At 41.8% G+C, this 57,671-nt stretch carries 49 protein-coding genes and 1 tRNA gene (1 of these 50 running past the window's edge); 30 read left to right on the top strand and 20 right to left on the bottom strand.

All coding sequences use genetic code 11. The annotated features are described in order from the left end of the window. The 4 genes from ACZ5A8_RS17825 to ACZ5A8_RS17840 all read right to left on the bottom strand — a co-directional run. Positions 1-238, bottom strand: the start of a protein-coding gene (locus ACZ5A8_RS17825) for an RNA-guided endonuclease InsQ/TnpB family protein (RefSeq protein WP_464530654.1). 269 nt of this gene lie to the left of the window's left edge; only the first 238 of its 507 coding nucleotides appear in the window; the start codon lies at positions 236-238; its stop codon lies beyond the left edge, outside the window. Positions 239-283: 45 nt separating this feature from the next. Next, positions 284-709, bottom strand: a complete 426-nt coding sequence (locus tag ACZ5A8_RS17830) for a DUF421 domain-containing protein (RefSeq protein ID WP_464530655.1) — start codon at positions 707-709, stop codon at positions 284-286. Between the two features lie 640 nt (positions 710-1,349). After that, entirely contained in the window at positions 1,350-2,426 is a 1,077-nt protein-coding gene (locus tag ACZ5A8_RS17835; RefSeq protein WP_464530657.1) for a uroporphyrinogen decarboxylase family protein, read from the bottom strand. A gap of 315 nt (positions 2,427-2,741) precedes the next feature. After that, a tRNA-Met gene (locus tag ACZ5A8_RS17840) sits at positions 2,742-2,851 on the bottom strand. Positions 2,852-3,671: 820 nt separating this feature from the next. Here ACZ5A8_RS17840 and ACZ5A8_RS17845 point away from each other — a divergent pair. The 4 genes from ACZ5A8_RS17845 (at position 3,672) to ACZ5A8_RS17860 (ending at position 7,916) form a co-directional block, all read left to right on the top strand. After that, positions 3,672-4,055 carry a molybdopterin dinucleotide binding domain-containing protein gene (locus ACZ5A8_RS17845; protein WP_464530659.1) on the top strand — a complete coding sequence of 128 codons (384 nt, stop codon included), beginning with the start codon at positions 3,672-3,674 and terminating at the stop codon, positions 4,053-4,055. A 77-nt stretch (positions 4,056-4,132) separates the two neighbouring features. Further along, complete coding sequence (locus ACZ5A8_RS17850; RefSeq protein ID WP_464530660.1) at positions 4,133-5,437, top strand: formylmethanofuran dehydrogenase subunit B; 1,305 nt, start codon at positions 4,133-4,135, stop codon at positions 5,435-5,437. A 1-nt stretch (position 5,438) separates the two neighbouring features. After that, positions 5,439-7,157, top strand: coding sequence for a formylmethanofuran dehydrogenase subunit A (locus tag ACZ5A8_RS17855; protein ID WP_464530662.1), 1,719 nt, complete (start codon positions 5,439-5,441; stop codon positions 7,155-7,157). Next, entirely contained in the window at positions 7,158-7,916 is a 759-nt protein-coding gene (locus ACZ5A8_RS17860; protein ID WP_464530664.1) for a formylmethanofuran dehydrogenase subunit C, read from the top strand. Between the two features lie 565 nt (positions 7,917-8,481). On the opposite strand, the gene ACZ5A8_RS17865 is transcribed toward ACZ5A8_RS17860, so the two are convergent. Together ACZ5A8_RS17865 and ACZ5A8_RS17870 are read right to left on the bottom strand one after the other, a co-directional pair. After that, complete coding sequence (locus tag ACZ5A8_RS17865) at positions 8,482-9,063, bottom strand: hypothetical protein (protein ID WP_464530666.1); 582 nt, start codon at positions 9,061-9,063, stop codon at positions 8,482-8,484. A gap of 177 nt (positions 9,064-9,240) precedes the next feature. Further along, positions 9,241-11,223 (bottom strand): S-layer protein domain-containing protein, encoded by a 1,983-nt coding sequence (locus tag ACZ5A8_RS17870; protein WP_464530667.1) that lies wholly within the window; start codon positions 11,221-11,223, stop codon positions 9,241-9,243. 1,027 nt (positions 11,224-12,250) lie between these two features. On the opposite strand from ACZ5A8_RS17870, the gene ACZ5A8_RS17875 reads away from it, so the two are divergent. The 5 genes from ACZ5A8_RS17875 (at position 12,251) to ACZ5A8_RS17895 (ending at position 19,334) form a co-directional block, all read left to right on the top strand. Continuing rightward, positions 12,251-12,826, top strand: coding sequence for a hypothetical protein (locus tag ACZ5A8_RS17875; protein ID WP_464530668.1), 576 nt, complete (start codon positions 12,251-12,253; stop codon positions 12,824-12,826). A gap of 368 nt (positions 12,827-13,194) precedes the next feature. Then, entirely contained in the window at positions 13,195-14,838 is a 1,644-nt protein-coding gene (locus tag ACZ5A8_RS17880; protein WP_464530670.1) for a tRNA uridine(34) 5-carboxymethylaminomethyl modification radical SAM/GNAT enzyme Elp3, read from the top strand. Between the two features lie 1,560 nt (positions 14,839-16,398). Then, the gene (locus tag ACZ5A8_RS17885) at positions 16,399-16,794 is read left to right on the top strand and encodes a DUF1699 family protein (RefSeq protein ID WP_229389822.1); all 396 of its coding nucleotides are present in this window, start codon (positions 16,399-16,401) and stop codon (positions 16,792-16,794) included. A gap of 603 nt (positions 16,795-17,397) precedes the next feature. Continuing rightward, positions 17,398-17,901 carry a hypothetical protein gene (locus ACZ5A8_RS17890; RefSeq protein ID WP_464530671.1) on the top strand — a complete coding sequence of 168 codons (504 nt, stop codon included), beginning with the start codon at positions 17,398-17,400 and terminating at the stop codon, positions 17,899-17,901. Between the two features lie 32 nt (positions 17,902-17,933). Beyond that, entirely contained in the window at positions 17,934-19,334 is a 1,401-nt protein-coding gene (locus ACZ5A8_RS17895; RefSeq protein WP_464530673.1) for a DHHA1 domain-containing protein, read from the top strand. Positions 19,335-19,459: 125 nt separating this feature from the next. On the opposite strand, the gene nrpRII is transcribed toward ACZ5A8_RS17895, so the two are convergent. From nrpRII to ACZ5A8_RS17910, 3 genes are all read right to left on the bottom strand, one after another. Next, positions 19,460-20,218: a global nitrogen regulator NrpRII gene (nrpRII, locus tag ACZ5A8_RS17900; protein WP_229389816.1), complete on the bottom strand. Its 759-nt coding sequence runs from the start codon at positions 20,216-20,218 to the stop codon at positions 19,460-19,462. Between the two features lie 220 nt (positions 20,219-20,438). Continuing rightward, on the bottom strand, positions 20,439-21,179 hold the full coding sequence (locus ACZ5A8_RS17905; RefSeq protein ID WP_464530674.1) for a glucose-6-phosphate isomerase family protein: 741 nt from the start codon (positions 21,177-21,179) through the stop codon (positions 20,439-20,441). Positions 21,180-21,395: 216 nt separating this feature from the next. Continuing rightward, positions 21,396-22,145, bottom strand: a complete 750-nt coding sequence (locus ACZ5A8_RS17910; RefSeq protein ID WP_464530675.1) for a ribonuclease H-like domain-containing protein — start codon at positions 22,143-22,145, stop codon at positions 21,396-21,398. 558 nt (positions 22,146-22,703) lie between these two features. On the opposite strand from ACZ5A8_RS17910, the gene mdh reads away from it, so the two are divergent. From mdh to ACZ5A8_RS17940, 6 genes are all read left to right on the top strand, one after another. Continuing rightward, positions 22,704-23,627, top strand: coding sequence for a malate dehydrogenase (mdh, locus tag ACZ5A8_RS17915; protein WP_464530677.1), 924 nt, complete (start codon positions 22,704-22,706; stop codon positions 23,625-23,627). Between the two features lie 531 nt (positions 23,628-24,158). Then, entirely contained in the window at positions 24,159-24,416 is a 258-nt protein-coding gene (locus ACZ5A8_RS17920) for a PRC-barrel domain-containing protein (protein WP_229389808.1), read from the top strand. Between the two features lie 20 nt (positions 24,417-24,436). Further along, positions 24,437-25,168 carry a tRNA(His) guanylyltransferase Thg1 family protein gene (locus ACZ5A8_RS17925; protein WP_464530678.1) on the top strand — a complete coding sequence of 244 codons (732 nt, stop codon included), beginning with the start codon at positions 24,437-24,439 and terminating at the stop codon, positions 25,166-25,168. Positions 25,169-25,206: 38 nt separating this feature from the next. Next, positions 25,207-26,160: a tyrosine--tRNA ligase gene (locus ACZ5A8_RS17930; protein WP_229389804.1), complete on the top strand. Its 954-nt coding sequence runs from the start codon at positions 25,207-25,209 to the stop codon at positions 26,158-26,160. 175 nt (positions 26,161-26,335) lie between these two features. Beyond that, a complete protein-coding gene (locus ACZ5A8_RS17935) occupies positions 26,336-27,508 on the top strand; it encodes a chromosome segregation ATPase (protein WP_464530679.1) in 1,173 nt (390 codons plus the stop codon). 1,049 nt (positions 27,509-28,557) lie between these two features. Next, complete coding sequence (locus ACZ5A8_RS17940) at positions 28,558-30,741, top strand: CARDB domain-containing protein (RefSeq protein ID WP_464530681.1); 2,184 nt, start codon at positions 28,558-28,560, stop codon at positions 30,739-30,741. A gap of 348 nt (positions 30,742-31,089) precedes the next feature. On the opposite strand, the gene ACZ5A8_RS17945 is transcribed toward ACZ5A8_RS17940, so the two are convergent. Further along, positions 31,090-31,446, bottom strand: a complete 357-nt coding sequence (locus ACZ5A8_RS17945; RefSeq protein ID WP_229391159.1) for a DUF5518 domain-containing protein — start codon at positions 31,444-31,446, stop codon at positions 31,090-31,092. A 92-nt stretch (positions 31,447-31,538) separates the two neighbouring features. Continuing rightward, positions 31,539-31,850, bottom strand: a complete 312-nt coding sequence (locus ACZ5A8_RS17950; RefSeq protein ID WP_464530682.1) for a SemiSWEET family sugar transporter — start codon at positions 31,848-31,850, stop codon at positions 31,539-31,541. 218 nt (positions 31,851-32,068) lie between these two features. Between ACZ5A8_RS17950 and ACZ5A8_RS17955 the strand changes: the two genes are divergently transcribed. The 6 genes from ACZ5A8_RS17955 (at position 32,069) to ACZ5A8_RS17980 (ending at position 36,375) form a co-directional block, all read left to right on the top strand. Then, positions 32,069-32,488 (top strand): HIT family protein, encoded by a 420-nt coding sequence (locus ACZ5A8_RS17955; RefSeq protein WP_464530683.1) that lies wholly within the window; start codon positions 32,069-32,071, stop codon positions 32,486-32,488. 191 nt (positions 32,489-32,679) lie between these two features. Next, positions 32,680-32,907 carry a sulfurtransferase TusA family protein gene (locus tag ACZ5A8_RS17960; protein WP_464530685.1) on the top strand — a complete coding sequence of 76 codons (228 nt, stop codon included), beginning with the start codon at positions 32,680-32,682 and terminating at the stop codon, positions 32,905-32,907. 18 nt (positions 32,908-32,925) lie between these two features. After that, a complete protein-coding gene (locus ACZ5A8_RS17965; protein WP_229391150.1) occupies positions 32,926-33,345 on the top strand; it encodes a DsrE/DsrF/DrsH-like family protein in 420 nt (139 codons plus the stop codon). A gap of 318 nt (positions 33,346-33,663) precedes the next feature. Then, positions 33,664-34,818, top strand: a complete 1,155-nt coding sequence (locus ACZ5A8_RS17970) for a cysteine desulfurase family protein (RefSeq protein WP_464530686.1) — start codon at positions 33,664-33,666, stop codon at positions 34,816-34,818. 73 nt (positions 34,819-34,891) lie between these two features. Continuing rightward, positions 34,892-35,551, top strand: a complete 660-nt coding sequence (locus ACZ5A8_RS17975; protein ID WP_464530688.1) for an iron-sulfur cluster assembly scaffold protein — start codon at positions 34,892-34,894, stop codon at positions 35,549-35,551. A 23-nt stretch (positions 35,552-35,574) separates the two neighbouring features. Next, a complete protein-coding gene (locus tag ACZ5A8_RS17980) occupies positions 35,575-36,375 on the top strand; it encodes a DUF5602 domain-containing protein (RefSeq protein WP_464530689.1) in 801 nt (266 codons plus the stop codon). A 211-nt stretch (positions 36,376-36,586) separates the two neighbouring features. Here ACZ5A8_RS17980 and ACZ5A8_RS17985 read toward each other — a convergent pair whose 3' ends face one another. Then, the gene (locus ACZ5A8_RS17985; protein ID WP_464530691.1) at positions 36,587-37,768 is read right to left on the bottom strand and encodes a cation diffusion facilitator family transporter; all 1,182 of its coding nucleotides are present in this window, start codon (positions 37,766-37,768) and stop codon (positions 36,587-36,589) included. A gap of 798 nt (positions 37,769-38,566) precedes the next feature. On the opposite strand from ACZ5A8_RS17985, the gene ACZ5A8_RS17990 reads away from it, so the two are divergent. Continuing rightward, entirely contained in the window at positions 38,567-38,701 is a 135-nt protein-coding gene (locus ACZ5A8_RS17990) for a hypothetical protein (protein WP_464530693.1), read from the top strand. 383 nt (positions 38,702-39,084) lie between these two features. Here the strand turns inward: ACZ5A8_RS17990 and ACZ5A8_RS17995 are convergent, their stop codons facing one another. Further along, a complete protein-coding gene (locus ACZ5A8_RS17995) occupies positions 39,085-39,192 on the bottom strand; it encodes a helix-turn-helix domain-containing protein (protein ID WP_464530695.1) in 108 nt (35 codons plus the stop codon). A gap of 232 nt (positions 39,193-39,424) precedes the next feature. On the opposite strand from ACZ5A8_RS17995, the gene ACZ5A8_RS18000 reads away from it, so the two are divergent. After that, entirely contained in the window at positions 39,425-40,120 is a 696-nt protein-coding gene (locus ACZ5A8_RS18000; RefSeq protein WP_464530697.1) for a class I SAM-dependent methyltransferase, read from the top strand. A gap of 94 nt (positions 40,121-40,214) precedes the next feature. On the opposite strand, the gene ACZ5A8_RS18005 is transcribed toward ACZ5A8_RS18000, so the two are convergent. After that, a complete protein-coding gene (locus tag ACZ5A8_RS18005) occupies positions 40,215-42,350 on the bottom strand; it encodes a catalase (RefSeq protein WP_464530698.1) in 2,136 nt (711 codons plus the stop codon). Between the two features lie 551 nt (positions 42,351-42,901). Here ACZ5A8_RS18005 and ACZ5A8_RS18010 point away from each other — a divergent pair. Next, positions 42,902-43,762 (top strand): class I SAM-dependent methyltransferase, encoded by an 861-nt coding sequence (locus tag ACZ5A8_RS18010; protein ID WP_464530699.1) that lies wholly within the window; start codon positions 42,902-42,904, stop codon positions 43,760-43,762. A gap of 199 nt (positions 43,763-43,961) precedes the next feature. Here ACZ5A8_RS18010 and ACZ5A8_RS18015 read toward each other — a convergent pair whose 3' ends face one another. Together ACZ5A8_RS18015 and ACZ5A8_RS18020 are read right to left on the bottom strand one after the other, a co-directional pair. Further along, on the bottom strand, positions 43,962-44,834 hold the full coding sequence (locus tag ACZ5A8_RS18015; protein WP_464530701.1) for a helix-turn-helix transcriptional regulator: 873 nt from the start codon (positions 44,832-44,834) through the stop codon (positions 43,962-43,964). A gap of 555 nt (positions 44,835-45,389) precedes the next feature. Beyond that, on the bottom strand, positions 45,390-46,517 hold the full coding sequence (locus ACZ5A8_RS18020; RefSeq protein WP_464530703.1) for an aldo/keto reductase: 1,128 nt from the start codon (positions 46,515-46,517) through the stop codon (positions 45,390-45,392). A gap of 510 nt (positions 46,518-47,027) precedes the next feature. Between ACZ5A8_RS18020 and ACZ5A8_RS18025 the strand changes: the two genes are divergently transcribed. The 3 genes from ACZ5A8_RS18025 (at position 47,028) to ACZ5A8_RS18035 (ending at position 49,633) form a co-directional block, all read left to right on the top strand. Further along, positions 47,028-47,993 carry a lysylphosphatidylglycerol synthase transmembrane domain-containing protein gene (locus tag ACZ5A8_RS18025; RefSeq protein WP_464530704.1) on the top strand — a complete coding sequence of 322 codons (966 nt, stop codon included), beginning with the start codon at positions 47,028-47,030 and terminating at the stop codon, positions 47,991-47,993. Continuing rightward, complete coding sequence (locus ACZ5A8_RS18030) at positions 47,990-49,180, top strand: glycosyltransferase family 4 protein (protein WP_464530706.1); 1,191 nt, start codon at positions 47,990-47,992, stop codon at positions 49,178-49,180. The genes ACZ5A8_RS18025 and ACZ5A8_RS18030 overlap by 4 nt, the downstream gene beginning before the upstream one ends. A gap of 120 nt (positions 49,181-49,300) precedes the next feature. Further along, positions 49,301-49,633, top strand: a complete 333-nt coding sequence (locus tag ACZ5A8_RS18035) for a carboxymuconolactone decarboxylase family protein (protein ID WP_048143026.1) — start codon at positions 49,301-49,303, stop codon at positions 49,631-49,633. A gap of 177 nt (positions 49,634-49,810) precedes the next feature. Here ACZ5A8_RS18035 and ACZ5A8_RS18040 read toward each other — a convergent pair whose 3' ends face one another. Both ACZ5A8_RS18040 and ACZ5A8_RS18045 read right to left on the bottom strand, forming a co-directional pair. Beyond that, the gene (locus tag ACZ5A8_RS18040) at positions 49,811-50,761 is read right to left on the bottom strand and encodes an SPL family radical SAM protein (protein WP_464530708.1); all 951 of its coding nucleotides are present in this window, start codon (positions 50,759-50,761) and stop codon (positions 49,811-49,813) included. Positions 50,762-50,883: 122 nt separating this feature from the next. Then, entirely contained in the window at positions 50,884-51,714 is an 831-nt protein-coding gene (locus tag ACZ5A8_RS18045; RefSeq protein WP_464530709.1) for a hypothetical protein, read from the bottom strand. Between the two features lie 609 nt (positions 51,715-52,323). Between ACZ5A8_RS18045 and ACZ5A8_RS18050 the strand changes: the two genes are divergently transcribed. The 3 genes from ACZ5A8_RS18050 (at position 52,324) to ACZ5A8_RS18060 (ending at position 55,589) form a co-directional block, all read left to right on the top strand. Then, entirely contained in the window at positions 52,324-53,394 is a 1,071-nt protein-coding gene (locus ACZ5A8_RS18050; RefSeq protein ID WP_464530711.1) for a radical SAM protein, read from the top strand. Between the two features lie 117 nt (positions 53,395-53,511). Further along, a complete protein-coding gene (locus ACZ5A8_RS18055) occupies positions 53,512-54,543 on the top strand; it encodes an L-histidine N(alpha)-methyltransferase (RefSeq protein ID WP_464530713.1) in 1,032 nt (343 codons plus the stop codon). A 68-nt stretch (positions 54,544-54,611) separates the two neighbouring features. Then, a complete protein-coding gene (locus tag ACZ5A8_RS18060) occupies positions 54,612-55,589 on the top strand; it encodes an arginine deiminase family protein (protein WP_464530714.1) in 978 nt (325 codons plus the stop codon). A gap of 47 nt (positions 55,590-55,636) precedes the next feature. Here ACZ5A8_RS18060 and ACZ5A8_RS18065 read toward each other — a convergent pair whose 3' ends face one another. Both ACZ5A8_RS18065 and ACZ5A8_RS18070 read right to left on the bottom strand, forming a co-directional pair. Further along, positions 55,637-56,578 carry a prenyltransferase gene (locus ACZ5A8_RS18065; RefSeq protein WP_464534196.1) on the bottom strand — a complete coding sequence of 314 codons (942 nt, stop codon included), beginning with the start codon at positions 56,576-56,578 and terminating at the stop codon, positions 55,637-55,639. Positions 56,579-56,760: 182 nt separating this feature from the next. Then, entirely contained in the window at positions 56,761-57,654 is an 894-nt protein-coding gene (locus tag ACZ5A8_RS18070) for a prenyltransferase (RefSeq protein ID WP_464530716.1), read from the bottom strand. Positions 57,655-57,671 lie beyond the last annotated feature (17 nt).

Raw genomic sequence — 57,671 nt, forward strand, 5'->3', positions numbered from 1 at the left:
TGCTAGTTTGTTGCAGAGATTGAGAATTTACTTCTTTCAAGAAAGGATAAGCTTCTTTAAGAACTTGAATATGGTTATTAAGTTCAAATTCAGATATACTTATTCTGAATTTTTTATACATCAATGATTTTATTTCAAGAAGTTTATTGTAGACAAATCGAGTACTGCCGAAGTGTTTTTCCATAAGGGCTTTTTGTTCCTTATTAGGGTAAATTCTGTATCGGATTCCTCTCTTCATCGGCATTATATACGTTTGGAAACTATATCAATATTAACAGGATAACTACCGGTATGATGTTGGGAAGTTGACGGCTCTCATCCCCTCCCTGTACCATTCGGGCGAAAGTCCGATGTGCTGAGGAAGGAGGCTTCCCGCCTTATGAGATAAAAGGAAAATCTCGTCCTGAGTAGGTGTATGCTTTCTTATTGATTGTGAGTTCAGAACTCCGTTACTTATAATTTTTACGGGCATACCCTCAGTCAAATCCTCATACCGGGGAAATCTATTCACAAGCAATGTCTGTATCCTGTAACATACCGTAATGGTCCCGATTGCAAAGACTGACCACAGGAGAGCAACGTCCGGATAAAACATAGGATCTCCCATAGCCGATCCAAGAGCAATAATAATCAAAAGATCAAAGGATGTAAGCTGGTCAACTGCTCTCCTGCCTAATAAGCGCATGATAATTAGTGCAAAAATAAACATGAAAGCTGACCTGAGAATCACTTCAGCTAAAAAAGCCAGGGAACAGAAGCTATAAAAATCCTTGTTAGTTCGAAAACCTCAATCGGCTCATTTACTATATTATTCAGTCCCTTTCTAAGAGCATAAAACCTTTCAGGTTCGGTTTCCTGAAAAGGATAAAAAAGAAATTAAACACAAGAAAGGCGAGATAATGTAGAGAAAAGGGACATGAGAAGGCTTATTGAGAGAATTAAATTTATATAAAAACTGAGAATCAAAGACAAAGAATAGTATCAAAAAAGATAGGGCTTTCTCTTAAAATTAGAATTAGAAAAAAACGTAAAGTGCCCGGAGCCTTAACCTGCTAGAGATTTCGCTGTTTATATAGAATTCAAAATATCCAAAACCTCTCAGTTTTTTATGGCAGAAAAGAAAGAGGATTTATTCAAACCCTCCCTATAAAAAGCTGGTAATCTGAATTAGATCTGGAGCTCATCCCGAACCCAATTTTATTCTTAAATCAGTAATATTCAGAACAATTTTTCATGATCAGAAACTCGATCTATTATTCGAGACACGGAATTCTGAGAATCAATTTATAGTTTCGGGATAGGCTCCTGATAATCTGAATTTTCTGCAGAATTCTAAATTCATACCTTTCTCATTCAGATCTGCCATATTTTTCTGCTGCATCCATCATTGCCATGATTTTTATAGGCGCTGCATTGACCGGAAATTCGCAACCTGGGGAGAGAATAAATCCAGAAGGAGAATTAATGCCTTCTTCGATATTTTGCCTGCAAAGTTCCATAACTTCTTCATATGAACTGGTCAGGAAGAGTGGAGGATTGATATTACCACAGATAACATCGTGGTTTCCAAACATTTTGATCTGATCCTTGATAGGTGTCTCCGGTCCGAAGAGCCAGAAGTATTTTCCAGACCAGTTTAGTTCTTCTCTTAACTTTGCATAGTATGGAAGATTCAGGTTCTGATCGGCACATGGGTGCATAAGCACAGCATGTATTCCTAATTCTTTTACACGGCTGTGAACCTTTTTCATATATGGATACGCAAATTCCTCAAACATTTGCGGAGGAATCATATTATTTGATTCGGATGGCCCTCCGTCAAATGGAAGCAGGCTTTCTGAGCCGTATTTATCTGCAAAATAATCTAAAGCGTTAATAAACATATCACTTACCTTACCAAGTAAGAGATGAACAGCTTTCGGGTCCATGATAAGCCATGTTAAGAACTCAGATGTATCCGCAACGACCGAGGCTGCAGTAAAATTACTGCCGATTTGTATAGTAACCGGCATTCCGAGTTCAAAACATCTGGCTGCAACCCTATCTGCAATTTTATATGCACCAGGCAATTCTCTTTCAAAATCCGGGACTTCAAGCTTTTCAATATCTTCTATGGTATTCACAGGGTGCTTTTTTATATAGGGTGCGCCCTGCCCTTTTCCATAAGGAAAAGCTATCTCCCCTCCAAATTCCCATGCTCCGCACGATGCATATCCATACATTGGAATTTGCTCATAACCGTGAAGCCTCATGGACGCAAACTGCGCCTCAAAGCATTTATCCCCATCTGCATAAAAATCTCCAAGGGATATACCTGTAATTTTTGCAGAATATCCCTCTACAAATGGAATTACCGGTATGCGGTCAGGTTTTTGCCCTGACATAACAGCCGCCATACGTTCTGATGATGTCATCCTGGCTACCATTAGAATTATTCCTCCACTAGCTATATTTCTTTGAAATATGCAACTGAAAACATAAACATATACCGAAACTGTAACGACTTAAACAAAAAAATAGGAAAATAACCCATATACTTTCAGTTTATAGATAACACTACAGAATAAAATGGAGAGAAATAACCTTAATCCAGAAAACTGCAGTAAGTACCTAATTTAACAGGGATTAATCAAAAAAACGTCATTAATAAAGTGAATTTACAGGAAATAAACAGAAAAAAGACAAATTTTTAAAGAAATCAAAGCTCTAAAAGAAATAAATGAAAATAAATAAAATTTAGGTGCCCGGAGCGTGACTCGAACACGCGACCTCCAGATATCTCAGGAGATTAAAGACGCCTCATATAAGGTCCCTATGAGTCTGGCGCCCCAACCGACTAGGCTATCCGGGCTTGCAACACACAAATGTATTAACATATATTAAAGGGTAACGATCGGAAGAGAGTAAAAAGGGCATTTTTGTTATGTTTGATACGGGGAATATGACTCAATAATGGAAAAGAGAACTCTGTAAGATAGGAAAAATAATCCTTTGAACTTTCAGGACACATGAAGGGCATCAGTAAACACGTTATGTTAGAGGTAACATAATAGGGTAATATATAATAAAAGGAAATTATTGGGATATAGCCTATATAACAAATAAATATATAATTAAGAAGTGATATAAGATAAGCTTTCAGGTCGATTTTTAAAAACAGGGAAAGCAGGAAAGTTAGTCCGGCAGAGACTTAACTGGTTATATCCAAACGTGTAGGCTGTCAATAGATGTAAATCTGGATAAATATATATAAACCATATAATTATAATGAATGATCGAAATAGATCCTCAGTCAAAGGAACTGTCCGGAAGGTTACATTTTTCATACCGGCACATATCTTCAAGACTTAAAACGCCAGCATAGGAATTGATTTCGGTTACACCTTCAATAAATTATACTTTAACAGGTTAGCTATAAAAGTGCAATTTACTAAATCGTTATCAAGAGCAATTAATTCCCAAGCTGAAGTATTCAATTCCCCCATTAATCTAAAGACTAAAATATCCCGAGAAAGCCCTGGCCTCAGATTAATCATCAGTTCTTAGAAGACACTGGAATCATCAGGTCAAAAATGCCATTGAAAACAGAGGACTTGGGATTGATACTTAAAAAATTGATTTGTTATTCAGCTTACTGAGATACCTGGATTAAACCCAGATGAGGAATTTCCATGAAAATAAAAGCAAATCTCATATCCGGAAGGACCGCCGACCAGGGCGCACATCTGGAAGCAAAAACACATAAAGGTTATTTTGATGCCTGTACTTACTGCGAACTGAACTCCGCAGACCTTCAGAGGCTGGGCGCCTCCGAGGGAGATAACCTGAAGGTCACCACCGAGTTTGGGGAAGTGGTGGTATTTGCAAAGGCAAATGAAGGAAACCCTGAAGGACTTGCCTTTATCCCTATGGGCCCCTGGGCAAACGCAGTGCTAAGCCCTGACACACACGGCTGTGGAATGCCGGGCTTCAAAGGCGTCCCCGCGGAAATTGAGGTCACTGATGAAAAGCCCCTGGAAATGAAAGCCCTGATGAAGAAGTATATGGAAGACTGACTCCGGGTTCCTCTAATGCGAAAAACTCATATTTTTCATTAGGTACGGAGAAACTTAAAAAATTCGGAGGAAAAAATATGCCAGTAATTAAAGACGCAGTATGTTCCCTATGCGGGTCCCTCTGCGACGATATCACGGTCACTGTTGAAAATAATAAGATTACAAAAATAGAAAATGCTTGCATTCTCGGGCACAGCAAGTTTGTCGGCATGTTCGAGCATGACAGGATAGAAACCCCTATGATCAGAAAAGATGGGGAACTTGTCCCTGTCCCTTACGAGGAGGCAATCGAAGCTGCCGCAAAAATCCTGGTAAATTCCAAGAGGACGCTTTCCTACGGCTGGTGTTCTACTTCCTGTGAAGCAGTCAGTGGAGCAATTCAGCTTGCCGAAGAAACAGGTTCAATTATAGATTCTACGGCAAACGTGTGCCATGGACCGTCAGCCCTTGCTGCCCAGGAGAAAGGATCTCCTTCAGCCACTCTTGGAGAGATAAAGAACAGGGCAGATGTTATCATTTTCTGGGGCTGCAATCCTGTACATGCTCATCCCAGGCATATGGTCCGCTACTCTAGCTTTTCAAAAGGCCTCTTTACAGAGAAGGGACGGAAAGGCAGAACAATGATAGTTGTTGATGTCAGAAAAACCGACACTGCAAAATTGGCTGACAGGTACGTAGAAATTGAACAGGGATCAGATCTGCTCCTCGTTACTGCCCTTCGTTCAATTGTAAACGGACACGAAGACGTTATTCCGGAAAGAGTCGCAGGAGTTCCTAAGGCTGAAGTTGTTGAGCTTGCAGAAACCCTGAAGAACGCAAAGTTTGTCTGCATTTTCTTCGGTATGGGAGTAACCCAGTCCCGTTCAAAGTATAAGAACGGAGACGCCATGTCTTCTCTCATTTCAGACCTCAACCAGCACACAAAAGCAGTAATGATCGGAATGCGTGGGCACTATAATGTTACCGGTTTCGGGCAGGTAGCAACCTGGGAGACCGGATTCCCGATGGCGATCGACTTTGCAAGAGGATATCCTTATTACAACCCGGGAGAAACCGGAGCAAACGACCTGCTTGTGCGTGAAGAGCCGGATGCTGCGATTATAGCTGCAGCTGATGCAGGGGCACACTTCCCGCAAAAAGCTGTCAGGCACCTTGCGAGAATCCCCGTAATCCAGATCGACCCGTATGCCAACCCAACAACCGAAATTGCAGATGTGGTAATCCCTGCGGCTGTTGTGGGCATAGAAGCAGAGGGTACGGCTTACCGTATGGATGCAATCTCCCTCCGCATGAAGAAACTGATTGATTCAAAATTCAAGACCGACGAAGAAATCGTAAAAGACCTGACTGAAAAAGTCAGGGAACTGAAGAGAGGTGCATAAGATGTCGGAAATCCTGATTAAAAATGCCAGCGTCTGTGATCCGGCACAGGGCATTAACTGCGAGACTATGGACATCTGCATCAGAGACGGCAAGATAGTAGACAGCGTCTCTGGAAACGCGAAAGTTATCGATGCAGAAGGCAAACTTACTATGGCAGGGGGGTTTGACGGGCATACCCACAGTGCAGGCAAAATTAATGTGGGCCGCTTCATGAACCCCAACGATGCAAAGAAAAACCTTGTACCCGGGCTTTCAGGTCAGGTTGCGCGCACTGAGAAGACGAGAGCACAGGTAGGATACAACACCCCCAACACTTACGCAATCGGGTACAGATACGCAAAACTAGGGTATACAACTATCTGTGAAGCTGCAATCCCCCTTCTTGCTGCAAGGCACACCCATGAGGAATTTAATGAAATCCCTATCCTCGACAAAATGGGACTTTCTCTCTTCGGAAGCAACTGGCAGGTTATGGAGTATATCCGGGACAAGGAGCCTGAAAAACTTGCAGCTTATATTGCCTGGGGCCTGAAAGCCTCAAGAGGCTACGGAGTAAAGATTGTAAACCCAGGGGGCGGAGAAGCATGGGGCTGGGGAAAGAACGTAAGCGGACTCTACGACCCTGTCCCTAACTTCGACGTAACCCCTGCAGAGATTCTGATGGGGCTTGCAGAAGCTAACGAACGCCTGCAGCTTCCCCACTCCGTGCATGTGCACTGCAATAACCTCGGAAAGCCAGGGAACTATGCAACTACCATAGAGACCATGAAGCTCTTTGAGAAAGTTAAGCCAAGCCGGGACAGGCAGTCTCTCCACGTCACTCATGTACAGTTTAATGCCTATGCGGGAACTTCGTGGAGGGACTTTGAGACAGGAGCCCCAATGGTCGCAGACTACGTGAACGGTGCGGACCATATGACTTTCGACCTTGGGCAGGTTATCTTTGGACCTGCTATGACCATGACTGCAGACGGACCTGTTGAGTACGCAAACGCGAGAATGCTGCATGAAAAATGGAGCAATCAGGATATCGAACTGGAAGATGCTTCCGGTGTCGTGCCCCTGTTTTATTCACCAAAAAGTTTCGTAAACGCAGTCCAGTGGGCAATCGGGCTTGAGCTCGCCCTGCTTGTAAAGGACCCCTGGAAAGTCATGTTCACGACCGACAGCCCTAATGGCGGTTCTTTCGTGAACTATCCTGAAGCCTTTACCTATCTGATGAGTGAAAAAAGGAGAGCAGAGGTAATCTCAGGCTTTTCCAAGATGGCTCTTGACAGGATGGTATTGCCTGGAATCGACAGGGAACTGGACTTTTACGAGCTCGCTGTCATGACAAGGAGCACTCAGTCAAAGATGTACAGTATGCCAGAGAAAGGAAACCTTAAGGTGGGCTCTGATGCTGACATTGCAATCTACGACATTCTCCCGGGCCATGTTGACCCCTCGACAGAGTATACGAAGGTCAAGAAAGCTTTCTCAGGTGCGGCATATACTTTCAAGAACGGAGAAATCGTTGTAAAGGATGGAGAAATCGAAGAAACCCCGAAAGGAAAAACTTACTGGGTAAACGCGAAAGTTCCGGAAAACATCGATGCTGCGATGCAGAAAGATATAGACCGCAAATTCAGGAAATACTACACTGTGAGCAAAGCCAATTACATGGTTGAGGATATGTACCTCCAGAAGCCTGTTGAAATCGGTACGGAAGGGGTGTTCTAAATGCAGGTTGTAAAACTTTCCCTCAAAAAAGCAAATAAAATCCCCATCGAAGCCGATAATGCAAACCCTGACAATTTTGCAGGCAAGACCGCAGAAGAGATAGGGGCGATTCCTGTCTGGTACGGAAACGGGCAGTATCCCCTCGGGGACCTCTTCAATGTAGAAGTTGAAGGCAACGGCTCCGTAGAAAACACAAAAATCGTTTTCGAAGGAGACGTCTCCAGAGTGAAGCGCATAGGGCAGAACATGAGTGCAGGAGAAATCGAAATCAACGGCAACGTGGACATGCACTGCGGCTTTGGTATGAAGGGCGGAAAGGTTGTAATCAATGGAGATGCTGACAGCTGGCTCGGCTGTGAGATGGCAGGCGGGGAAATTATTCTCAACGGAAATGCTTCCTATTACGTGGGTTCAGGTTACCGCGGAGAGTCCTGCGGCATGCGTGGAGGAAAGATTACTGTCAACGGCAATACTAAGGACTACCTCGGAGAGCACATGTGTGGAGGGGAGATCCTCGTGAAAGGCGATGCAGGGCTCCTTCCTGCGATCTCAAACAATGGCGGAAAGATAGTCATTGAAGGCAGCGCAACCATGCCTGCAAGTGAGATGAAGAACGGCACAGTCATCATCAAAGGTGAGGTATTCGACCTGCTCCCCTCATACAAAGAAGAAGGGACAGAAGAAGTCGAAGGCGTTACATACCGCAAGTTCACAGGTGACGTTAATGTCGGCGGAAAAGGCGTTTTGCTGATAAAGTAAACGACTTAAAGTGAACGAAAATTAACGAAAAGAAAATTAAAGTAAGCGAAAACTGATGTAAACGGATCTTTCGGATAGACTCAGAAAGGTCCGGATAAATAAACAAAAGTCTGGCGGATAAGAAGATCTAAGTAAACAGGTACAGAGTTTCGTTCTTACCCGCTTTACTATTCTTTTTGATTGTTTTTGATTATTTTTGATTATTTTTGATTTTTAATTTCCTATTCCTGCCTTTTTGCTCGCGAATTGTGCCTCGCCCGAGTTTTGCGTAGGGATCACAGGAAATCAGAGATTTCCAGGGAGTTGAACTGCAAATGCAACATCACGAGATCCTTTTCGCTTCGCTCCTCTTCGCTCAAGAGGACTAATTTATAGAGATAGCAGTGAAACTTCTCTTATGAGGACTAATTTATAGAGATAGCAGGGAGCTGCGTTAAGGAGAACTAATTCAGAGATTCTGATACAATTCCGCTCAGGAAGGGCTAATTACAGGATTGGGTAAGGAAAAGGGAATAAAAAAAGAAAGAAAGGAAAAAAGTTGAAGGCTTTAGCTTTTGAAAGCAGATCAGTATCTTGTTGCTTCTGCTAGCTGTCTGATGGGAGCTTCTTCAGCAGTGTTTCCAAAGACCACTATCACATAGTTTTCATTGTTCCAGATGTAGGTGTATCTGGAAACAGATTTTCCTCCGACCGTTATGTAGTTAAGAATTTTCACAGCGGAGTGCCCGTTAAAGGACTCATCGGTAAAACGAGAGCCACTGCTTAAGGGCTTGAAGGAAGCCTTGTATGCACTGATGAAATTATTCGCAACTTCCTCGTCTTCAAGTTCGATCACGTCTATGTAGTAGTTAGTTTCGTTAGAGTCTTTGTAGATCCCTTCGGAGACATTAAGAACTCCTGAGACATTTTCAGCTTTGTAAGTACTTTTAACCTCATCTGGGGAGAGCTGAATGGTGTCAATATATTCAAAGCCTGCAGGAAGGGTTTCAAGTGTGCTTATTCCAGCCGTATCTTCATCAGAAATTGCGTTTGGTTCCGGATTGTCCGAATCTGTACCGTTAACTGCAGGGGGGTTGTTATCCACACAGCCTGAAAACGCGATCATCAAAACCGCAAACACAGATATTAGTGCTATACTTTTTTTCATAAAACTTCACCTTGATCTGTAATACCCTGAAAAACCAGGTGGTTTATAGAATCAGGATTTCAGAATTAAAAGAATCGTCAGAACTAAGAAATCTGCAAATAAAAAGCTATCTGCAAGAAGAAATCAAAAAAGAATTTGAAAGAGAGAAGGGTAAGGAAAACCCTTCACTCAGAAAATTTAGTTGTTCCTCCTGACGAGGTAGACAACTGCAAGAAGTCCTACAAGGCCAAAGACGAATCCAAATCCAGGAGTTGGTTCTTCGGTTGGCTCAGTCTCTTCAGTAGTTGGTCCCTCGGTTGGGGTTACTCCTTCCTCGGTTGGTCCCTCGGTTGGGGTTACTTCCTCGGTATCATTGTTTTCAGGTGTAGTTACTTCCTCGGTTGGAGTATCATCGGGGCCTTCGTCTCCGATGGTCTTCTCAACGTATGGGTAGTACCTGAGAGCGCTGGAGTCAGCAATCTTGAAGTACATGCCCTCGCCGATTTCCTCTTCGGAGTCTCTGGTCAGAGTGAAGGTGTCTTCATTGGTAATCCTGAGGGTCTTACCGCTGATCCTTACGTTGTCGAGATCGCCGAATTCATCGTCAGACTCGATGGTCATTGCGTTTGCGTAGTCAATGAGCCAGAGGCCTTCGATCTGGGCAATGCTGTCGACTGCGCCCTGGAAGACCTGGTTGACGTGTACTCTGAGGACAACGACATCGTCTTCGTCCTGGACATCATCAAGTTCGACTTCCCAGGTGTTGTTTGAGTTGCTAACGACTGAGATGATTTCATCGTCTACGAATTCTCCGTCCTTGGTGAATTCGAGCCAGACTTTCTCACCGTCAACATCGACCTGCTTGGCTTCGATAGCATAACCTTCGCCGAGATCGAGCTGTTCGCCGGTTCTGATGGTGTACTTGTCATCGCTGTCAAGGACGAGCTTTGCAAGCTTGTCAGCTTTGTCAGGGTTGATTGGGGTGAATTCTTCTGCAAAGAAGCCCATAACAGGGTACTGGTCCCAGCCAACGGAAGGCCTGGAGTACTCGTAATCAACCATTTCGATGGTTGTTTCGTAAGCAAGTCCGCCTTCAGGAATCACGTTTCCGTTAAGATTGGAGACAGTGAGTTTTTCTGTAGCGACATCGTCGTTGACGTCATAGAAGAAGCCTGCGAAGTTAGTTGCATTCCATTCGAAGTTACCTGTTGCAACTTCACCTCTGATTTCATAGGTGCCGGGCTCTGTGATCTGCTTCATTGCGTAGAACCTGAGCGCACTGGTATCATCAGCGGTCTTAAAGAAAATGCCCTCAGCGACTTCTTCTTCGTCATCTCTGGTCAGAGTGAAGGTGTCTTCGTTGGTGATATTAAGGGTAGCGCCCTGGATTCTGACGTTGTCGAGCTCACCGAATTCATCGTCAGACTCGATGGTCATTGCGTTTGCGTAGTCAATGAGCCAGAGACCTTCGATCTGGGCAATGCTGTCGACTGCGCCCTGGAAGACCTGGTTGACGTGTACTCTGAGGACAACGACATCGTCTTCGTCCTGGACATCATCAAGTTCGACTTCCCAGGTGTTGTTTGAGTTGCTAACGACTGAGATGATTTCATCGTCTACGAATTCTCCGTCCTTGGTGAATTCGAGCCAGACTTTCTCACCGTCAACATCGACCTGCTTGGCTTCGATAGCATAACCTTCGCCGAGGTCGAGGATTTCGCCGGTTCTGATGGTGTACTTGTCATCGCTGTCAAGGACGAGCTTTGCAAGCTTGTCAGCTTTGTCAGGGTTGATCGGGATGTACTTCTCTGCGAAGAAACCGATCAGGCTGTAGTTGCTCCAGCCGATAGATGGCTTTTCATATTCATAAGCAACCTGCTGGATAGTTGTTGTATAAACGAGACCGCCTTCCCCGATGACGTTGCCGCTAGTGCCTGCAACATCTTTAATGGAAATTGTTTCGGTTGTCACGTCATCGTCAATGTCATAGTAAAATGCTGCAAATTTAGTAGCATCAATTGTAATGGTGCCATCGACGCCATATCTTGCGATAATGTCGTCAATATCAGAGCCATTGTATACTGGACCGCGGATCTCAATTACGTCTGCTGCACTTGCGGCGGATGCAAATACAGTAAGAAGCATGAGAGCAGCCAGTGATACTGCTGCAAATCTCTTCATTTTATTGTTTCCTCCATGTTTGTTAAGATATATCGTATGTAAGAAGAAGTGTCGGGATCAAACACTTAAAGGGTTTCACCATTCTTCACCAAATCAGACTTGTCCATTTCGTCGATTGCCGAAGAGGATTTCATTCCCTCCTTATCCCTCTAAATTGGATTACAAGTGTTCTATAAAATAATTGCATTATTAAATCTTTTGTGGTCTATTTCAGCAGAATTAGAAAGGAAAAGCGCAAAACAACGATACAAATGACGGTAAATGTCGAAAGAACCAGGGCAGAATATTCGTCAGAGGTTAACATAGAAGATAAAGTCGAAATACTTATAAAACACTATGGAAAAAAGGTAATGTGTTTGAGATATGTAGCTAAATAATTTGAAACAATACTAATTTTAAAAAGCCATTATGTAAAAAGATCAATTATTCAATACTTACCAGTTTCCGAAAACTTCATTTAATCAGAAAAATACTCAGCGTTTTGCACATTTCAGCCTTTTTTTAACCTCATAGCCATGTAGAGTTTGATTATTCTGACAACCTGCATACAGGTTTATCATACGCTTACAGGCGTATTCAAAAAAGAAACCGTGCTTGAATACTTTATAATGGCTTTCTTTTACATGTATTCTATTACCGAGAGTACCAGACCGCAGTAAAAGTATCAACTAAGAAGTTGGTCTGGTAAAGGCTGGCAAATATAATAATTGTGAGTAAAATTAGAGATAAACTTTTGAAATAATTCAAGTATTTTTTGCACGGACTTTCATTAATTTTATAATAATGAAAGTCTAAGATTGTCTATTTCGTAAGGATTACAGTATAACATACAGGATATTAGAAATTGACGATATAATAAGAGAAATATAAAATAAGAAAAATATATAAGAGAAAAGAGTAGAAAGTATCCTGAGGAAAGGATGCACCGAAAATAAGGCGCCTGATATTCATATAGATAAACAAATGAGATCATATTTTATATCTGAACAATGCAACATAGAATTAAAAACAACACGGGGTATCAGTTTTGGAATGTCAAGATATTATCCAGGACGTCATCTGCAGGATAAAAGCCACCAAAGGCGTGGAAGACACGTACGTTTTGAATGAAGAAGATAAGGAGAAAATATTTGAACTCGAGAAAAAAGCCGAAGGCGCAGTTTTGATGGGCATGGGAGTAGGAGATAACCGGGGGATCAAAGAAGTTCTCAAACGCCAGGTAATTATAGCCTTTACAACCAACATGGACTACGTCTGGCCTGAAGGACCAAATGTAATTCTCATGCAGTTTGGGGAAAAAGTAGGCGAGGATGTTTATGACCCCGAAAAACTCGAAGAGTGTAAAAAGTGCAAAGATATGATGGTAATGGGAAATTTCGTGATTTACAGAAGTTCAGTACCAAAGCCAAAGGATGCAAAAAAAGAGCCGATTACTGTTGTTCTCCCTCCCCAGAGTTGTAAGGAAGTCGAATGTGCAAGTAATGTGGCTGATACCGTGCTTGCATCACCTTCCACTCCTTCAGACGAGTACCTCAGGTCTGTAATGGGCCTCAAACCGTCGATAGGCCAGGGAACTTTTATTGTCGGGTTCAACATCTGCTGATCAAAATAGGAAAAGAAAGTTACATAAACTCGCCGGATAACGGAAAAACCTGTATCGTATAGCGCATTTGCGGTACAGGTTAATTTGACTATAGTTTAGTCTATACTTTTTATACTTTTGATACAGCAACCTGATAGAACACACAGACAAAACAAACGGTCTTCAATACAAAAGACCGGGATTATCTTTTTTAGTTAGCAGGTTTATGAAACAAAGCTAGCTTATTGAAGGCATCAAAAAAAGAACTTAAAGTGTATGAATTAAAAGTTCTGTAGCTTAATAATTAATCTCAAAGACAATTTTCCAACTAAACCTGATGCCGAAAAAAAATAGCCGGGAATAAATTACCCGGAAAGACGGAATTTGAAATGAAGAAAGAGGAATATAAAAAAGCCTGCAGGATAATCCTTGACAGGGTACTTGCCGGTGAAATAAAAGATGAAGGTCAGCTGAACAAAGCAAAAAAAGATGTAAGTAAACTGTACCATCTTTCCAGCCTGCCCAGGAATGGAGATATTATTATGCAGGGTACACCTGAAGAACAAACAATAATAAAAGAATTCCTCAGGCGAAAACCCGTAAGAACAATTTCCGGAGTTGCAGTAATTGCTGTGATGACTTCCCCTGCCCCATGCCCCCATGGAGTTTGCCTGCCCTGCCCGGGAGGTCCTAACTCATCTTTTAAGTCCCCTCAGAGCTACATGGGAAGAGAACCTGCAGCAATGAGAGCCATTCAACACGAGTTCGATCCTTACAAACAGGTTCAGTCCAGACTATCTCAACTAAAGGAGATCGGCCATGATGTGGAGAAGGTAGAACTGATAGTTATGGGAGGTACATTTTCAGCACGCAGCCTCGACTATCAGGAATGGTTTAGCAAACGCTGCCTCGAGGCAATGAACGATTTTACAGGTACCGAATGGAGAGAAAATGCCTGGAGGATCGGAAAATACCCACCTTACATCCCGCTTGAAGAAGTTCAGAAAGCTAACGAAACAGCCGATATCCGTAATGTGGGAATAACGTTTGAGACACGTCCTGACTGGACAAGAGAAGAACATGTGGACGAATTCCTCAGGCTTGGAGGGACAAAGGTTGAGCTTGGAGTCCAGAGTGTTTATGACTTTGTCTTGACCAGAATGCAGAGGGGACATGGAGTTGCAGAAATTGTAAGAGCTAACCGGGTATTAAGAGACAGCGCATTTAAGGTAGGTTTTCACATGATGCCCCATCTCCCCGGAGCAGATTCAGAGCTAGATCTGAAAGGGTTTAAAAAACTCTTTGAAGATCCGCGCTTCATGCCGGATTACCTCAAAATTTATCCAACCCTCGTGACTGAAGGCACGGCTCTGCACAGGATGTGGGAAGCTGGAGAATATCAGGCACTTTCAGACGAAGAGGCTGCAGAGCTTGTTGCAGACATAAAAGCTGTCCTGCCTAAATGGGTAAGGCTCCAGCGCATCCAGCGTGACATCCCCGCAAACCAGATCTTTGCAGGTGTCAGGAAGAGTAATCTCAGGCAACTTGCAGAGGAAAAGCTACGGGAGAAAGGAGGCAAGTGTCGCTGTATACGCTGCAGGGAAGTTGGGCACAACAGCCTGAAAGGGAGAAAAATAAACGAGGAAGACATCGAGCTTACTATGGAAATTTACGAAGCTTGTAACGGAACTGAACATTTCATTGCTTTTGAGGACCTTTCGGCAGATGTCCTTATTGGTTTTACGCGTTTACGCTTCCCGGCTGCCCCTCACCGCCAGGAACTGCAGGACTCTGCCCTTATAAGAGAACTGCACGTTTACGGTTCCATGGTACCTGTAGGAAAGGGGGCAAAACAAAAGGAATGGCAGCACCGGGGATATGGAAAAGAACTTATTGAATACGCCGAAAAAACTGCATTTGAATCCGGCTATGAAAAACTTGCGATAATCAGCGGAATAGGTGCCAGGGAATACTACCGAAAACTCGGGTACACTCTTGAAGGAGTTTATATGTCAAAAACTTTGAAGGGTTAAGAATAGCCCTCTTTCATGTGACACTTTAAACTGATTTTTCAGCCGACTTAACACAACTTTTCGGGCTCCGAAACCTACCCCGGATTGATATAACTCACCCCGGGTTGATATGACCCTATGGAAAAGCAAATAGAATCCTTCGTGAAGTACCTCTAAAAGGGACTTTCTGGCATTATATTTGCTTTTCCAGTATCATTATACTTCCAGAAACACACAATTTCAAGCACCTTCAATATCCTCCACAGCATATGTTTAAGAATCTGCTTCTCATAAACTATTTTTCAGCTCTCTTTGCGTTCTAGTTTATCTTAAAAACCAGCTTCCTGAAAAAATTATAATTGCCTGAAAACTTGTTACTGATAATTTGTTTCAGATTTAGGATCCAGGACCAGAGGAAGATGACCTAAAAATATAAAATTTAATTGCTAAAAACAGATTAATAAATTTTATTAATATAAAAATAGTACTTGGGGATTTTTGTAGAATAGTTCAAAGGATTCGATATGGATCTAAAAAATGTAGGGGAAAAGATGGCTAAAGCCTCAAAAAATAGGGCAATAAAGAGAAAATTTAAAAATTAGTTATTATAATTTTTCCTTTAACTAACCACTTATATTTTAAAGGTATAAGATCTATCAAATATAATTAATGTAAAAATATAAATAGTACTGTGTAAATAAAGTGAGTAAACTGAATAACCATATTAGAGCGTAAGTCAAAATTTCTGTGTTAGTCCAGTAAAAAATATCAGAAATGTGAGAACTGTTAATGAAAAAAATTCAGTTTAGGAATTAATTTGAAAAAATTATTTTGGGCACATATTGAATAAAAAATTTAATAGAGAAGAAGGATAGTCTGTCCGTTGGATCTAAAAATGGGGGGGAGATAGACTATAACAAATACCTATTTAGCTGAAATCCCTGTCAAGCGCATCTAAATTGGCATATTAGCAGGGATATTTGCAGAAAAATGTTAAATAGTATGGTATGATATCGTATACCCGTCTTCACTAATTGTAAAAAACATTTACACCCTATGTGAAAAGACAAAAATACTAAATTTTAGTTTAGGAAAAGATACTCTTTAAGATCCGGAAAAAGGGCTCTGGTTACTTAGAGATAAAGCTGTAAGATGTTAATTTTGAAACCAGATAGAGGAAAAAATACAAAATACAGCTATTAAGAAATTTAGTTCCTAACAAATTTTTGTTTAAAATAAAAATTAAAAAACATTCATAAAAAAATAAATATTATGAGACCTTAACATAATAAAAAATATAATATATCAGATCAGAGAAGCTTATTCAGGCTCTGAATTCCAAAAATAAAAACAGATTCTTGATTAAACCCTGAATAAGTCTCTAAATTAAACCTGAGTAAATTAAAAAATATTAAGTAAACAGTAAATCCCTAATTAAACCTGAATTAACCTGATAAACTCCAAGAAACCCAAAATAAACCTTGAATTATACCCTAAAATAAACTCCAAGAAGCCCAAAATAAACCTTGAATTAAACCCTAAAATAGACTCTAAGAAACCCTGGAAAGAACGGTGATAAAAATGAAAATTAGAGTTGTAAGCTCAAAAGAAGAAATCGACACTTTAAAACTCAATGAGGAAATTGTCCATCTTGCATTCAGACCATCCAATAAGGACATTTTCAAGCTTATTCTAAAGTGTCCAGAGGTGAAAGCGATCCACATCCCGAGCTCGTACAAGAGAACAATTTCCAGTTCGGCACAAATGTATCTTTCTATGCAAAATATTGCTTTGCTTGAGGGCGATGTGTGGGGTCATAGAAAAGATATCAATGAATATTCAGAAGTTTCCGAGCATGTATTTGACCGTATAAAAGAACTGAAAGAAGAAGGCCTTTCTGATGAAGATACTATAGAAAGGCTTGTAAGGGAAACAAGGCTTAGTCCGGACTTTGTAACCTTTATCATATCAAATTGAATAAAGTTCTAAATAAGCCGATCAGGATTCTGATCGGCATTTGTTTTTCTGTAGAATTTTCTGATTGAATTTCTTTTAAATTCTAGAGACACATTCTGAAATAAACCTCATAGCATTATATTTGATTTAGAAATATTTATTAGGAAAGATATCTCTAGAAACTGGGTAATTCAAGAGTCCCAGTTCCCAACAGGATTAAAAAAGAAACTAACTTGCTGGATAAAGGTTTCTTTTAAAAGTAACAATTAGGTATTGTGTTTGCCAAATAACATAAGTGTTGTTTTTGTCAAATAACATAAGTACTGTATTTGTCAAATAACAGTCAGATGTTGCTTTTGTCAAACCTTCTGCAGGAGCCTTATTTACCTGTACACCAGTGAGATGTTATCAAAATATTACTGGGGTTTACTTACCTTGCTCTTATCAGGTAGTATAATCCATCAGACCTTACTCTTACCAGTGCTGACGCTTGCATCACTCTTATCACCTGATGCATAAATCTTTGTAACCTGAAAGTAAATATGACATAAATACCCGGCTACGGCCCCTATATTTTAATTAAGAAACTTGAATAAAATAGAGAAAAGCAGGAGAACGGATTTTATGACCGAATTCGAACATGTGCTTGTGAACTCATTTAACGCATACATTGAAGAAAAAGGCATAAGAGCCATCTCCTACAGGCTTAAACAGCACAGGTTTACCTCTCAGTTCCTTGACGTGCTTGTAGACTCCCTGGACCCGGATCTGTACCTGGGAATAGAATGTAAAAGTATCTCCGTGGATAAAGGGGCAAGCGCACTTTACTTCTCCCAGCATTTTACTGTGGATAAAAGAGGTGTCCACCAGATAGACAGAATTTCAGACTATCTGAACAGATCTGGAAGAAAGGGGTTCCTTGCAGTGGAACTTCGCCTCGGGACAGGCCATGGCAGGGAAGCATATATGGTACCCTGGGGAGAGCTGGAGAAGAGCTATCATACAGAAAAGCTCAAACTCACAGTACAGGAAATCCGAAATTTTCCTGAAATAAGAAGGGATGGAAAAGATTATACGATAAACCCTCAAGAATGGGTAAGAAAAAATCGCTGGGAAAAAGACAGTTAAACTGAGGCTAGCAGAGAATCTCGGAGAAAGTAATGACTGAAATTAAGGAAGCATTTAGAAAAGAAGCAGGCAGGTGTGCCGAAGAAATTAAAAAACACAGGTCAGTACATGTTGTATCTCATATTGATGCAGACGGGTTGACTTCTGCAGGGATAATCTGCACAGCTCTTGAACGGGGAAATTTCGAATATACTGCGCGTTTTGTAAAGCAGCTCGATGAAAAAGCCCTTAACATTATCGCAGACGAGAACCACGAAATTGTAATTTTTACGGATCTTGGAAGCGGGATGTGCGAACATATAAAGTCCCGCGGGATCAATGCTGTCATCTCAGACCACCACCAGCCTCAGGGTACTCTGGAACTTCATCTCAACCCCCATCTTTTTGGGGCAAACGGTTCTTACGAACTGAGCGGCTCGGGAACCACTTACCTTCTGGCTTCAGCCCTTGGAAAGAACAGAGACCTTTCCTCGCTTGCCATAGTAGGGGCCGTAGGGGACATGCAGCATCTGAAAATGGGGCAACTTGTAGGGATTAACAGGGAAATTCTGGAGGAAGGAGTAAAAGGAGGAAATCTAGAGTTTAAGAAAGACCTGACCCTATTCGGAAAGCAGACCCGACCGATTTACAAACTTCTGCAATACTCTTCTGATCCTTACCTCCCAGGACTTACAGGAAATGAAGAAGCCTGTATAGAATTTCTTCACTCTCTGAATATTCGCTACAGCCAGGACGAGCGCTGGAGGCGCTGGATAGACCTTGAGGTTTCGGAAAAACAAAAAATAGTCTCAGGGCTGTTCCAGTACTGCCTTAAATCAGGGATACCGTCCTACAGAATCGAGCGCCTGATAGGTGAGGTGTATGTCCTCCTGAATGAAAGAGAAGGCACGGAAATGAGAGATGCCTCAGAGTTTTCCACTCTTCTTAATGCTACTGCCAGGTACGACCATGCTGATATAGGGCTTGCAGTCTGCATGGGAGACAGGGAAAACGCCTACGAAGACGCCAGAAAATTGCTTGCTGAACACAGGCAAAACCTTGTTAACGGGCTTATATACGTAAAAGAGAATGGGGTTACCCAGCTCGAAAATATCCAGTACTTTGATGCGGGTTCACAAATAAAGGAAACCATTGTAGGAATAATTGCAGGCATGAGTTCCACAATAGTTGAAAACAGGAATCTCCCGATTATTGCCTTTGCAAAAACAGAGGGTGGAATTAAGGTTTCAGCAAGAGGGACACAGGACCTGATCCGCAGAGGGGTAAACCTATCTGAAGCAATGTCAACTGTTTCGGCAGAAGTAGGAGGTGCAGGCGGTGGGCATGATATTGCTGCAGGGGCAACTATTCCTGAAAATGTAAAAGAAGAGTTTGCCCGAAAACTTGACCTTTTCATAGGAGAACAGCTTCGACGGAAAGCAAATTCAAGGTAATGGGGAGCCTTCAGGAAACTATTCCGGAAAGCCAGGTTCCGCAAAAAACATATTCAAGGTTCGGTGAATGAAGGAAAAAAGTTTCTGGAACAGGGCTATACCGAAAAAGGAATTATAAGCCGATTTCAGACCAGATCCTCAATCCGGCTCATTTCCTTAAAAGAAATTAACCTTGACATTGCACTTGTATCTATGGGAATCCCATACTCCTGCACAACAGCCATCGGGTTTGTTCCCCCAATGACAACTATTCCGAGATGGTCTCTCTCAATAGGGACATCCAGAACTCTTGTATTTGGCTCTCCTACCTCCAGAATTCCACTGAAGCCTGCATCCAGAAGATCGGAAAGGCTGCTTTCAATCGCATCTCTTGCAACCATGGGAGCTTCCCTCAGATTTGCGAGAACCTTGCCTGAACCTGTCCTGAGCATTTCAGATACGGAAGTAATTCCCTGAGACATCAGGACTTCCAGGGGATCTACAGTTGTGCTTACATATGTCAGCACATCCGTGAAGCGTACAGGAATTCCGTTTCGAATCTGGACAACGCCTCCAAGTTTCGGGTTTACAGGAATTCCTGCTTTTAACAGTACGCCATCAATGGTTATACTGCAGACAGTCCCGATTCCTACCTTTCCTTTTTCAATGGTCAGGTTTCCCAGTGATTCCCCTTCGGAAATAACTTTTACGTATGGGGTTACGGAAAGCCCGCTTGAGATAACCATTTTGAAGATCCCGAGCACATCGTCCAGGTCTTTTTTATCGATAAGCGAGAGATTAAGTATAACGTCTCCATCCATTTTCTTCGGATCAAATGTAGTCCTGTACATTAAATCTCTAATTCTGGATGATGTAAACTGAATACGGTATCCATTTTTTTGCATTTCAACCCTCCAGTAATTGAAAGTATTTATACCTATTATAAGTTGTGTATCAGTATGGAGAAAAAAAATCCTCCTGATTAGCATTAATTCTCTGCCTGTAAGCCCCTATCTTCAAAGGCTACAAAAGGAAAGGTAAAGATGCGGCTTCTCAGGGGAGTCTTCAGGAAGAGAGTTACTAGAGTACGAGATCCTGTAGATCATAAAAGATAGGAATGCTTTTTCAGAGCACTCCCGTCAAGAAGCCCATAAAGTCCTGCGGGGCCGTTAAGAATCTTAACCTACCCGCATTAGATATGAGATCGTACATGTTTTCTCCGGAGTCAAGCCCGAATTCATCAAAGCTAAGAGGTGCAGTATAACGGATTGACGGGATATCCTTGTAAAGGGGGTTTTTGGCAAAGCCATCTTTAAGAAGGAAATAGGCAGCTCCAGAAAGCCTTTTTATAGGCTCATAGACCGAAGAAAAGTCCCGACAAACCCAGTTTGCCATCTCAAGAATCTTTTCCGAGGCATTTATAGTTACATGTCCGTACCCGGGAGGGACAAGCACCAGATCTCCTTTTTCTGCTTTGATGACTGCCGCATCCAGAACGATATCCTCCTCTCCAGGCTCTACCTTTTGAAGCAGATAGGTAGCAGAACCTTCAAGCACCTGGTAAATTTCAGGATATGATACATCTGTTCCTGGAACCTGCGGGTGGTAATGACCTACGGTTTTAATGTATTCCGACCCAAGCATTCCGGGAGGGATCCTTGTAATGTCATACCTGAGGTGGTGGGATTTAATAGTCTCAAGATCAGCGTCACTTTTGGCAAGATCCCTGAACATATAATACATATCCGCATTTCTTTCATCTATCCTTTCAAACCATTCTCTGTCAAACACCACATCTTCCATATCATGGAGTTTTCTTACATCCGCCACAGTGACTTTATCCCCGAACTTCAGTGTTACTGCCATTGAATTCCCCTTTATTTCAGAGCATATAGATAACGTTCAATACCACAGTGAACCTGTCCAATCACATACAAGATTTTGCCGTAAAAGCTAGCAGTGGATCAGTAAGGCCAAAATCCAGAACAGTAATATGAGTATATAAGTTATTAGCTGACAATATATACCTGTTTCTGACATTTCTACTTTTTGGCGACGCCCTGATAAGAAAACTGCATTGTTTCATGTTTTCAGAGCCTTTTCAACCATTTTAGGGTAAGTAAGTTCAATAATAGTTTTCAGATTAACTATATCTTCCCTATTATATTTAACAAGCAGGTTCAGAGCTTCCTTATCGCCCTTCTCATACTGCCTCCAGAGCCGGACCGCATCAAATCCATCCATACCATCGGTCTCCTCACTTCTACAGATCCCGAGCAGCTTCTCAATTTTTTTGAGGCCTCCTCCGTACCCTATACGCCTGAGAGGATACATCAGGTCTATATGGAGCTGCTTGAATTCTATTTCGGGAAATTCGGATTTTATGAAAGGGATATCAAAGCGGGCTCCGTTAAAGGATACAAGGAGCCTGTATTTTGAAAATTCCTCCACCATGTCATCAAGGTTGATTCCCCTTACATACGTTTTAGACTCACTCCCATTGTAGATTCCAACAATAGTTATCCTGTCCCTGGTGGGGGAAAGTCCTGTGGTTTCGATGTCAAAGAAAGCGGCAGAGTCAGAAAACAGAGAATATGCTCTCCAGTGTTCTGCAGAAGGCAGACGCTGCGAAAAAAAGGAGCAATCTCTTGCAGCCAGATGCCTGGAAGATAACTTTATTTCGTCACATATTCTGGTTTTCCTGGATGAAGGAATTGAGATATTGTCTGTCATTTCGAGAAACTCGTCCCAGGTATGTATACCTGAAGCCCAGATTTTCTGCTCAAGCGCTTTTCCTACGCCCGGAATATGAATATATGTGTTCTTCAGCATTGTTCCCCTGGACCATAGGAAGCGATCTTTAATAAAAATACTGCATGAAGGTTGAAAGTGATACAAAATACAAAATTAGAATTTTAATAGCTATAAATCCTATATTAGGGCTCAGAACAGAGAAATTGGTCGCTAAACAGCAGTTTCTGGGCTATTATATGGGCCAATTTTTTGAGTTAATTTTGGAACCAATTGTATGAGCTAATTTTGGAACCAATTGTATGAGCTAATTATCCGAGCTAATCAATTCGGACATGTTTCTAATGATCAACCTTGACGTAATAACTATCAAAGATTCGCATCAACAAAGTTAATATACTTACTCAGTAATAATATGAAGTACTCTTTATTTCTTGCGGGGGCGAAATATAAAGAGGGATTATAGAGTCCTACTTAATAAAGTTAGGGTAAAAAGCGAGTTTCGGACTTCTAGAAAGCCAAAAAAATAAATACCAAGATATAGTTACCATCAGAAAAATAAGAAATTCATGATTGGTTTTTAAAGGCAGGGGTTAAGAAGCCTCCTGCAAATAAATCTTTGATACAGGTGTGCAAGTAATGGCTAAAATTTCCGTAATTGGTGCAGGAAATGTAGGTGCGACCACAGTTCAGCGGCTAGCCGAACTGGAACCTGACGAAATTGTCATGACAGATATTGTAGAAGGACTACCCCAGGGAAAAGCCCTCGACCTCATGCAGGCAGGGGCAATTAATGGCTATGATACTCAGGTAACAGGTACTAACGATTATGCAGATATTGCAGGCTCTAACCTTGTGATCATTACAGCAGGCATTGCCAGAAAACCCGGAATGAGCAGGGAAGACCTCATTAAAACCAATTCGAAAATAATAGGAGACGTTGCAAGTAATATCGCAAAGTATGCTCCTGACTCTATTGTTATGAACGTCACAAACCCGCTTGACATTATAACATATGTAGCTATGAAGGCAACGGGCTTTGAGCCAAAAAAGGTATTTGGAATGAGCGGGGTCCTTGATGCAGGTCGTTTTGCAAGCTTTGTAGCAGAGGAACTGAACTGCTCGAAAAAGGACGTCGAGGCAATGGTCATAGGAGGTCACGGAGACCTTATGGTTCCCCTCCCGCAGTATACCACAGTCTCGGGAGTTCCGCTTCCTGAACTGATTCCGGATGAGACAATTGTCAGGCTTGTAGAAAGGACAGTTAATGGGGGAGCCGAAATAATAGAACTTCTTAAACAGGGAAGTGCTTTTTATGCCCCTTCCGCAGCTATTGTGCGCATGGCAGAAGCCGTGCTTAAGGACTCGAAGCGCATACTTCCGGCGTCTGCATATCTTGAAGGGCAGTATGGGCAGGAAGGAATTTATTTCGGAGTGCCAGTAAAACTGGGAGCAAAAGGAATAGAAAAAATTCTGGAACTTAAACTTGAAGAAAGCCAATGTGAGATACTCAGAAAATCTTCGGAAACAATAAGAAGGGGAATCTCACAGCTGAAGATATAAAAATAAATCATAAGAAGACAGAATGGCCTCAGCATGAAACAGGTTTCTGTTGACGGAAAACCAGAAATATTTCCGTTAGATTGTAATAAATATCAGAAACCTGTCTAATTTCCTGTTCTGTCCAGTTTTAACCTACCTATGATAAAAATAAAAAGTAAAGAACTGTCTTACTTCTTCTTGGTCAATTTGTATAAAGTAGTTAATAACTCTAAAGTTTTGATCTCCCATGTATAGTTCAGAAAAGAATTTAATAGAGAAAAACGCCTTCGTCTCAGGATAACCTAAACACGCGGCATTGCTGTATAAAAGGGACTGGAAATTTTTTCCCTGAGAAAAGATATTAAATAATTCGTTAATCGTAAATATCCGGATCAAGTAAAACTGTAAATCCGAAGCTATATAATTAATAGAAGAAAAAACTCGGTAAAACTGTAAGATATATAAGTATGTTTTTCATATAAGGTAGAGGAAGATATTTAAATAAATTTAGGATGCATAGATACTTAAATTAATTAATAGAGCAGGGATATAATGCGCGCAGAACTCACATCACTCTTTGGCCTAAACATATACACAAACAATGGTGTTTATGTAGGGAAGTTGCAGGACCTTGTAATTGATGTAGAGGAACAGAAAGTAACAGGGCTTGCTGTTTCTGACATTAACAGGGAACTTTTTGACCTTAGCAGCAGAGGTATCATCATTCCCTACCGGTGGGTTATAACAGCAGCAGACATTATTATAATCAGAGACGTTATCCAGAGCTACAAAAAGAGGAAAGAAGACTGAGTGGTCTTTCGAAAAAGCATATGAAAAACCGGGAAATCTATGCTGAAATGCGCTGTATCCCGCCAGTGGTCTTGCGCGCTGACGGCAGGAATTTCAAAGATACACTTTCAGGCCTGGGCTTTGAAAAACCATATGATGAAACCTTCGCCAGAGCTATGGCGGATACTGCTGAACTATTCATTAAAAAAAGCGGTTTAAGCCCTCTTTTTGCCTATACTTTTTCAGATGAAATCAGTTTTCTATTCACAGACCTTCCTTTTGACGCCAGGGTGGAAAAAATCGATTCTGTTGTGGCAAGCTTTCTTGGAAGCGCCCTTACAATAAATCTGTGTCTTGAGTTACCCATAGCTTTTGATTCCAGACTGGTGGCTCTTCAGAGAGAGGAAATTCCTGAGTATTTTCACTGGAGGCAACTGGAAGCCTGGCGCAACTTTGTGGCATCCTGGGGGTATTACGCCCTGAGGAACGAAGGTGTGGAAAAGGATGAAGCTGCAAAGCGTCTGAAAGGAAAAAAGGAATGGGAAATCCACGAGATGCTTTTTGAAAGAGGAATAAACCTCGCGGCACTTCCTGCCTGGCAGAGGAGAGGAATTATTGTTTCTAAAGAAGTACGTGAAATCTCAGGCTTTAACCCGGTATCTGGCAAAGAGGAAAAATCTCTGAGAAGAAAAGTAATTCAGAATTGGGAAATCCCGAAATTCAAATCAGAAAAAGGGATACCGTTTTTAGAGAAACTTATTAATAGAAATTGAGTTTTTCAGAGTAAGAAAAGAAAAGGAATGTAGATGCAATGGACAGACTTGAGCTTATAAGAAGAAATGTTCAGGAAATTGTAACCGAAGAAGAACTGGTAGGGCTACTTAACAATAAAGAAGCTCCCCGTGCTTATGTAGGATACGAGCCGAGCGGAAAAATCCACATGGGGCATGTCCTCACCGTAAATAAATTAATAGATTTGCAAAAAGCAGGTTTCAAGATCACTGTCCTGCTTGCAGATGTACACGCTTATCTGAACAGGAAAGGCACTCTGGAAGAGGTCAGGAAGATTGCAGACTACAACAGGCGCTGCTTTATTGCTCTCGGGCTTGACGAAGAGCAGACTGATTTCGTTTACGGTTCAGACTTCCAGCTGGGAGCCGAGTACATGTTAAACGTGCTCAAGCTTTCAAGAACAGTCACCCTTAACAGGGCGAAGAGAAGTATGGATGAAGTAGGGCGTGCAATGGATGACCCTACGGTTTCCCAGATGGTATATCCCCTTATGCAGGCCATTGACATTGCCATGCTTGAAGTAGATGTAGCAGTAGGAGGAATTGACCAGAGGAAAATCCACATGCTTGCCCGCGAAAACTTAAAGAGCCTTGGATTTGAGACTCCGGTCTGTATTCACACCCCTATTCTCCTTGGGCTTGACGGAACCAAGATGGCTTCTTCGAAGGATAATTTTATTTCGGTAGATGATACGGAGGAAGAGATTCACAGGAAGTTTAAGAAAGCTTTCTGCAAGATAGGAGATGTAGAAGAAAACCCGATCCTTGCTCTTTTCCGCTATCATATTTTCCCAAGATACGAAACCGTTGCTATTGAAAGGCCTGAGAAATTCGGTGGAAACCTAGCATACCACAGTTATTCTGAGATGGAAAGCGCTTTTATTGAAGAAAAAGTCCATCCAATGGATCTTAAAAATGCAGCTGCAAAATATATAAATGAGATTCTGGACCCTGTCCGAAAAGTTCTTCTCTGAATTCCGGAAGGGCGTTACCCTTCCAAAAAAATTTAGAAGATTCCGGGAAAAAGCACATTCTTGAAGGGGATGGGAGAAATTAATAAAAAGTGCTAGAAAATCCTGGATAAAATGTTATATAGCTATAAAGCATAGAATATTTGGAGAGTTAGTTCAGATATCCAGGGTGCTTTTTATGAAATATATTTACCAGGACTCTACGGAACTGCCTGTGCAGAGAGATTTCATCGAGGATCTAAAATCACTCATAGACATAACTGCCCGAGTAATTCCTCTGGAGAATTCAATAATAGAACTCAAGTGCGAAAATAAAGAAGCGCTCCATGAATTGAATAACAGGATTACTGGGATGGATATTTTTGAGGAGAAACTCAGCTCACTGGTAAATAAATTATTGAAAGATATAGGTACTGAGGATTTAATATCCTGTACTGACGCAATCCTGATAACCTGCAGTGAAAATCTCGGGCGAAAGCGTGAAATTCTCGCAATTGAGTCCAGAAAAATTGAGAGTGGGGCTGCTCAGGAATATCAAAAAATTGAGAGCAAGGTTCTTGAGGTTCTCACTCCGTTTTTGATCTCAGGAATATATGGAGCAGAAAAGAGATTTGAGCTTTCCGGCAGTATAAACGGAGTATCAGGGGTAATGGAAGGTTCGGTCTCAGGCATGCAGTACTATTATAGACTCTGGTTTACAGAGGAGCCTCTAACAGTGGAGAGGCTTATTGGCAGCCTGAGCCTTCCAGGATGGACACGAACAGGAATCCTGCGGAAAGAAGAGAAAATAAAAATGCAGGATCTTTCAGAGTTTCTCGTAAGTTCCCTTGAATATGACAGCGAGAAAAACGTCCGGCTTATTCTTGAAAATAAAAAAGCAAACCGGAAGTTCAGGATAGAAGGGGGAGGATCCAATTACTTCGTATACGAAGATGAAAGAGAAATTACTGCCGACAAAGATCTTGGAGCTTTTGTCGACATGACAACTCTGGTCAAAATCCCGGAAAAAATCCAGAATTACCTCAGAGAAAATATCCGGACCTATACCCTTTCAAAAGTTCTGCTTGATGAAGAGGACGCAGTCTCTACAAACCAGATCTTCGACTGCCTGAAAGTGATTGCCGAGCAGTACGGCGTGATCGTCCACGAGTGCTTGGCAAAAGGGCATAATAAAGAAGAGATTACCATTAAAATGGAAGAGGCAGACGGAACCAGAACCGAGAAATATATCTCAAAAGCTGAAATGTACACCCGTCTTTCCGATGTAGGAAGTGAAGGGGTTGAGATTGCCGAAATCCTTGGTGTAGACAGCAGGGCTCAGATTAAGGACAGTAAATACCTGATTGTCTGATTCGTTTTAAACCTTTCAGAACATTACTTTTCATAGTTTACTTATTATTTTATATTATATGATATAATATTCCCTTACCAAATCAATTATTTAATTTTTATATTTTCTATGGGGCTTTTTCCCATATTTCTTTACTACGTTTCTTTATCACGTTTTTTTATTATACTTCCGTCCTGTATTTCTCTTGTATAGAGCTTATTCCAAAAGCCACCTCACTTTTACTCACTAACAACTCCCATTTTTCCAATTCCTCTATTCCCCGCAGATTTATAGTACAACTCATGAGCTGAAATATCTGGGAAGAGGAAAGACGTAAGGGTAGCTGCTATGGAAATTCAAGACATCTGAGCAGCCATAACAGATATTCAAGGAGCTCATCCCAAAACCAGGTTTACTCTAAGATCAATAATAATCTAAGAACTGTTTTCCATGGTCAAAAACTCTATTGATTATTCAAAATTCGCAATTAAGAGAGGTAGTTATGAGTTTCGAGATCAACTCAAGGAAAAAATCTTCCGGGATAGGTTTATGAGAATAAATAAACAGATATAGATAAATTTATATTATGGAAGGTTTGAACCTGCAGAAATGTGAGAATAAAGGCTTGAGAAAGTAGATGCTCTAACTTCTTTAATAGCAGGCTGACATGCATACAGTATGAGAGGTATTTTCCACTTAATATGATAGAGATAATCTAATATCGTAGGGATAATGGGAAAAGCGAACCTTCAGAAAAAAGCGTTTGGAACAATCTTCCCTCTGTTAAAAAAATTTTAGGGAAAAAAGAATTGAGAGTGTAGAGCCTTAAATACGAAGCAGAAGAAGTAATGTATTGTACAAAGTACTCCTGGTGCAGTGTGTAAATGTTTTGAACCGAGAGTTTACAGGAAAATTTATTCCGAGATAAAAATCAGAAGCTTAATTTCGATGAATTATATAGCTACTTGTTAATAAGTTATTGATGTATCAGATATTTTCTATTCATAGGCATGTGGGGGCGGAGGCTAATAAAAATGAAAGTAGGTTTTTTTCATTCTTTGGTTTGTGTATTGATAATAACGCTGTTAGTTCCTGGAATTATGCCTGCTATGGTTGCTGCAGATGAGGACAGCCCTTCCGAAGATGACGGAAATTCGACTCTTTTACTGCCTGACTTGGTAATTGATGATCTTTCGTGGAGCCCTGTAACTCCAGAAACTGGGGAACAGGTAACTATCACGGCAACAGTAAGAAACCAAGGAGATACAGCTTCCGGAGTAACAAATCTGGCTTTTTATAGCAATGGAGATAATATAGGAGAAAGCTCAGTCCCTGAAATAGAAGCCGGAGACAGTGAAAAAATATCATATTCATGGACACCGGAAACTGAGAGTCAAGTGGAAATAAGTGCAAAGGTAGACGAAGAAAAATCAGTGGAAGAAACAAATGAGGATAACAATGGAATAGCCGCAGGATATATAACTTTCAAAAAAACAAAACTTCCGGACCTGATAATAAGCAGTCTTGAATACACTGTAAATCCCAGACCAGGAAAGTTTCAGGATATATACATAAGTGTGAAGAACCAGGGAACAGAAACCTCAGAAGTAACGAAGCTTGTGCTCTATGTTAACGGAAGTCCTTATGATGACTGGCAGGTACCAGCTTTATCGGAGGGAGAAAGCACCCATTTCTCATCTGCATGGACTCCATTATCGGAAGGATCTGCACAGATAAGAGCGGTTGTTGATGGGGACGGTCTGGTGGCTGAGAGCAATGAAGGAAACAACGAGAAAACAGCCACTGTAACAGTCGCGGAAGAATTCCTTCCGGATTTGATAATTGAAGACCTTGTGCCCGAATCGACTGAGGCTGAAGAAGGAAAAAACCTGAACATCACCTTGAAAGTAAAGAACCAGGGCACAGCTCCCTCTGAGGCAGTTCAGGCAATATACTATATTAACGGAACCGCCCCCTTACAGGAAGATATTCAGATTCCAGCTCTTTCAGAAAATAAAGGAACAGATATTATATTCTCTCTAATACCGGACAGAGAAGGACAGATGGAAGTAAGAGTGTCTATTGGTTCCGGAAAAGTTATTCCTGATAGTAATAGAAGTAATAATCAATTTACAAAAATTATAGACGTAAAAACCATACTTCCGGACCTTATAATAGAGTCACTTTCTTTAAACCCTGAAGCACCGAAGATCGGGGATAACATTACTTTTATAGCATCAATAAAGAACAGCGGGCTCAGAGACTCAGCAAACAGCGAACTGGAATATTATATCAACGGGACCAATACAACTCAGAACGCTAAAGTGTCGGTACCGGCAATTGCCGCAGGGGGAACTGCAGAAGGTACTTTTAACTGGGTTCCTGAAGAAGAAGGAAAATTAAATGTGAGGCTAATAGCAGATTCCGGAAATACCATACGTGAAGAAGAGGAGACAAACAATGAACGAACTGAAACTGTAAGTATCTCCAAACAAGCCAGTTCCATTACAGGAGGGAGCTCCGGCCCCAGTCCCGGTAGTAGCAGTAGCAAAAGTAGCAGCATGGGGAGTGGTGTTTCCAAAGAGCCAGCCAAGAATGTAGAGGTCAAAGAGCTTGATACAAGGAACATCATGAGCGGCTACCATGTCAAATATGATTTCGCGAAAAATGTCACATGTATCACATATGTCGAATTTGACCCGGTGAAGACTTTTAAGAAAACGACAGCAACCGTAGAGGTTCTCAAGGGAAAATCCATTTTTGTCCAGAAGCAGCCACCTGGAAGGGTATATAAACAATTAAATATCTGGTTGGGGAATAAAGGAGCAGGACGTGAGGATTCCCTTAAGAATGCCTATACAGGGTTTAAAGTCGAGAAGGAATGGATAGAAAATAATAGTGTTAATGAATCCAATGTAATCCTTCTATGGTACGACAGCAAATGGAAGCCTCTAAGCACCGAAAAAATAGGTGAAGACAAAGATTACGTTTATTTCAGGGCAAAAACAACTGCTTACTCTTGCTTTGCAATAAGTGAATATACGGGAGAAGAAGGAACTGTAGAAGCAGGGGAAGGGATACAGGAAACCCTGAGAAGCTGGGAAGGCACAGGGAAGGCAATCCTGAACAGCAGTGCAGAAAAAGAAGGCGGCATGGAAAAGAAGCCTATGGGAGTGGCCAAAATACTTCTTGCTGTCTCCCTGCCTCTGTTCATGATCCTTGTAGAATACTTTATTCTGAAGAAAAAGATCTGAAGAAGATTTTTTTTCTTCATTCTTTATTTTTCTCGTAAAAGAATGAAAAACTAGAAATCTTTGCCCGTAGAAATTTTTGCCTGTGGGAATCTTTACCCTTATGTGCTATACTTAATTTTATAAGGTAAACAGAACATCAAAAAAGCAACATTTGTAGAGGATTAAAAATCAGAAACATCTTTAGGCAAACAGGAGCTTTCATAATCGATCTTTTTTAAAATATTCTGCCTTAAAAAGGCAGAACAAAAAAGCCATTTGCTGGTGGCTTTTATCTTTTGAAATATCCTTTTACCACATAGCCTGCTTTATCAATATACAGATTTTTAACTTTAGGATAGATCAATCCTCTCAGATAACTTTTCTTCCAGCGAGAAGAGCCCCGATTATAGAGCCAATTATGCCTGTTATCGCGGTATGAGCTACAATAACCATTGTGATTATTAAAGCAGAAGCTGCTACAAACCCTCCTAGAACAGGAGATTCACGTAGCACGGTCCCAAGGATTCCCCCAAGAAGAAAGCCAGGGATTATCATGAAAACCGTCATAAGGACTCCGGACTTAAGTCCTCCTTCAAAGCCTCCGTCTGCATAATAACCAGCCAGTAAACCTCCCAGAAGAGGAGCTATTGCATTTACGACAGGAATAAAGTAAAAAATTAAAGTACAGACCATACCTATTAAGGCACCACTTATGGTTCTACCCATTGTTTATACCCCCATGTTAAAGCAAGTCGAACCGGAAACTAACATAAATTTGATTTAACGATTGATTTAATATATAGTTGAGCCATCATAATTCACTTCCGGATAGAAGCACTTTTATTTTCAGACTCCCACATCTTTTCGCTGAACGCGAAAATTAAACCTGCACAGTCATTTTTAAGCTTGAGCCCGAGAAGAGAAGCAGCCAGTATAACGGAAACGCTGTTTGCAGCAATTATTGCGGAATCGTTTACATGAATTCCATGGAACAGCCAGAGAGCCATGCCAGAAGTCGAGCAAAGCAGCATTAGAAGAGATACATCCTTTGTGGATTTCGTAGTCAGGGCTTTTATAAGCTGAGGGGCAAAGGCTATAGTTGTCAGGGCACCTGCAATGTAACCGATCATACTAATGGTACTCTCCCGGATTCTTATTCGACGCTAAGAAAAATAAATTTCAGACTACAGTATAATAGTACAGAGAGAGTTAATACCAGGATAGTAATAAAACTTAGTAAACTGCTCATTCCTGCTTATTCGCATCGAGGAAGTAGACTTCCCCTTAAAGTTAAAGAAACAGAACCCTGATATAAGTGTACTCTCCTAAACCTTTATGGGGATACCATATGACAGAAAACTGCCTTTTTTGCAAGATAATCTCAGGGGAAATCCCTTCAAACAGGATATATGAAGATGATGCGGTTTATGCATTTCTGGATATACACCCGGCAAGTGAGGGGCATACGCTTGTGGCTCCTAAAAAACATTTCAGCCGCTTTGTGGAAATGGATGCAGAAGATGTTGCCCGGCTTTTTGAAGCTGCAAGAAAAGTTACGGCTGCGGTTGAGAAAGCGTTTTCAGCAGAAGGATCGAACATCGGCATTAATAACGGGGAAGTAGCAGGACAGGAAGTCCCTCATGTGCATGTACACGTAATTCCCAGAAAGAAGGGGGATGGGGGAAGAGGAATAAAATCAATTGTATGGACCGAACCCGATAGAACCAATCTGGAGGAAGTTGCGGAAAAAATACGAAAAGCTCTGTAAGGGAAAAATTAAAAGCTTCAAGTGAATTCCCTGGCAAGAAATGGGCAAATAACCTGATAGGAAAAGATATCTCCCGGGTAATATTTTAAGTACGAAACGATAATATATTTTTTGGAATATAGTGAACTTAGGTGAAGAAGATACAATCATCTTCAAAGACCTTCCATTCTCTTATTTAGGGGGTAAGAATAATGGCAGAAATGGAAGTAGATGTTAGAGGGCAGACCTGCCCGGTTCCACTGGTAGAGTGCAGAAAAGCGTTCAAAAGAGCTTCTCCAGGAGACCTTGTGATAGTAAAAGGTACGCATCCGGCATCAAAAAAAGAGATTCCCATGGCATGTGAGTCGATGGGGCTCAAGGTGCTGGAGATTGAAGACAAAGAGGGAGGAAAAGAGTGGGAGATAAAGATCCGGAGGTAAGACCGGAGAGGAGGGGAAATGGGGGAAAAGGCAGTTATTATCCTGCATAGTGGGGATATGGACAAGGTATACAGTGCGCTTATAATTGCAAACGGAGCCCTGGCAATGGGTATGGAAGCCTCCATATACTTCACTTTCTGGGGTCTCATGCGGCTTAAAAAAGGAGAGCTGGAAAAGGGGCCGCTTTCCAAAATGAACATGATGGGCGCTGGCAGGTATATGGTCAAGCAGAGGATGAGCAAAGCCCATGTCGTCTCACTTGAAAAGCTAATGAGTGATTTCAAAGAACTTGGAGGAAAGATAATAGCCTGCGAAATGACCATGGAGATAATGGGTATCTCGAAGGAGGAGATTAGAACGGAATGGGTGGATGAATGGGGAGCTGTTGGTACGTACATCCATGAAGCAAGGGACGCGAACATAACCCTCTTTATCTAATTCTGCGAGAGTTTGAAATTAAAATTGTCGCAATGTTTCTGATTTCCTTCAGGGTTTCGCTTTCACTCTGAGCCTTACTACATTTTTCCGGTTATAAACCCATCGTGTTAGAATTTAGTTGAAAATATAGAATTCAATCTAAAAGAGCCCGAAGTTCAGCTGGAGGCATTTAAAATTTTATTAAAACATTAGATTTTATAGAAGACCAGTATAATTTTACTAAAGGAGGCCAGAAATTTAATTAAAGCTGGTAAAAATCTGGCTACGGAAATTGATTTTATCGTATGATCTGAGGAGGGGAAAGAAATATTTGAAAATATGATCTATCTTGACAATGCTGCATGCACACGGCTGGATGAGAGAGTGCTCGAGGCAATGAAGCCTTACTTTTTTGATACTTATGCGGTAGCAACATCCGAGTTTGGCTATTCTATGGGCATCGATGCAAAAGAAGGGCTCGAAAGCTCCAGGGAAAGTATAGCCTCAAGGCTTGGTGCGAGTTCCGAAGAAATAATCTTTACTTCAGGGGATACGGAATCAAGCAATATGGCACTAAAAGGAGCAGCCTGGGCTCTTAAGGAAAAGAAAGGCAGGCATATTATCGTCTCAAAAATAGAAGATTTCCCTGTATTAAATACGGCAAAAGCCCTCCAGAAACAGGGATTTGAAGTTACTTATCTGGATGTGGATGCAGAAGGGTTTGTAGACCTTGAAGGGCTCAAAAGTGCAATTACAAAAGAAACCGCCCTCGTCTCTATCCAGTACGCCAATCAGGAGATAGGGACTGCCCAAGACCTGAGGGCTATTTCTGAGATCTGTGAAGAAAAAGATGTGCTCCTGCATACCGATGCTACCCATAGCTTTACCCGGCTTCCCCTTAATATGAAGGAACTACCTGTTGATCTCGTGACATTAGCTGCCCATACGATTCACGGTCCCAGGGGGATAGGCGCACTCTATGTCCGGAAAGATACGCCCATAACTAAATTCATGGACGGAGGCTTTCAGGAATTTAATATGAGAGCAGGAGTGGAAAATATTCCGGGAGCCGTAGGTTTTGCAACAGCAGTAGAACTTGTAACCGAAGACGAGACCCGGCAGCTCGAGGCCATGAGAGATAGAGTAATTGAAAGAGCTCTTTCCGAGATTTCGGATGTCGCTCTTAACGGGAGCCGGGAAAAACGTCTGCCTCAGAACGCAAACCTGACTTTCCATTACGTGGAAGGAGAATCCGTAACCCTGCACATGGACATGAGAGGATTTGCAGTGAGCACGGGTTCGGCCTGTTTTAGCCGCTCCCTTGAAGCCAGTCATGTTATAAGGGGAATTGGAGGAGATCATGAAAGAGCCCACGGCTCAGTACGCTTTACTTTCGGGCGTTATAACCGCATGGAAGATGCAGATGCGGCAATTGATGCTATGAGTGAAATTGTGGCAAGGCTCAGGGAAATAAGCCCGCTTGCAAGGAAATGAGCCAAAAAAGAAGGAAAAGAGAGCACAGAGAAAGGGCAAAAGAAGGAACAGGAAAGAGAGGAGAGAGCAAAATATGAAAGTAGAAAAGAAAAGTGAGATGAAGTTTCCTTATAGCGAAAAAGTGCTAGAACATTTCAGGAACCCGCATAATGTAGGGAAGATAGAAAATCCTGACGGAAAAGGCCTGGAAGGAAGTCCGGCATGCGGGGATATGGTTGCCGTATATATTAAGGTTGAGCCCGAGACAAAGGTTATTGAGGATATCAAATTCGAATCTTACGGCTGTGCATCTAATATTGCCACAGGATCCGTAATCACGGACCTTGCTCGGGGAAAAACCCTGGATGAAGCAAAGAAAATAACCTGGAAGCAGGCTTCTGAAGAACTGGGTGGACTTCCTCCGATCAAAGCCCATTGCTCCGTGCTTGCAGTTGAGGGCCTGCGTGCTGCTATCCGTGATTACGAAGAAAAACATGGGCTTGTAACCGAGAAAGAAACTACAACAGAAGAAGTTATCCAGCAGAGGCTCAAGCACGTTATGAACCCATTAACCGGTCTTGATGTTATCCGCACGAACCTTATCCTTAAAACGAGTGTTGAAGCTGGAGTTGTCAGGGTAGTTATTGACCTGCCTGCAGACCACCAATTTGCTCCTTCAATAAAAGAGGATATAATGGAAAAACTGGGGTCTTTGTGGGATGTGGAAAGAGTGGACGTAGTATTTACAGCCTGAATACATTCTTCACGGGGGGTAATATGAAGAAGAGCAGAACTGTGTTTTATTTATGTATGCTTATGTTAACAACGCTTGTATTTTCAGGATGTGCCGAAGAAAATTCTCAGGTAGAGGTTAAAGCTCAAGCAGAAGAAACTCAATCCCTGACTGAAACATTTAAAGGGGAAAGCAAGTCCATTGGGGACGGAATAGTTTATTCATGGGTTACTCTTGATGCTGAAGGGAACCCTTCTGCAATAGGGATAAATTTCACGGAACTTGCCCTCTCAGGCCTGCCTGAAGGAGAGATTGTGGAATATATACTTCCCCTCCCCGAAGAAGCTTCAGCTACTGCTTATGACCATATAGGGATTGACTGGAACCCGGAAGGGCATGAACCTCAGGGAATCTATGACAGTGCGCACTTTGATGTCCACTTTTACATGATAGGGCAAAAGGAGCGGGACAGAATAACGGCAACTGAAGAGGATATGGCAAACCTGGAGAAAGAGCCGGAACCAGAATTTATTCCGGAAGGGTATGTCTCAACCCCTGGAGGGGTTCCCAGGATGGGGGCACACTGGATTGATCCGACTTCTCCCGAATTCAGCGGACAGCCTTTCGGAGAGACCTTTATCTATGGCTTTTATGATGGAGAGATGGTGTTTGTCGAACCGATGGTTACCATAGATTTCCTTGAAACGAAGCCTGAATTAACAAGTCCTCTTAAGCTGCCGGAAAGCTATCCGACAAATGCCTATTACCCTACAAGCTATTCTATAAGATATGACGAAAAGAGTAAAGAATATACAGTCGCCCTTGAAGGAATGACTCTAAGGTAAAATCATTGCTGTGAAGAAGGGAACGCAATTAATAATAGTAATAATAACGGGAACTCTTCTTCTCATAATCTTTTTTGCGGGATACTATCTTGGACAGGATAGCGAGGCAAATCCATGAATCGGCACCTTCGGAGAATCATGCGAAGATAAATAGAGAATAGCCTTGCCTCTTCAGAAGGGTTCAGGAAGAAGTCTGAAAATCTTCCAGGATTTAACCGGGATAAACGTTTGAAACACGCTTTGGTTTTCCATTTCTCTTTTCAGGGCTTTCAGGCACACAATGGCAACACTCCCCTGAAGCTGTAAGGGGATCTACATGGATAGTGGTCCCGGAGAGATAGGAAAAATTCTTCAGAAGCTTCTCTCTTACAGCGTTGGCAATTTCATGCCCCTCTTCAACAGAAAGGGAAGGGTCAACGGAAGCGTTAATCTCCGCATGGAGTCTGTGACCGATCCAGCGAACCCTGATGTCCGTAACCTCACAAACACCCTCGACACTCTCAGAGATATCTTTGACCTTATCGAGGACCTCAGGCTCAATGCCATCAAGAAGGCGGGTAAATACAAGTTTGCTTGAGTCAAGGACTATTTTGAGGATAGCAATTGTTATTAACATGCCAATAAGGGGGTCAATGATCGGATACCCGGACCAGACTCCAACTGCCCCTACAAGTACAGCAAGGCTGGTAAAACCGTCCACCCGCGCATGGTACCCATCAGCAATAAGGGCTGCACTCCCGATTTCCTTTCCAACCTTCATGCGAAACTGTGCCACGACCTCGTTTCCGATACAACCTATGATTGCGGCAACGGCTACAGCCTGCAAATGGCCTACAGGCTGAGGGTCGAAGAAACGTACTACGGACTCATAGCCCGCAACTGCCGCGCTGAAAAGAATAAGCAGGACAATAATTACACCTGCAAGATCTTCTGCTCTTCCGTACCCATAGGAAAAGCGTTTGCTCGGCTTTTTTCTTGCGAGGGAAAAGGCGATTGCGAGGGGTATTGCTGTTGATGCGTCCCCGAAGTTGTGAATGGTATCGGCAAGAAGGGCAACACTACCCGATATATAAACAATGAAAATCTGCAGAATCGCTGTTACCATCAGCCCTATAAATGACCATTTCACAGCCCAGAGCCCTTTGCTGGTCGCAATTATGGAAGGATCCACCCTCCCATGCGTGTGGTTGTGCGTATGGGAATGTTCGTGAGGATGCTCATGCGAGTAAGTATTGGAGAGTTTACGAGAAAGTTTGTGAGAAAGCTTGTGAGAGAGGGAATTGGGGGAAAGACGAGAATTGAAAAACCCATCGTGTTTATGACTTTGCTCATGAGGCTTTTCATTGATGCTCTCTTTGTCGTGCAGGCGAGTGCTGGAATTCTGTCTGGACATTTTGCTTCCCCTCGTTTTGATTCAGTTCTCAATATTAAACTTGACAATAGATTTATAAATAGGTATTTATCTTTTAAAAATAAATTATTATGCTTCCCATCACACCTTTTTTTGAAGAAATAGCATAAAAAGGAGCTTTTTGATTTATGCCGCTTACTTTCAAATCATCACAGGATAATAAAAAATTAAATATTTGTTACTCAAAGAGAAAACCAGGCTGGAATTAAAGATAGATAACCGGTCTCGATTCAAATTTCTGTAGGCAGGAGCTTTTCCGAATTTTTAGCTATTTACCTTTGAGCCTATGTTTGATTTTGTTAATAGGATTCATATTTTTAGCATTATAGGTTGCTACATATAAACAAATAAATATTAATTCTTCAAAAAATAGTTTTGAAAATGAGAAACAAGAAATTATGGATTTGTTCCATGATATGAACAAATAAGAAAAAAGAGAATTTGAAAAAGGAGAAATAAAGGCACATTAGAAAGAGAGGGAGAAGCTACTTCCGGGCAGATCCGGTTTCGACGAGGAGTTCAGTTCTTCCCGACTACACTAAAAATAAGGCGGATTAAGCTTATTATCCTCATAACTAACGCCTGTTACCCAAATCCGTACCCTTACGTAGTTTTCGAGTTTTAATTAGAATGGATAGAAATTAGCCCTCTATCCTGCAAAGCGAACAGATATGCAGTCAGCTGGCGCTTATCCCGGGAATTGTGCAACCCCGGAAGTATCCAGCAGGATAGAAAAAGAACAAATTATTAAAATCGAGAGGTGAAACAGGGAGGAATAAGATGATCAAGGCTAAAGTAATAGCTAAAGAACCGGAGATCATGTGGAATCTTAATATCAGCAAAGATGGGAAATCTTACCAGGAAAATTATATACTCTTATTTCCCAGGTATGTGAGTGCCATAGATGAGGAGTGAAAGTTTTCATCCTTAAAAAACTTAAAAAAAACAACCCAGTTTTCAAGATCCAATAAAAAAATCGCTCGAGAGTGCCATTCTCTCGGGCAAACCTCCATATTATCCTTTATTCGATAATTTAATAATGTCATTTTCAAAATCCACGTAATATGATTGTAGTATTGGAAATGATTGTATTGGGTTTTTCTTAGACTTAAAGTTTGGAAAACCTTTCTTTTCCCTGAAGAATTTTGTAAATGCCGATTCAACCTGCTTTGTCATTCCTTGTAAGACTATGCATTTACTTCTTTAAGGAAAAGTTGTTCTTTTTTAAGCTGAGTAAGTTGTCTATTCAGATCAAACTGTGAAACTGATTCAGCTGTTTCTTCATATGTTTTTATCTTTTATGCCAGAGCCCAATTAAACACATATCTACAGCTATCAATATGTTTTCCGATCAGAATTTTCTGATCTGCCGTAGGATTTAGTATAAATTTGTAGGCTTTTAGCATATATCGAGAGTATATTCTAGAAGGTTATATAATTTTGTTAGGAATGTATTTCGTTTAGAAGTTGAGGGCTTTCACCTGCCAGATCGGATAAATCCGATCTGGCGAGGAAGGAGTTCTCTCGCATTATCTAGATAAACAGTTATATTAAAGTTAGGAGTATAAAATTGCACTGATGATAAAATAATACCAATACGGGTTAAGAAGGGAAGCTAACAGAAAGGAAGTGCATGAGATGAATATGGAAGATACAGGTAGTGAAAAAGTAGAATACGGCATGGAAAAAGAGATTCTTAATGAGCAGCAGCCTCACTGGGAAAAAGTATTTTTAAACGCCTGCTCGAGGTTCGGGGATGAGCCAAGTTATCCTGCCAGAAAAGCCGCAGATCTTTTTAAAAAAGAAGGAAAAAAGAAAATCCTGGAGCTTGGAGGGGGGCAGGGGAGAGACACCTGCTATTTTGCCAGCAGGGATTTTTCAGTCTATTCGCTCGATTATACTGAAAGCGGGCCAAAGGCGATAAAAGAAAAAGCCGAACAAGCAGGATTAGGGAAACACGTTAAAGCCCTCAGGCACGATGTAAGAAATCCGCTGCCCTTTGAAAATGAAGCTTTTGATGCTTGCTATTCTCACATGCTTTACTGCATGGCTCTGACCACAAATGAACTGGAATTTCTCTGCAGTGAGGTTAGAAGAGTGCTCAAACCAGGCGGGTTAAATATCTATACAGCCAGACACACAGGGGATGCCCATTACGGGACAGGGGTCCACAGAGGAGAGGATATGTATGAAATTACGGGCGGCTTTATAGTGCACTTCTTCAGCAGAGAAAAAGTTGAGCACCTTGCAAAAGGATATGGGCGTTTAGAAGTGGAAGAATTCGAGGAAGGGGATCTCCCAAGAAAACTGTATATGGTGACCATGAGAAAATGAAGGCAAAAAGAAAAAGAGAAAAATAAAAAAGTGTAATTATAAAAGTAAAGAAAGTATGGGATTAAAGAGAGGAGTACTTTCCTCTCAAATAAGTTCAGGCTGGAACCTGTTCCTTCTTTTCCCTATCCCAATGTCTGTGCTTTGCAATTGCAGCAGTAAAGGATTCGTTAAAAGAGCTGTTACCTCCCTCTTTTCTGGTGGTAACAATACCTTTATCGGATACTACCTGGTCAGCGGATTCCTGCCCTGCAAGTTTTATATCGGGAAGCTTTGCTGCCTTGAGTAGTTCAACTCCCTCTCCGCTTGCGCCCAGCGGTTTGCAGTGCCTGAATGCTTCATTGATGAAGTGAATCGCATCGCCATGCATTTTCAGAGTGTCTACGTTCTTTTTCCCACCAGGAATGTATACCGCATCATACAGTACTGATGCAGTAGTGCGATAATTTTTATCAACTTCGATTTCTTCGCCGTTTGAGCTCTTTAACATGCCCTGATACTTCGAAATAATATGGGCATTTGCTCCACCAGCCTTTAAAGCCTGCATCACCTGGCTCAGATCCTTTTGATCATACCCATCCGCAACAAGAATGGCAATCTTTCTGGATTTGATTGTGTTTTTCACCGTGTGTTCGGTGCGTTCCTGGCTGACGTTCGGAGACTCTTTAGCTACCGGAGACCCTCCTTTTTGTGCCGGAGCAGAGACTCCTACCCCTTTTGCGATCTCTATTGCAAGGTCACCGTCAACATTGTTGAACATATCGACAATTGCCTGTCTGATTTGTTTGTCTTTGACTTTTCCTATTTCAAAATGGAATGCCTCTATAATATGCTCTTTTTCAGGTTTCGACATGCTGTTCCAGAATAATTTCGCCTGGCTGAAAAAGTCTTTGAACTTCTCACTGCGGGAACGGATTTTCTTGCCTTCAACTTTCTCCATATAATGGACATATCCGCCTTCTTCTACAGAAGCTGGACGTGGAAGGTTTTCCCCTACGGTATTGGGGAAATAGCTGCTTTTGCCTTTGTTTATTGTAGTGCGGTGATAACCTTCCCTCTGATTATTGGCTATTGGTGCAAGTGGCCGATTAATTGGGATTTCCTGGAAATTAGGGCCCCCAAGGCGGATTAGCTGTGTGTCGAGGTATGAGAAAAGGCGTCCCTGAAGGAGTGGATCATTAGAGAAATCAATTCCAGGAACCACATTTGCCGGACAGAATGCAACTTGTTCGGTCTCAGCAAAGAAATTTTCCGGATTGCGATTGAGGGTCATTTTACCTATCCATTTAACAGGCACATCCTCTTCCGGCCAGATCTTTGTAGGGTCGAGGATATCAAAGTCAAATTTAAACTCGTCCTCTTCCTCAAGGATCTGGATTCCGAACTCATATTCAGGATAGTCTCCCATCTCAATTGCTTCCCAGAGGTCACGACGGTTGAAGTCTGGATCTTTTCCTGCTATCTTCTGAGTTTCATCCCAGACAAGGGAGTGGATTCCTAGCAGAGGTTTCCAGTGGAACTTTATAAATCTGCCTTTGCCTTCAGAATTAACGAAACGGTAAGTATTAACCCCAAAACCCTGCATCATCCTGTAACTTCTGGGAAGTGCACGGTCCGAAAGTACCCACATAATCATATGTGCATTTTCCGGGTGGCACGCTACAAAGTCCCAGAATGTATCATGTGCTGCTGAAGCCTGAGGCATCTGGTCATCCTGTTCAGGTTTAATTGCATGGACAAGGTCAGGGAACTTTATTGCGTCCTGAATAAAGAAGACAGGAATGTTGTTGCCAACCAGGTCGTAGTTGCCGTCTTCGGTATAAAATTTTACTGCAAAACCCCGGACGTCCCTGACAGTATCTGCCGAGCCTCTGAACCCTACTACGGTGGAGAACCTGACGAAAACTGGCGTTTTACTGTTTGGGTTCTGCAAAAATTTTGCACTCGTGTATTCCGTCATAGGCTCATAAACCTGGAAGAACCCATATGCTCCCGACCCACGGGCATGGACAACCCTTTCTGGAATTCTTTCATGATCAAAATGAGTTAATTTTTCTCTGAAGTGAAAATCCTCAAGCAGGGTTGGTCCTCTTTCCCCTGCCTTGAGTGAGATATCGGTATTACTGACCCTAACACCCTGATTCGTTGTCAGAAATTCACGTTCAGGGTCTTCCCGAACCATTTCTAATTGCTCATCTTTGCTTTTTTCGTCAACCATTCTCTTTTTATCCATAGTATAGTCACCTTCCCCATTCTTCAAGTTCAGTCTATTCTTGAATGCTGAAATCCATAGTGCTATTGTTAAGCCCATAAGTGCTATTGTTAAAAAATTCCAATAAGCATGGACCATCCAGTACCATTGGTACACAGATTCTGATGGAAGCGCAGGCTAGTAATAACATAGAGCTCAAAGTAAGCAGAAGCTGTCTCAAGATAATGAGATTTGAGACCCGGCAGGTAGAATTCAGGATCTGATTAGAACATAAACTCCAGACCTGAGTACCCAAACTTAAAACTCTGTTTACAACTTACAGTTGAGTGTATGTCCGTATACCTAACTCCCCATTTCTAAAAGGTTCTGTTATTATATGAGTTTTTTTATAAAATGAATTGATTTTTTTTGAAAAGAGAATAAATTCTGCAGTCAGGATTAAGGGCAGTAACCCAGATCTGGTAAAAGAGAATATGGTAAAAAAGTATTCATCTAGCTGTTTCAGACGGTATCCAGCAGTACTTTCGCCGTTATCTGAAAATAACAGCAGTTTGAAGATAAAGATATATTGATTGATAACAGTTAATAAAGGACTGAAAGATAAAAAACAGGGAGCGAAAGCACTCATGACCGAATATGTACATGGTTATTCCGAAAGAGAGGCTCTCCGCCTTTCAGAACAGGCAGACACGCTTGAAAAACTTCTCCATCATGATACGATATATCCGCCCGGAGCAAAGGTGCTTGAAGCTGGCTGCGGGATAGGTGCCCAGACTGTGATTCTTGCAAAAAACAATCCAGATGCAGAAATTACTTCAGTAGACATATCTCCTGAATCACTTGATAAAGCCAGGGAAAATGTAGAAAAAAATGGAATTAAAAATGTTAAATTCCTGCAGGCAAATATTTTTTCCCTTCCATTCGAAGATGGGAGTTTTGACCACATTTTTGTCTGTTTCGTGCTCGAACACCTGCAGAACCCGGAAGAAGCCCTGAAAAACCTGAAGAAAGCTCTGAAACCCGGAGGTACAGTTACTGTAATCGAAGGTGATCATGGGTCATGTTACTTCTATCCAGAAGGAAAAGAAGCTGTTGAAGCCTGGCACTGTCTCATCCGGGTGCAGGCGCACATGAAAGGAGATTCATTAATCGGGCGACGGCTTTATCCTATTCTGCAGGAATCAGGGTTCAGGCAAGTAAAAGTAGATCCCAGAATGATCTACGTAGATTCAAGCAAACCTGAACTTGTGGACGGCTTTATCCTGAAAACCATTATTCCCATGGTAGAAGGTGTAAAAGAGCAGGCTCTGGAAATGCAAATGATAAAAGAAGAGGCGTGGAAAAAAGGGATAAAAGAGCTTCATGAGACTGCCGGACCCGGAGGGACTTTCTGTTATACCTTTTTTAAAGGCTGGGGAACAAAAGAAAAATAAAGTTTCAAAAAATTCCAACCTGAAGAAAGCAAATTGAGAAATCTTAGATTGAAGCCTTAGAGCAGTGAAATTTTAGAGTAGTGAAGCTTTAGAGTGTGAAGCTTTAAAATAGTGAAACTTTAGAGTAGTGAAGCTTTAAAATAGTGAAACTTTAGAGTAGTGAAGTTTTAGAGTAGTGAAATTTTAGACATTGAGAAACTTAAAACGAAAAGATCGGTCTGGAATTCTTTTTGTAATATGCAAAAAGTTCTTCTCCCCATTTTAGAGCCCCAGGATCAAAGCTTACAATATAATGGCGGTCAATCCTGCTATGTTTATCAAGTAGTGAAAGTGCAAAGATCTTGTCGGTCACTATCAGCATCATTGGTTTTGTCTCCTCACCATCAGACACGAAAAAATGTGAGTTCTCGCAGTTCAAAAAAAGCTGAACTTCTTTTTTATACTCAGGAAGATCCAGTTTAAGAACGGAACTATCACTGAAAACTGCATCTGATTTCAGGAGGCACTCGGCCTGGATACTCTCAAAAACCGATTCTGTCAGGATAATTGTAACATCAATATTCTTTTCAATAAACTCCAGACAGGCCAGATGATAAGCTGGATGGATAGCTGAAACAAATACCATAATGCGGGAAGAAGCCAGCATACATTTTACAACATCTTCCTGAACTTTAAATATATGAGACAAATCTGGTTTCAGTACCTTACATTGGCCCAATTCCCCGATTCTTGTAAGAAGATGGAAAGGAATTGAGCTCAAATCATGTTCGGACCAGAAATCTCTATTTTCTTCATATATTTTCAAAGTGTTTATCAAAAACTGTACGTTTGTAGCTATCACCGTCCCCATTTCAGAGAGAGAATACAACCCATCGGCATGAACTACCAAACCCAGATCAACCAGTTTTTTGATCTGAGGAATCATTGACTTCCAGGGGAAATCAAATGCATTTTTGATTTCGTCATTGCTTTTAGGGCCCTCCTCTTTTAACAGTAGAAGAAGGTTCTTTCTTTTTTCAGAAAGGAAGATTGCGTCAAGCAACGAAGAACTGGTACCAGAAACAGGGCTCATGTCTTTGTCTCAATTAAAAGATCATAACTACAGGTTATAAGTTCACTGAAAGGTTCTCAAGAAATTCAGGGCAAATATCTTATTATTCGAAACTCATAACAAAATGGACAGGTTCCAACGGGAGTTGCCATATCCAATGCCATTGGAATATTCTAATCGCAAAGTAATAATCTTCATCGTTTTGGCTATATATGAATAGGGATTATATAAATTCGATAGATAGAACCACCATTCTACTGTCGTTTCGATTGGGTGAATATTAAGATGTGGTAGATACGCTGTGGTTTTCTTCAGGAGCGTTAAGAAGCAATAATACTCCCTCCAAAGGAGATACTATTGATGAAAAAACCTGGCCATCAATGTGCTTCCAGAAGCTCTGAGGTAAACCTTACAGCTAATACATTATGGTTTTTAAGAGGGTCGGATAACCAGTCCTCTAAATATCTTCATGTAAAACATGAAGCTCCATAAATATAAAAGAAAAAAGCCGAGAAAAGAAAAAACCGGGTAAATTCGAAACTATTTTTCCAGATAAAACCGTTTTTCCAAATAAAGTCATTTTCCAAATAGTTTTACAACTTCTTTTAACATTTCCCTGATAGGAGTTTTCTGAGGGCACTTTTCTTCGCACTGCCCGCATTCCGTACAATTTGATGCCTGACCTTCCAGGCCACTGTATAGAGCCTTTTCCCCTTCGGCATTATCAAACATTTCGGCATTGTTGAGGTACTTGAAATTCTCAGGGATATTTACTCCTGATGGGCAGGGCATGCAGTACTGGCAACCAGTGCAGTTTACCTTTGTTTTTGCCCTGTATACTTCCTTTACCCGGGAAATGAGTTTTCTTTCTTCTTCTGTCAGGGACTCAGGAAAACCTTCAGATGCCAATTTTACATTATCTTTTACATGTTTCATATCTGACATCCCGCTGAGAACCACACTTATTTCGGGACAGTCCCATAGATATCGCAGGCTCCACTCTACAGGGCTTCGTTGTGTCCCGGCAGAATCCCAGATCTCCTGGACTTCAGGTGGGACTTTTGAGACGAGATATCCCCCACGCATAGGTTCCATAATAACGACCCCAAGTCCCTTTGAAGCTGCATACAGTAGACCCTCCTTCCCTGCCTGGAAATTTTCATCCATGAAATTGTACTGGATCTGACACAGATCCCATGGATAGGAATCAATTATTTCTTTAAATGTGCTGAGATTATCGTGGAAAGAAAAGCCCGTGTATTTTATTTTCCCCTCCTTAAGGCCAGAATCAAGGAAATCAAAAATGCCGTGTTTTTTAACCAGGTCCCAGAAATCCCTGTTCAGGGCGTGAATAAGATAGAAATCAATGTAATCGGTTTTAAGCCTTTCAAGCTGTTCATTTAAAAATTGGTCCATATCCTCTCTGCTCGTAATAAGCCAGCTTGGGAGTTTGGTTGCAAGATATATCTTTTCCCGGTAGCCACCCTCAAGTGCCTTCCCGAGAACGGATTCGCTCATACCCCCATGGTAAGGATAGGCCGTATCAATGTAATTGACACCGGAATCAATGGCATAACGGATCATCTGTACGGCTTTTTCCTCATCAACCCGGGTATCATCCCCCCCAATTGTAGGAAGCCGCATAGTACCGAAACCCAGTATTGAAACATTTTCGTCCGTCTTGCCAAGTCTTCTGTATAACATATATTTTTGCCCCCCAATATAAATAAGGAAAATCCACAATAAATCCCTTATTACTCTTTTGTCAGGATAGCAGATAACGCTTTGTGTAGACGCAAGGCACATGAGAGCAAACAAGAACTCGAGTAGAAAGGAAAGCACCTGCATCAAGAAAGCTGTCTTAAGGTCTAGGAATGCCTGATCAGAAAAGTGCCTGAGAAAAGCATACCTGTGGACTTGGAATATAAGAAAACACAATGATGACAGATATTATATAAAAAGAGCCTAAATTTAGAATGGGGATTGGGTAAAAAATGCGAAATCATATTTTTAGCGAACATGGAGCCTGGGTATAGAGACTAATTAAGGCATTAAAACCCGGGGTATGCTTTTTCGATCTGGAGAACTGCTGAAGAACTGTCAGCCTATAATGCAAATATTATTAATTGATGAAAAAACCCGGACTCGAAGTAGCTCGATTATAGAAAAAAGCACATTTATGGTAAATCCTGCTCTGAACCCGGTTGTGAAGGTGTGCTGTTGAACCTGAGAACCTTAAAGAAAGCCGCTGCGGCCCTCTTGCTGCTTATGGCAATATTTCTGGTCCGTACGCACTGGATAGAGATTGTACCTGTACTGGAAGGAAGCCGAAGAATACTCAGCGAAACCAGGATTATTTATGTCATTCTGGCTTCCTCGGCATACCTGCTGAGTGTATATGTCTTTGCAGTTCGCTGGCAGCAGGTACTCTCTTCTATTGGCTATAATCTTAAAGCCGTAAACCTGCTTCCTATTATGTTCGGAGCAGCGTTTGTAAATAATATCACTCCTGCAAGCAGGACAGGAGGAGAGTCTCTCCGGATAATCTGGGCTAACAGAAGTTTTGGGATCAGCTACACTCATGCTCTCATAACTATCCTTTTCGAAAGGCTGGTTGAAGCAATTCCTGTTGCCCTGCTCTTTCTTTATGTTTTATATATATCCCCCTCCTTTGAGAAGTTGTTTCTGCTCCAGAGAGATATTCTGCCGTTAAACTCTTCCCTTTTATTAACTTTAACCTTGATCGGTACAGGGATAGGAGCGTGGTTTCTCCTCCGTAAATTTTCTTTCTTCATGAAAAAGTTGTATCAGGACTGGAAGCGGTTGAACAGATCTTTTGCCCCTGTGCTTCTCCTGTCCTGCGGAGTCTGGGGACTTGATGTGATACGTCTCAAACTTGTAGCTTCCGCTCTTTCCCTCCCCCTGTCTCTGGACTTGATAATAACATTTTCAGTTCTTTACCTCATACTCGGCTGCCTGCCAATCACTCCTGGAGGGCTGGGAATAGTAGAAGGAGGCCTGGTCTCCCTGCTCCTGTATTTCGGATTACCCCTTGCTTCAGCAGGCAGTTTCGTGTTTCTCGAGCGGTTTGTTTCCTACGGGCTCAGCAGTCTGATAGGTTTTCTATATTTGTTTTATTATGGGGGGTTTAAGATCTGGAAAGACACAAAATCGCATTGATCAGTGACTGGTATTTTCCAAAGGTAGGGGGGATTGAATATTGCATGCATTCTCTTGCAAAAACCCTGATTAAGGAAGGTCATAAAGTGCACATTATTACAAGGAGTTATCCGGGTGTTCCTCAGTATAGCATAAGGGACAGAGTAACAATAATAAGGGTCAAAAGCAGCCCCTTGCCCGGACAGCAACGTTTTCTGGCGCCAGAAGCTTATAAAGAACTCTATGCCCTCTTGAAATCAGGAAATTATGATCTTATTCACTCTCATGGGCTGGACTCTCCGCTCAGCATGGCTGCACTTATTGCATCCAGAAAGCTCGGGATTCCTTCTGTTGTTACCAATCACTCCCTTGTAGGGCATACGCCGCTCAGTTCTTTTCTGTATCTGGCTGGCAAATTGCTTGTCAAAAACGCAGATGCCGTAATCGCTGTCAGTTCAGCAGTTGAAAAGGATTCGAAATTAATGACAAAAAAGCCCGTTTACAGAATATTTAACGGCATCGATTGTGAAGAAAATGACTTCAAAACTCTCCTGCCAGTTGACAGGGAAGGAAAACTTATAATTGCCAGTGTAGCCCGCATGACAAAAAAGAAAGGAGTCCAGCACCTTGTAAGGCTTGCTCCTTCCCTGCTAGAAAGAAATGAAAACCTTATATTTATTATGATCGGGAATGGTCCCCTTACAAAAAAGCTGGAAAAGAAAGTAAAAAAATCCGGATTATCTGGAAATTTCTATTTTACAGGGGAAATTCCCCGCAGGGCAGTACTGGATTATCTGGAACAGGCAGATATCTTTGCTCACCCGTCCAGTGACGAAGGATTCGGGATTTCAATTCTTGAAGCGATCTCAAAAAGGGTCCCTGTTGTAGCAATGAACCACAGCGGGGTCTCGGATATCATCGAGCACGGCGTAAACGGCTATCTTGCAGACAACCTCATGGATTTCTCCTCCTGCCTTCAGGCCCTGATAGAAAATCCAGCCCTGAGAACTGAGTTTTCTCAAAAGGCTGCTGAAGGGCTTCCAGATTACGATTGGGACAGGATTTATGAACAGACCTGTGGGGTCTATAAGAGTGTCATTAATGGAAAATACCAAAATAATAGCTCAGAGCAAGAAAGCTCATCAGAGAGTGAATATAAAAAAGTGATTAAAACGAGTGATCAAAGAGAAATAATTAGAGAGAAATGATCAGAGAAAATGGTTTCAAAAGATTTTGAACTAATGCTTAAATATAAAAAATATCATAATATACGTATTTACTTAACACCGTGAACCTGTAAATTTGCAGGTAAAAAAGGAGCCATCGAAGTGAAAATGCTGGAAGAATTTTTCCCTGAATTCACCCAGAAGCTGGACGAGATTGACCAGCTCTATGCCGAAAAACGGATGATCGACGAAAAGACCTACCAGTTTATCTGTTTTGCCCTCTCCATCAAAGGCAGGTCAAAGCCCTGCGTCCTGAAGCATTTTAAGGGTGCCCTCGAAGCAGGAGCTACAGTCAAGGAACTATCATATATCTTTGCCCTGGTTATGAGGGAAGCTGCAGGTGCCGATGACTGCTGGACTCATGACGTAATTGGAGACTGGAAAGAAATCCTGAAAGGAAATATTTCCTGCAGCTGTGCAGGCGATGAAAAATAAAAATTATAGAAAAGAAAGATCCATAGATACGGTTTTTCGAATTTACATTAAACCGGAAGCCAAAAATTAGAGTTTTAGGACTTATCCTCTGTTCGCATATTCCGAATTAATCGAGTAAAATATGGAGTATGAAAATTCAAATTTTTGTTTTCCTTTTTTCAGGTTCTCAATAAGAGTTCAAAGGCTGTCTCCTGTAAAATCCGTCAACATGAGCTGCCTGGGTTGAGATAATTTTGTTTTCATGGGTTTCATGTAATCGGCTGAAAGATGGTATTTCTCCATAAGATTCCCGAGCGTCACGTAAAGTTCAGCTTTATAAGCTCTGTCAACCCCGCCCTTTGCATACAATTTGCAATAAGGATCCAGAAGTTCGGGAAAGTTGCATCTAAGGAAATTGAAAAAATGCTTTCTGGTTTCGCCCCTGAGGTAAAGAAGGCTTGGAAGAGCATAATCTACTTCACATTCGGCTGCGCGGGAGAGAATTTGCTCAAGGTTCTCAGGGCTGTCCGTAAGGAAAGGAAGAACAGGCATCATATGAAGCCCGCTAGTAGCGGCTGTATCTTTGAACGCCTGCAGGACTGAAAAACGCTTTTCCGGAGAAGAAGCCAGGGGTTCAAGCAGAGAGCTTAACTTTTCATCCATAGTTGTGACCGTGACCGCGACGTTTACGTGTGTCAGTTCAGCAAGCTCTTCAAGCAGGTCATAGTCTCTGAGGATAAGATCGGATTTCGTGGATATAGTAACCGGGTTTTTATATTCAATCATCAGCGCCAGGACTTTACGCATCAAGCCATACTTTGCCTCGGCAGGCTGGTAACTATCACATACCCCGCCTATGTTGATTACCTCTCTTTTCCATGACCGGGCTCCAAGCTGTTTTTCAAGGGCTTCTGCAATATTTGTCTTTACATAGATCCTCTGAAAAAAATCAGAGCCTTTTTCCCCTTCAGAGGAGGAGCATTTTTTGTCTTCTTTGTCCAGATAGCTATGAGAATAAATTGCATAACAATAATTGCAGCCGTGCCCGCATCCTCTATAAATGTTCAGGTCCCAGCGATATGGCAGTGTGAGCCTGTTTGTTTCCTTTATTTTATTGAGAGCTTTTTTGACCTGAATTTCCTCAAACATCCGGAATAAGATAAGATTAAAAGCTATAAGAAACTTGACAAAAAAAGAAACTTGACAAAAACAGCCTTTGCAACATGAAACTTATTTTCAAAAAACAGAAAGGGAGCGATTACTCTTTGTAATTACTCTCTGTAAATTCCATCTCCTGTGACAAGTTTTCCTTCCGCCTGAACCCAGCCTTCCTGCGGGCCTGTAAGTTGGATAGAGATCCCATCACGATATTCGTTATATTTCCAGCCGTAGATCCACCACTCGTTCAGGCCCTCCAGCTGGACAAAAATCTGGACCTCGGCTTCAGGAGATGCATCATAATGCGCATAGACCAGGCTTTCATAATCAAAATATTCGGGATTGATATGCTCAGGTAGAGGAACTATCGGGCCTTCTTCGGATTCTCGAAGATTATATTTGGGCAAAAGCACGGATTCGTTGCCAACAGGTGAGCTGGTATTGATCAGGTGGTCAGCTCCTACGCGAGTCCCGAAATCAATTGGGACCAGGACCGGGGTTTCTTCCGAGTATTCGTGGGATTCTTCTACCAGCGCCTCTTCCGGAACTTCATTTTCGAGATCTCCGGATCCAGGCTCAGGCTCGGGCACAGCCACAGGAAGGGAATGATAAACCGGCTGAATTTCGGCAGCTTCTATTTTGAGCATTAACCCATACTCGGTATCCTCAAGGCTGAGATTCCAGTTCGAAGGCTTATTATAATAATCTCCATTTACCATTTCCAGTCCGACCCCGGATTCATTTTCAAAAACCGGAACAGGCAAATACAGGATTACATTTTGCAGGGTGCTGTTGCTTTCTATAATTATATCGTATTCATAATGACTCATAAGGCTGTCATTATACATTTCATCGTTTTGATTTCCCACGTATCTGAGACCCAGCATAAGCAAGAGGAGAACAAATAAGACAAGTCCTCCAAAAATGATTATCTTTCTGTTCATTTTCAGGCCTTCTCCCTTAAAGATTGAAAACAGATATGTGAGGGAGATAATTAAATCTTACTAAATTAAACCAGACAAAATTATCCTGAATTAGTTACATTGCCATAAAGGAATTAAAAAACGAAACCGGATTAACTTGCAATACATCAGTCTTCATCAGTTCTGATGAGCGTTTGAAAGATAAGGACCATAGTTTGGAGAAAAAGAGTCGTAAAATCTCCCTTTACCACAAAAAAGTTATTCTGCACCTGAACCTGACCCAGCAAGAACCTTGCAGACCTAAAATTTGATTGTATTTTTTCCGGTGCTACATTCAGTCAGGCACCTGAAAAGGCAGGCTACATATTTAAGAAATTCATACATTATTCAGAAAACGCATATTCGACTCAAAACGCATATTCAAATCAAAAAAGCAGGTTCGATTCAAAAAGGCACTTAGTTTCTTACAAATTGATAAATATATATTTTCTAGTATTTTAAGGGCAAAATTTGTTATTTAAGATAATAAATCAGTTAAAAATTTGTGAATATTTCCAAATATAAGGGAGTGAGGGTATTAATCCAGATATAAAAACTCTGTTTTCACCGCCTCCGGTGCTAAGAGGATACATGTATGGAGCACAGGAAGCCCATGAAGCCAGAGACTCAAACAGGCTTTTAGCTATACGACTTGAAACAAACACATCGTGTAACCTCCGATGTCGCTATTGTTATGCGCAGAGTGGAGAGGATTCAATAAAAATAGCTGACTTCGATGTCCTTAAGCGCACAGTATCTGAGGCAAAAGATCTCGGGATCAGGTCTGTAGTTGTCATAGGGGGAGGGGAGCCGACTCTGTACCCGAACTTTAGAGAACTGATTACCTATATTGATTCCCTTGGGATTGTCCCGATGATTTTTTCAAATACCGTTTTGATGACAGAGGAGCTTGCAGAATTCCTGTACGAACACAATGCCTCTGTAATGGGAAAACTCGATTCACTCAAGCCTGAAGTCCAGGACTACCTGGCAGGGAGAGAAGGAGCTTTCGAGGATATAAAAACGGGGCTTGAAAATCTGATAAAAGCAGGCTTTTCAAACCCTTCAGAGCCCGGAAACCTCCGCCTGGGAATCTCTTTCGTGAGCAATAAAATGAACCTGAAAGAGATTGAGGATATCTGGCACTTCTGCAGGCAGAACAACATCTTTCCTAATATGGAAATTCTCACTCCGACAGGCAGGGCAAATGACGAACTGGAGAATAAGCTGCTCACAGCCGACGAAATAAAAGAGTACAAATTAAAACTGCTGGAAATAGACCGAAAATATTACGGGTACGACTGGCTGCCCTATACCCCGATTACTGCAAGTGGTTGCCTTCAGCACCTTTACAGCCTGTATATCAATATAGAAGGGGATGTAAGGCCCTGTGCGCCTACTAAGCTGGACGAACATCCTGCACTCAGGGTTAATGGGGAATACCCCTATAATATAAACAAAACGAGCCTGAAAGAGATCTACAACTCCGAGCTCTTTACATATGTCAGGAATATCGACAAAGTGCTTGAAGGCAGGTGTGGGAACTGTGAGCACATGGAAGAATGCATCGGCTGCCGAGGATATGCCTACAGCGTAGGGATAAATAATGGGATTGATCCTCTCGAAGCACTGAGGATGGAGTGCCAGCAGTGCTTCAAGTAAGAAAGGATGATTGAATAAAATGGAATGAAAAAGGAAAAATAATGAGTGGAAAAATTATTCAGGCAATCTTACTGCGGTAAATATGATTTTGTGTATAGTTCAGGGTAAGGTGGAAAGTTGGAAAGTGCAGAAAAGGCGAGCTGGAGGCGGGCTTCGGAGAACGAAGAAAAAATAATAATTTCTGGCGAGAAGAGTATGGAAGAAAGGCTTTGCGAAAGCCTGAAAAGTCACGAGCTGCCTGATTACCTCCTGTACACAGGCATGGGAGGAGCAAAGAACTGGCTGAAACTGGATGGGTCTGAAACATTTCCGGTAGCCAGGCAGCTCAAAGACATGCTCGAGGAAAACATTGGTTCAATCGTCAGGTTCATTCCTGCAGGCATGAGCCTTGTAAGCGTAGGGGTAGGGAGCGGAGAGAAGGAGCGAGTTCTTCTCGAGGAGCTGATAAAGAAAAACCTGGCTGAGAAACCTGCTTTCGGAAAAGTGCCAATACGTTATTACCCTGTTGACATAAGCAGCCAGCTTGTAGATATCGCCCTTGAAAAAGTAAGAGACCTGCCTGTAGAGAAAAAAGGAATAGTTGGATTTATCGAGGATATGCCGCTCCTTAAAAAGCACTGGCGTCTTCCTGTATTGTTCTGCATTCTGGGAAATACCTTTTGTAATTATGAGCCTGAATTCATTCTTCAGCTTGTCTACGAAAACCTTGAACAGGGAGATCTTTTTTTCTTTGATGCCAGTCTTCTCCCTGATCCGGACTCAGAGGAAAATGAGCATTCTGCAAGGAAGTCTGTCCTTGGCACGTATGCCTCAAGAGAGAATGCGCTCTTCAATATGTATCCCCTGCTTCAGTATGGAATGGCTCCGGAAGATTTCGATTTTGAATTATTGCTCGCACATGTGGACTCAAGGATAGGAGCTCTTTACAGGACGCGAAAGAGCCTGAATATCCTGAAGGATACCGAGATCAGGATAGGAGCCAAAACCATAAGTTTCAGGGACGGAGACGTCATACGCATGGGATTTACATACAAATACACATATGGCCAGGTTATCGCTTTCCTGAATATCTGCGGGTTTGATATTCTCAAGGCTTTCCTGAGTAAAGACAGGAAAAATGCGATGATCCTTACGAAAAAACGTACCTGATAGTAGCAGCATATTAAACCAGGGATTTTTCAAGTTAGAATCAAGATTTTTAAATGGGGGATTCAGGCATGGGTTGCCAGATAGAAAATATGAATGAGGCAGAAAAAACCGGATCATGTATTGCTTATGGGTGTGACGAACTTGGGAGGCTGAAAAGCGTACTTGTGCATACTCCGGGAGATGAACTCCTTCTGGTCAATGAGTCAAATTACAATCACTGGCTTTACGATAAGGTCCCTGAGATTTCCGGATACGTAAAAGAGCATATGAGTTATCAGGAATTGCTGGAATCGAACGGGGTCAGGGTTTATGAGCTTGCAGACCATGTAGACGAAAGTATAGACCTGATAAGCAGGATGCCAAACATTACCTTCCTGCATGATACCGCGGTCATTTCCAGAAAAGGCGCAATTCTTTCAAAAATGCGACCGCCTGCAAGGGAAAATGAAGAAGCCGTCGTAAAGGAAGCCCTGAAAAACCTGGGAATTCCGATACTCAACGAATTCAATGGAAGCGAAGGGTTTTTCGAAGGTTGTCTTCTACTCTCAAAAGATACTGTTTTTGTTGCTGATACGGAAAGGCACACATATCCTTTTATCCGAGAGTTTATTTCGAATATCCTGAGCGAATTTGATGAAGTTATTTACGCCCGCATTCCAAAAGCCAGGCGTTATATGCATCCCGATACCGTTTTCAACAGGATAAGAGAAGACCTTGCCCTTGCTTATCTACCAGCCTTTGAAGAGACCTGCCTGTACACAGAAGGCTCTGGAGAGAAAATCGATTTTAAAGAATTCATGCAGGAGAAAGGCATGGAGATCATCCCCGTTTCGGACTCTGAGCAGAGCCGCCTAGCCTGTTCATTTGTCCCTCTTGAAAGCGGGACTATTTTCCATTATGATAATGCACTTGATCAGAAAACCAGGAAAAATCTTGTAGGGGAAGGCGTTGAGGTTATTCCTTTCCACCCTGAAGCCATGCTTGCAGGAGGAGGAAGCCTGCGCTGTCACACCCTGAGGCTCTGCAGAAGAAAAACTAAAGTCTAAAGGCCCGGAATCAGGACTTGGAATCTGAAAAACTGAAAAATTTGCGGCTAGAAGAAGGAGTCAAGAATAATTGAGCCAGAATAGAGCACAAGTGAAACGTGATAAAAGAGAAGTGCAGAAAGACCTGCTTTCTGGCTTTTTTCTTTCAAAAGTTTGTAATTTGCAAATCCGATCACTAAAAACCCCAGTAAAAAGCCATAAAATGCAATAGATCCAAGCTGTTTCAGGAAAAGAAGCGCTGCAAGGTAATGCAAAAGCGTAAAGCCTGAAATCCAGAACAATGTCCCTTGTATGCCGTAAAGCACAGGGATTGATTTTATTCCCCTTGCCCTATCATTTTTCGCGTCAATGAAATCATTGACCGCAAGATGTGCAAGGGTCCAGGGATAAAAAAAGAGCAGATAAAGAAACAGAGAGGTATCCGGCCGGCCGTAACACAGGTAGCCTGCAACCGGAAAAAGGGCAAAGTCCATTCTTCCTATAAGCTGGGCAATAGGAAAACTCTGGTTTTTTCTTTTTACCTGATAAAAATACTCGATAACGCATGATGAAAGCATTGTGAAAAACACATACAGAGAGTTAGGGTAAGGTAAAGTCAGCATCAGGATTCCTGTTAGTGCAGAGAGTAATAGAAATACTGCCAGGGCAAAATCAGGAGAGAGCCTGCCTGAAGGAAGCGGACGACTTTTGAAAGGTCTCCAGTAACCCGTTAGGGATTCCTCAACGTCGAGCCTGTCTCTTTTCAGATCAACATAGTCGTTAAGTACAAGCCCACCTTCAAATCCGAAAAGCCCGATCAAAACCGCCTTGAAGGTTATTTCCCAGGAAAACTCTCCGTAATTACTAAAAGCAAGAGCAAGGCCTGAATAGAAAAGCAAAATCCAGACAAGAAAGAAATGAGCCCTTGTCAGGTCTATCAAGGCTTTAATAGTCTCTTTCGTACCTTCAACATTCGTTCCCTCAACCCCGATAATATAAAAGAGAGTTATATGTTTATAGTTTTTGCAAACAAGAAAGTGAGAGACTAAAAACTACTTATTCAAAAGGGAGTTAGTCAAAAAAAGAGCATAAGTAAAGGGATAGAGAAAAGACAGGAAGAAAGAAGCAGCTGTCTTCAAACAGCCCTGCCTTCAGCTGTTCCAACTCCGTCGATCCGGTTCAATACACAGGCTCAATATATAAAGTCAAGAATAATTGAAACTGCATAAATTACCAGGGTTCCATGGTAAACAGGCAGTATCTTCAAACCTGCATTCGGGTTCTTTTCTTTCCAGAGGTAAAGGTTTGCCCCTGCCAGGAGTACAAAGCCTGCAAGAAAGCCATAGTGAGCAATAGTCCCAAGCTCCTTGAGAAAGAAAATCGCTGCAAAGAAATGCAGGAGCGTAAAGCCCGTAATCCAGTACATGGTCCCTTTTGAGCCGTAAAGGACAGTTATCGATTTCATGCCTTTTGCCCGGTCGTTTTCCAGGTCGATAAAGTCGTTCAATCCCAGGTGCGCCATTGTCCAGGGATAGAAGAAAAACATATAAAGCAGTACTGTCATGTCCGGCTGCCCGTAGCAGAGGTAGCCTGCTGCCGGAAAGAGGGTAAAGTCAGTCCTCCCGAGAAGCTGGGCGATAGGGAGTTTCTGGTCTCTTTTTTTCACCTGATAAAAAACTTCAATGCCATAAGAGTACAGCATTATTGCGAAAACGTAAATGGAGTTTGGGTAGGGAAGCGTGAAAATCAGAGCAGAAGTGATCCCTGCGAACAGGATAAACAGCCAGAAAGCCTTTTTTGAAGAAATCTTCCCTGAGGGAAGAGGTCTCTCTTTAAAAGGCCTCCAGTATTTTGTGAGGGTATTCTCCACATCAAGCCGGTCTCTTTTCCGATCCACATAATCGTTGAGCACGAAGCCGGCTTCAAACCCCAACAGACCTATCAGGGCAGCTTTGAGAATTAGCAGCCAGGAAAAACCGCCGTAGTTTGCAAAAGCAATCACCAGCCCGGAGCAGAAAATAAGGGGCCAGGCAGGAAGAAAGTGAGCACGAGTGAGGTCGATGTAGGCTTTCAGGGTTTCTTTCATGTTTTTGGCCTCAATAA

Source organism: Methanosarcina subterranea (genome assembly GCF_055385895.1).

Bases quoted from the DNA above. Each gene is read 5' to 3' on its own strand.
- ACZ5A8_RS17830 (WP_464530655.1), bottom strand. From the start codon at position 709: ATGTTTATTTTTGCACTAATTATCATGCGCTTATTAGGCAGGAGAGCA.
- ACZ5A8_RS17835 (WP_464530657.1), bottom strand. From the start codon at position 2,426: ATGGTAGCCAGGATGACATCATCAGAACGTATGGCGGCTGTTATGTCA.
- ACZ5A8_RS17845 (WP_464530659.1), top strand. From the start codon at position 3,672: ATGAAAATAAAAGCAAATCTCATATCCGGAAGGACCGCCGACCAGGGC.
- ACZ5A8_RS17850 (WP_464530660.1), top strand. From the start codon at position 4,133: ATGCCAGTAATTAAAGACGCAGTATGTTCCCTATGCGGGTCCCTCTGC.
- ACZ5A8_RS17855 (WP_464530662.1), top strand. From the start codon at position 5,439: ATGTCGGAAATCCTGATTAAAAATGCCAGCGTCTGTGATCCGGCACAG.
- ACZ5A8_RS17860 (WP_464530664.1), top strand. From the start codon at position 7,158: ATGCAGGTTGTAAAACTTTCCCTCAAAAAAGCAAATAAAATCCCCATC.
- ACZ5A8_RS17865 (WP_464530666.1), bottom strand. From the start codon at position 9,063: ATGAAAAAAAGTATAGCACTAATATCTGTGTTTGCGGTTTTGATGATC.
- ACZ5A8_RS17870 (WP_464530667.1), bottom strand. From the start codon at position 11,223: ATGAAGAGATTTGCAGCAGTATCACTGGCTGCTCTCATGCTTCTTACT.
- ACZ5A8_RS17880 (WP_464530670.1), top strand. From the start codon at position 13,195: ATGAAGAAAGAGGAATATAAAAAAGCCTGCAGGATAATCCTTGACAGG.
- ACZ5A8_RS17885 (WP_229389822.1), top strand. From the start codon at position 16,399: ATGAAAATTAGAGTTGTAAGCTCAAAAGAAGAAATCGACACTTTAAAA.
- ACZ5A8_RS17890 (WP_464530671.1), top strand. From the start codon at position 17,398: ATGACCGAATTCGAACATGTGCTTGTGAACTCATTTAACGCATACATT.
- ACZ5A8_RS17895 (WP_464530673.1), top strand. From the start codon at position 17,934: ATGACTGAAATTAAGGAAGCATTTAGAAAAGAAGCAGGCAGGTGTGCC.
- nrpRII (WP_229389816.1), bottom strand. From the start codon at position 20,218: ATGCAAAAAAATGGATACCGTATTCAGTTTACATCATCCAGAATTAGA.
- ACZ5A8_RS17905 (WP_464530674.1), bottom strand. From the start codon at position 21,179: ATGGCAGTAACACTGAAGTTCGGGGATAAAGTCACTGTGGCGGATGTA.
- ACZ5A8_RS17910 (WP_464530675.1), bottom strand. From the start codon at position 22,145: ATGCTGAAGAACACATATATTCATATTCCGGGCGTAGGAAAAGCGCTT.
- mdh (WP_464530677.1), top strand. From the start codon at position 22,704: ATGGCTAAAATTTCCGTAATTGGTGCAGGAAATGTAGGTGCGACCACA.
- ACZ5A8_RS17920 (WP_229389808.1), top strand. From the start codon at position 24,159: ATGCGCGCAGAACTCACATCACTCTTTGGCCTAAACATATACACAAAC.
- ACZ5A8_RS17925 (WP_464530678.1), top strand. From the start codon at position 24,437: ATGAAAAACCGGGAAATCTATGCTGAAATGCGCTGTATCCCGCCAGTG.
- ACZ5A8_RS17930 (WP_229389804.1), top strand. From the start codon at position 25,207: ATGGACAGACTTGAGCTTATAAGAAGAAATGTTCAGGAAATTGTAACC.
- ACZ5A8_RS17935 (WP_464530679.1), top strand. From the start codon at position 26,336: ATGAAATATATTTACCAGGACTCTACGGAACTGCCTGTGCAGAGAGAT.
- ACZ5A8_RS17945 (WP_229391159.1), bottom strand. From the start codon at position 31,446: ATGGGTAGAACCATAAGTGGTGCCTTAATAGGTATGGTCTGTACTTTA.
- ACZ5A8_RS17950 (WP_464530682.1), bottom strand. From the start codon at position 31,850: ATGATCGGTTACATTGCAGGTGCCCTGACAACTATAGCCTTTGCCCCT.
- ACZ5A8_RS17955 (WP_464530683.1), top strand. From the start codon at position 32,069: ATGACAGAAAACTGCCTTTTTTGCAAGATAATCTCAGGGGAAATCCCT.
- ACZ5A8_RS17960 (WP_464530685.1), top strand. From the start codon at position 32,680: ATGGCAGAAATGGAAGTAGATGTTAGAGGGCAGACCTGCCCGGTTCCA.
- ACZ5A8_RS17965 (WP_229391150.1), top strand. From the start codon at position 32,926: ATGGGGGAAAAGGCAGTTATTATCCTGCATAGTGGGGATATGGACAAG.
- ACZ5A8_RS17970 (WP_464530686.1), top strand. From the start codon at position 33,664: ATGATCTATCTTGACAATGCTGCATGCACACGGCTGGATGAGAGAGTG.
- ACZ5A8_RS17975 (WP_464530688.1), top strand. From the start codon at position 34,892: ATGAAAGTAGAAAAGAAAAGTGAGATGAAGTTTCCTTATAGCGAAAAA.
- ACZ5A8_RS17980 (WP_464530689.1), top strand. From the start codon at position 35,575: ATGAAGAAGAGCAGAACTGTGTTTTATTTATGTATGCTTATGTTAACA.
- ACZ5A8_RS17985 (WP_464530691.1), bottom strand. From the start codon at position 37,768: ATGTCCAGACAGAATTCCAGCACTCGCCTGCACGACAAAGAGAGCATC.
- ACZ5A8_RS17990 (WP_464530693.1), top strand. From the start codon at position 38,567: ATGATCAAGGCTAAAGTAATAGCTAAAGAACCGGAGATCATGTGGAAT.
- ACZ5A8_RS17995 (WP_464530695.1), bottom strand. From the start codon at position 39,192: ATGCTAAAAGCCTACAAATTTATACTAAATCCTACGGCAGATCAGAAA.
- ACZ5A8_RS18000 (WP_464530697.1), top strand. From the start codon at position 39,425: ATGAATATGGAAGATACAGGTAGTGAAAAAGTAGAATACGGCATGGAA.
- ACZ5A8_RS18005 (WP_464530698.1), bottom strand. From the start codon at position 42,350: ATGGATAAAAAGAGAATGGTTGACGAAAAAAGCAAAGATGAGCAATTA.
- ACZ5A8_RS18015 (WP_464530701.1), bottom strand. From the start codon at position 44,834: ATGAGCCCTGTTTCTGGTACCAGTTCTTCGTTGCTTGACGCAATCTTC.
- ACZ5A8_RS18020 (WP_464530703.1), bottom strand. From the start codon at position 46,517: ATGTTATACAGAAGACTTGGCAAGACGGACGAAAATGTTTCAATACTG.
- ACZ5A8_RS18040 (WP_464530708.1), bottom strand. From the start codon at position 50,761: ATGTTTGAGGAAATTCAGGTCAAAAAAGCTCTCAATAAAATAAAGGAA.
- ACZ5A8_RS18045 (WP_464530709.1), bottom strand. From the start codon at position 51,714: ATGAACAGAAAGATAATCATTTTTGGAGGACTTGTCTTATTTGTTCTC.
- ACZ5A8_RS18050 (WP_464530711.1), top strand. From the start codon at position 52,324: ATGTATGGAGCACAGGAAGCCCATGAAGCCAGAGACTCAAACAGGCTT.
- ACZ5A8_RS18060 (WP_464530714.1), top strand. From the start codon at position 54,612: ATGGGTTGCCAGATAGAAAATATGAATGAGGCAGAAAAAACCGGATCA.
- ACZ5A8_RS18070 (WP_464530716.1), bottom strand. From the start codon at position 57,654: ATGAAAGAAACCCTGAAAGCCTACATCGACCTCACTCGTGCTCACTTT.